Annotated in this window: 39 protein-coding genes and 1 pseudogene; 9 read left to right on the top strand and 31 right to left on the bottom strand. The window is 46.7% G+C overall.

The window, feature by feature from the left end; translation table 11 throughout:
• Positions 1–514 precede the first annotated feature (514 nt).
• Positions 515–823, top strand: coding sequence for a hypothetical protein (locus tag IT084_RS15370; RefSeq protein ID WP_195713772.1), 309 nt, complete (start codon positions 515–517; stop codon positions 821–823).
• Between the two features lie 106 nt (positions 824–929).
• On the opposite strand, the gene IT084_RS15365 is transcribed toward IT084_RS15370, so the two are convergent.
• The 27 genes and pseudogenes from IT084_RS15365 to IT084_RS15235 form a co-directional block, all read right to left on the bottom strand.
• Complete coding sequence (locus tag IT084_RS15365; RefSeq protein WP_195713771.1) at positions 930–1,682, bottom strand: ABC transporter ATP-binding protein; 753 nt, start codon at positions 1,680–1,682, stop codon at positions 930–932.
• Positions 1,679–2,752, bottom strand: a complete 1,074-nt coding sequence (locus IT084_RS15360; protein WP_195713770.1) for an iron ABC transporter permease — start codon at positions 2,750–2,752, stop codon at positions 1,679–1,681. The genes IT084_RS15365 and IT084_RS15360 overlap by 4 nt, the downstream gene beginning before the upstream one ends.
• Before the next feature lie 19 nt (positions 2,753–2,771).
• Positions 2,772–3,893, bottom strand: coding sequence for an iron ABC transporter substrate-binding protein (locus IT084_RS15355; protein WP_195713769.1), 1,122 nt, complete (start codon positions 3,891–3,893; stop codon positions 2,772–2,774).
• Positions 3,894–4,012: 119 nt separating this feature from the next.
• A complete protein-coding gene (locus tag IT084_RS15350) occupies positions 4,013–4,627 on the bottom strand; it encodes a flavin reductase family protein (RefSeq protein ID WP_195713768.1) in 615 nt (204 codons plus the stop codon).
• 85 nt (positions 4,628–4,712) lie between these two features.
• A complete protein-coding gene (locus tag IT084_RS15345; protein ID WP_195713767.1) occupies positions 4,713–5,054 on the bottom strand; it encodes a carboxymuconolactone decarboxylase family protein in 342 nt (113 codons plus the stop codon).
• Between the two features lie 150 nt (positions 5,055–5,204).
• The gene (locus tag IT084_RS15340) at positions 5,205–5,978 is read right to left on the bottom strand and encodes a nitrogenase reductase (RefSeq protein WP_195713766.1); all 774 of its coding nucleotides are present in this window, start codon (positions 5,976–5,978) and stop codon (positions 5,205–5,207) included.
• 325 nt (positions 5,979–6,303) lie between these two features.
• Positions 6,304–6,729, bottom strand: a complete 426-nt coding sequence (gene tsaA / locus IT084_RS15335) for a tRNA (N6-threonylcarbamoyladenosine(37)-N6)-methyltransferase TrmO (protein ID WP_195713765.1) — start codon at positions 6,727–6,729, stop codon at positions 6,304–6,306.
• A gap of 601 nt (positions 6,730–7,330) precedes the next feature.
• Complete coding sequence (locus tag IT084_RS15330; protein ID WP_195713764.1) at positions 7,331–7,642, bottom strand: hypothetical protein; 312 nt, start codon at positions 7,640–7,642, stop codon at positions 7,331–7,333.
• A 138-nt stretch (positions 7,643–7,780) separates the two neighbouring features.
• Positions 7,781–8,236 carry an ExeA family protein gene (locus tag IT084_RS15325; RefSeq protein ID WP_195713763.1) on the bottom strand — a complete coding sequence of 152 codons (456 nt, stop codon included), beginning with the start codon at positions 8,234–8,236 and terminating at the stop codon, positions 7,781–7,783.
• Between the two features lie 262 nt (positions 8,237–8,498).
• Positions 8,499–9,497 carry a DDE-type integrase/transposase/recombinase gene (locus IT084_RS15320; RefSeq protein ID WP_195713762.1) on the bottom strand — a complete coding sequence of 333 codons (999 nt, stop codon included), beginning with the start codon at positions 9,495–9,497 and terminating at the stop codon, positions 8,499–8,501.
• Positions 9,498–9,647: 150 nt separating this feature from the next.
• Positions 9,648–10,304: a ParB/RepB/Spo0J family partition protein gene (locus IT084_RS15315; protein ID WP_195713761.1), complete on the bottom strand. Its 657-nt coding sequence runs from the start codon at positions 10,302–10,304 to the stop codon at positions 9,648–9,650.
• Positions 10,305–10,427: 123 nt separating this feature from the next.
• Positions 10,428–10,727 carry a hypothetical protein gene (locus IT084_RS15310; RefSeq protein WP_195713760.1) on the bottom strand — a complete coding sequence of 100 codons (300 nt, stop codon included), beginning with the start codon at positions 10,725–10,727 and terminating at the stop codon, positions 10,428–10,430.
• Positions 10,728–11,246: 519 nt separating this feature from the next.
• The gene (locus IT084_RS15305; protein ID WP_395879965.1) at positions 11,247–12,593 is read right to left on the bottom strand and encodes an FAD-dependent oxidoreductase; all 1,347 of its coding nucleotides are present in this window, start codon (positions 12,591–12,593) and stop codon (positions 11,247–11,249) included.
• 2 nt (positions 12,594–12,595) lie between these two features.
• Positions 12,596–12,772, bottom strand: a pseudogene (locus IT084_RS19080) (hypothetical protein); the annotation flags it as partial.
• 422 nt (positions 12,773–13,194) lie between these two features.
• Positions 13,195–13,506 (bottom strand): hypothetical protein, encoded by a 312-nt coding sequence (locus IT084_RS15295; RefSeq protein WP_195713757.1) that lies wholly within the window; start codon positions 13,504–13,506, stop codon positions 13,195–13,197.
• A 782-nt stretch (positions 13,507–14,288) separates the two neighbouring features.
• Entirely contained in the window at positions 14,289–15,692 is a 1,404-nt protein-coding gene (locus IT084_RS15290; protein ID WP_195713756.1) for an NAD(P)/FAD-dependent oxidoreductase, read from the bottom strand.
• A 483-nt stretch (positions 15,693–16,175) separates the two neighbouring features.
• Positions 16,176–16,445, bottom strand: a complete 270-nt coding sequence (locus tag IT084_RS15285; protein WP_195713755.1) for a hypothetical protein — start codon at positions 16,443–16,445, stop codon at positions 16,176–16,178.
• 9 nt (positions 16,446–16,454) lie between these two features.
• A complete protein-coding gene (locus IT084_RS15280; protein ID WP_195713754.1) occupies positions 16,455–17,255 on the bottom strand; it encodes an enoyl-CoA hydratase/isomerase family protein in 801 nt (266 codons plus the stop codon).
• A 49-nt stretch (positions 17,256–17,304) separates the two neighbouring features.
• Positions 17,305–18,453 carry an acyl-CoA dehydrogenase family protein gene (locus IT084_RS15275; RefSeq protein WP_195713753.1) on the bottom strand — a complete coding sequence of 383 codons (1,149 nt, stop codon included), beginning with the start codon at positions 18,451–18,453 and terminating at the stop codon, positions 17,305–17,307.
• A gap of 336 nt (positions 18,454–18,789) precedes the next feature.
• Positions 18,790–20,820, bottom strand: coding sequence for an FAD-dependent oxidoreductase (locus tag IT084_RS15270; protein ID WP_195713752.1), 2,031 nt, complete (start codon positions 20,818–20,820; stop codon positions 18,790–18,792).
• Positions 20,821–20,855: 35 nt separating this feature from the next.
• Positions 20,856–21,638 (bottom strand): enoyl-CoA hydratase/isomerase family protein, encoded by a 783-nt coding sequence (locus tag IT084_RS15265; RefSeq protein ID WP_195713751.1) that lies wholly within the window; start codon positions 21,636–21,638, stop codon positions 20,856–20,858.
• Between the two features lie 114 nt (positions 21,639–21,752).
• Positions 21,753–22,592 carry a 3-hydroxybutyryl-CoA dehydrogenase gene (locus IT084_RS15260; RefSeq protein ID WP_195713775.1) on the bottom strand — a complete coding sequence of 280 codons (840 nt, stop codon included), beginning with the start codon at positions 22,590–22,592 and terminating at the stop codon, positions 21,753–21,755.
• 46 nt (positions 22,593–22,638) lie between these two features.
• Positions 22,639–23,820 carry a thiolase family protein gene (locus tag IT084_RS15255; protein ID WP_195713774.1) on the bottom strand — a complete coding sequence of 394 codons (1,182 nt, stop codon included), beginning with the start codon at positions 23,818–23,820 and terminating at the stop codon, positions 22,639–22,641.
• 288 nt (positions 23,821–24,108) lie between these two features.
• Positions 24,109–25,647: an acyl-CoA synthetase gene (locus tag IT084_RS15250; protein ID WP_195713750.1), complete on the bottom strand. Its 1,539-nt coding sequence runs from the start codon at positions 25,645–25,647 to the stop codon at positions 24,109–24,111.
• A 33-nt stretch (positions 25,648–25,680) separates the two neighbouring features.
• The gene (locus IT084_RS15245) at positions 25,681–26,475 is read right to left on the bottom strand and encodes an acyl-CoA dehydrogenase family protein (protein WP_195713749.1); all 795 of its coding nucleotides are present in this window, start codon (positions 26,473–26,475) and stop codon (positions 25,681–25,683) included.
• A 106-nt stretch (positions 26,476–26,581) separates the two neighbouring features.
• The gene (locus IT084_RS15240; protein ID WP_195713748.1) at positions 26,582–28,243 is read right to left on the bottom strand and encodes a class I adenylate-forming enzyme family protein; all 1,662 of its coding nucleotides are present in this window, start codon (positions 28,241–28,243) and stop codon (positions 26,582–26,584) included.
• 43 nt (positions 28,244–28,286) lie between these two features.
• Positions 28,287–29,453, bottom strand: coding sequence for a MaoC family dehydratase N-terminal domain-containing protein (locus IT084_RS15235; RefSeq protein WP_195713747.1), 1,167 nt, complete (start codon positions 29,451–29,453; stop codon positions 28,287–28,289).
• Between the two features lie 590 nt (positions 29,454–30,043).
• Between IT084_RS15235 and IT084_RS15230 the strand changes: the two genes are divergently transcribed.
• The 8 genes from IT084_RS15230 (at position 30,044) to IT084_RS19070 (ending at position 37,786) form a co-directional block, all read left to right on the top strand.
• Positions 30,044–31,909 (top strand): aldehyde ferredoxin oxidoreductase family protein, encoded by a 1,866-nt coding sequence (locus IT084_RS15230; RefSeq protein ID WP_195713746.1) that lies wholly within the window; start codon positions 30,044–30,046, stop codon positions 31,907–31,909.
• Between the two features lie 103 nt (positions 31,910–32,012).
• Entirely contained in the window at positions 32,013–32,258 is a 246-nt protein-coding gene (locus tag IT084_RS15225; RefSeq protein ID WP_195713745.1) for a MoaD/ThiS family protein, read from the top strand.
• Between the two features lie 58 nt (positions 32,259–32,316).
• Positions 32,317–33,501 carry an iron-containing alcohol dehydrogenase gene (locus IT084_RS15220; protein WP_195713744.1) on the top strand — a complete coding sequence of 395 codons (1,185 nt, stop codon included), beginning with the start codon at positions 32,317–32,319 and terminating at the stop codon, positions 33,499–33,501.
• Positions 33,502–33,639: 138 nt separating this feature from the next.
• Positions 33,640–35,163, top strand: coding sequence for a class I adenylate-forming enzyme family protein (locus tag IT084_RS15215; RefSeq protein WP_195713743.1), 1,524 nt, complete (start codon positions 33,640–33,642; stop codon positions 35,161–35,163).
• Between the two features lie 266 nt (positions 35,164–35,429).
• The gene (locus IT084_RS15210) at positions 35,430–35,999 is read left to right on the top strand and encodes an FAD-dependent oxidoreductase (protein WP_195713742.1); all 570 of its coding nucleotides are present in this window, start codon (positions 35,430–35,432) and stop codon (positions 35,997–35,999) included.
• 123 nt (positions 36,000–36,122) lie between these two features.
• Positions 36,123–37,175, top strand: a complete 1,053-nt coding sequence (locus IT084_RS15205) for a 4Fe-4S binding protein (RefSeq protein WP_195713741.1) — start codon at positions 36,123–36,125, stop codon at positions 37,173–37,175.
• Entirely contained in the window at positions 37,135–37,479 is a 345-nt protein-coding gene (locus IT084_RS19075) for a transposase (protein ID WP_195713740.1), read from the top strand. Before IT084_RS15205 ends, IT084_RS19075 begins: the two co-directional genes overlap by 41 nt.
• A complete protein-coding gene (locus IT084_RS19070) occupies positions 37,445–37,786 on the top strand; it encodes a Druantia anti-phage system protein DruA (RefSeq protein WP_195713773.1) in 342 nt (113 codons plus the stop codon). Before IT084_RS19075 ends, IT084_RS19070 begins: the two co-directional genes overlap by 35 nt.
• On the opposite strand, the gene IT084_RS15190 is transcribed toward IT084_RS19070, so the two are convergent.
• From IT084_RS15190 to IT084_RS15175, 4 genes are all read right to left on the bottom strand, one after another.
• Positions 37,743–38,183, bottom strand: coding sequence for a thioesterase family protein (locus IT084_RS15190; protein ID WP_195713739.1), 441 nt, complete (start codon positions 38,181–38,183; stop codon positions 37,743–37,745). The two genes, IT084_RS19070 and IT084_RS15190, sit on opposite strands and share 44 nt — an antisense overlap.
• A gap of 118 nt (positions 38,184–38,301) precedes the next feature.
• The gene (locus IT084_RS15185; protein WP_195713738.1) at positions 38,302–39,261 is read right to left on the bottom strand and encodes a hypothetical protein; all 960 of its coding nucleotides are present in this window, start codon (positions 39,259–39,261) and stop codon (positions 38,302–38,304) included.
• Between the two features lie 167 nt (positions 39,262–39,428).
• Positions 39,429–41,072, bottom strand: a complete 1,644-nt coding sequence (locus tag IT084_RS15180) for a class I adenylate-forming enzyme family protein (RefSeq protein WP_195713737.1) — start codon at positions 41,070–41,072, stop codon at positions 39,429–39,431.
• A 335-nt stretch (positions 41,073–41,407) separates the two neighbouring features.
• Positions 41,408–41,857: a hypothetical protein gene (locus IT084_RS15175; RefSeq protein ID WP_195713736.1), complete on the bottom strand. Its 450-nt coding sequence runs from the start codon at positions 41,855–41,857 to the stop codon at positions 41,408–41,410.
• Between the last annotated feature and the right edge of the window lie 149 nt (positions 41,858–42,006).

Genomic DNA, 42,006 nt, shown 5'->3' with positions numbered 1-42,006 from the left:
TTTAAAATGTTTTTAAAAAGGTCTATTTGTCATGCGCTTTTTTAGGCTCTTGCTTACTATGCTTGCTTATCATTACAAGTCTCCCTATATATTACATTTGGGATTTATTGTTTATCGAATACACTCTATTCAGCTACCTCAAAAAAAAAACCATGAAGACCCCTCTCTTGAGGAAGATAAACCTTCATGGTTTTCATCTTTGAAATTTGTAGTTTTAATAGAAATTAAGCCCCAAGCAGGTTCCAGCTGGATAATTGGATGACTTCGGTCATCCAGCATTCCTAATTGTTATACAGTATTTCGCTAATTAGCATGTAAAATCCTTCTTTACCGGGGAAAAACCGAATACCTTTTCCCTCAAGGCATGGAATTTATCACTCCGGTAGCGGAGAGCCAAAGGCATCACCATTACTAAAAGAGGTCAGAAACAGTTGCAAAATTTACCTTCGGTTCGCACGAGGTGCTTGCCCTGGTTGAACTGGGGATAATCACTCCGTTCGTTTCTGAGACTGTTGTGAGTGAAGCATTCCGGAAATTGCAGAAGAAGTTGCCCGGTTGCGTGGACCACTTCTACACATTGTTTAAGGCATTGCCCTTTAAAATAGCAGGTCCTGATGATTACGATCTGGAACGGGCCAAACCGTTGATTAACGAAAAGGACGCCCCCATAATGGCGGCGGCCATGACAGCAAAGATGGACTGGTTGTTAAGTTTGGATAAGCACTTCCTGAATGAAGACTGGAAAGGGAAAGTGAATTTCGCAGTCAGTACACCCGGGGATTTTTTACAGGAGCTGGTATCCCTTTTGAAGGAAGAAAGCTGAGCGCCACCATCTCCCGGCGGGTGTTTAAGAAAAAGGCGCCGCAGGCCACCAGGGCTTCAATAGCAGGCTTTTCCGCGCTCGGGCCGGGCAGAACCACCCCGGGCTGTTACAACGGTACAATTACAGGAATGTTGGCCAGCCTTTCCACTGCTACCGGAACACCGTAGACGCCGGCGATGTTTTCCGGAGTCATGACTTCCATCCCCCCGCAGGCAAAGATGGTCCTGTTCTTCAGGAGCAGGAATTTATCGGCAAACCGCAAAGCAAGGTTAAGGTCGTGCATCACCACCACCGCCGCAATGTTTTGTTCCCTGACCGCTCTTTTCACCGTTTTCAGAACCTCGAATTGATTTTTTAAATCCAGGTTGCTGGTGGGTTCGTCCAGCAAAAGAACCCGGGGCTCCTGGGCCAGGGCCCTGGCAATGACCACCTTTTGCAGTTCTCCCCCGCTCAATTCATCCAGGTAGCGCAGGGAAAACTCATCCAGGCCCAGGATGCCCAACACATTCCGGACGATTTCCAGGTCTCTTGCGGTTGTACCCCACTTGATGTGGGGTTTCCTGCCCAAAAGCACGGCGTCAAAGACCGTAAACCGGGTGCTTTCGTATCTTTGCGCCACGTACCCCAGGCGGCGGGCAACTTCCCGGCGGCTGAGCACAAACAGGTTTTCTTTTTCAATGAGAATTGTCCCCGTTTGCGGCTTTAAAATTGTATTCAAGCACTTGAGCAGGGTGGACTTCCCGGCGCCGTTGTTGCCCAGGATAGCAAAAAATTCCCCCCTGTTGACTTCAAATTTGATATCCCTTAACACGGGCCGGCTGTTGTAACTGAATTCCACTCCGTCTACCGATAAGATCATCTTTTGCCGTACCCCCTGGAAAGAAGATAAAGAAACAGGGGGGCACCCATAAAGGAGGTAATCGCCCCCACCGGCAAAACAACCGGGGAAACAATGGTCCTTGCCAGGGTATCGGAAGCAAGCAGCAAAAGCCCTCCCATTACGCTGGAAGCCGGGATTAGAAAGCGGTGGTCGCCGCCCAGCACCCTTCTCATCATATGCGGGCCTACCAGGCCGATAAAGCCGATGATACCCAGAAACGATACAGTTACCGCCGTGACCAGGGAAGCCACGAACATCCCGGTCAACCTGATTCTCTCCACATCAACACCCAGCCCTTTGGCCGTCTCCTCCCCGCCGTCCAAAGCGTTGTAATTCCACCGGTTGACCATAAAGTAAAGCAGCGCGGCACCGGTTACCGCAGCCATGATTTCCAGATCCCGCCAGGAAGCCCGGCCGATGTCGCCGAAGGTCCAGAAAACAATCGAAGCCACCTGCACGTCGCTGGCAAAAAACTGCAGGATAATGGTGGCGGCTGAAAAAAGGGAGCCCAGGGCCACCCCCGCCAGGACCATCGCTTCGGGAGTGACCCCCCTGACCTGGGCCAGGAATAGGACCACCAGGGTCGTTGCCATCGCCCCCACAAAGGCGGAAATGGTGACCAGGTAGGGGTTGTTGATAATGACCGCATCAGCGCTGGTGCTGTGGGTGCTCCCCGCCCCCAGGGCAATGATGGCCACGGCGGCGCCAAAGGCCGCTCCCTGCGAAATACCCAGGGTGAAAGGGGACGCCAGGGGGTTGCGCAAAAGATTTTGCATCACGCAACCCGCCACGGAAAGGCCAATTCCGGCAGTAACCGCCGCCAGTATCCGGGGCAACCGGATATTCCAGATAATGATATTTAACCTTCCCTCAGCTTTGCCCAGCAGCGTCAGCAGCACCTGGGCCGGCGAAAGCTCCGCCGACCCGGCGTTGATGGCGTAGATACCCAGCAGGGCGGTTAAAAGGACAAGCAGGTAGATGATGAATATTTTTCTCCGGGTATACCTCAGATAGCTTCTCGGGATGTTTTCCATTGCTAACTGACCCATTTTTCTATCTCCTCAAGTATTACTGACCGGCAAGATCCAGCTTTTTAAATCCACCGTAATCTTTCGCCATTTGTTCATATACAGGTTTGCCCAAAAGGAACTGGTAAATCTCATCGGCTTTTTGGGCCGGGTCGATATCCTTAAATTGTTCGGGGTAAATCACTTTTCCGGCGTAGTAGGCGTCGGCAATGGCGGTGCCGATGTTTGTGGTGTAGTAATTATAAGGAATCTGGCCGTAAACCCGGCCTGTTTTGACCGCCTTCAGGGACTGGTAAAACTGCGGGTTTTTCTTGTAGTCTTCCCGCACCAGGGAGAAGCCCCCTTCATCGATGAAAATGATATCGGGGTCCCAGCTCAGGAGCTTTTCCTTGTCGATCATGACACTTCCCGTTTTACCCGTTTCGTCAACCACATTCCGGGCATTGACAGCTACAAAGGGCGGGTATTTGGCCTGGGTGCTTTCGATGCCATGCACTCCCTTCATGCCCAGGGCGCCCACGTAGACTTTGGGCTTTTTGTCTTCAGGGATATCCTTCGTCCTCTCATGCAAGTCCTGCTGGCATTTTTGCAAGTAATCAACCACTTCCCGGGCCCTTTCCTCATTGCCGGTAATTTTACCAATCAGCTCAAGGGACTGGTAAACATCCTTGTCAAAGGTGGCCAGCCTGCCGTAGCTCAGCACCACCACCGGAATGTTCGTTTTGGCCTGCAGTTCATCTGCCCGGGACCTGTCTACCAGGTAAGAAACAAAAATTACGTCCGGCTTGGCGCCGACCAGCTTTTCCGCGTCCGGAGTGGAATCGGGCCCTCCCTGGCCAATGGTGGGCAAATCCTTTAATTCGGGATGGGCCAAAATATACGGCCGGCCGGTGGGCTGTTGTTTTTCCAGGTTTTCCACGCCCACCACCTTATCCGTGCCGTTGACATAGCAAACCAGCCGCAACGCGCCGGGGCCGATGGCCACCACCTTGTTTGCCGGAACGGGAACCTCCACCTGCCGGCCGGCCAGGTCGGTGACAACGGCTTTCTGCGGCGCCGCCGTATCCTGCTCGGGCGTTTTGGCGCCGCACCCACCCAGGACAACCAAGGTAACCAGCAGGGCAACGAGCAGGAACCCCGCCTTCAGCACTTTTGTCCGCATTTCTTTCTCCTCCCGTTTTTAAATGTACTTAATGTAAAAATCTCGCCGGCACCTGACGGTTCCTCCGGGCTGTCTCCTCCCCGAAAGCACCGCCTCATATCCCGACGGGGGTACAACTCCTACCCGTTCTCGCCAGTAAAAGCAGGAGCTTCATCCTTTTTACTCAGGAACATTTCTGCGTAATCTGCATACCTGCCTGCAAAAACCGGACGGGTAAACCACATCCCGTGGTCGCCAAGCATTACGGACATCGGTTTGGCCCGCTCGTAGTCCATCTCCCCGGCTTCATTGAAGAAGCGGTCATCTGCCTCCAGGTGCACTACCTTACCAATGACCAGAGAATAGTTTTTCCTGCTAATCTCTTCCACCAGCGTACACTCCACCAACGCCAGGCAACCTTCAATCCCGGGCGCTTTAACTTTTTGAGAAGGGCGAGGTTTTAAACCGGACTCTTTAAATTCGTCCACTTCCGGCGGGTAATTTTTGGAACAAATCATTACTGCCTCAACCAGATCGACAGGCGGCACATTAACCACAAATTCCCCTGTTTCCCGGATATTATTTAAAGTATCCCGCTTGATCCAGGAAGCCAGAATTATGTCATCAAAGGGCCTCAAAATCGGGGTAATATTGGACCAGGGAGCAATATTACGCACTCCATCTTTTCCCACTGTAGAAATCAGCACCACCGGCAGCGGCATCACCTGTTCCCTCTTGCGCGGCGCCAGAATCATCCCTTCCCGCCTCCTTATTATGTATGTTTAAAATTTCAAGGATCAGTAATCACCATTTGGTCAAAAGTTCCCTTGTTTATTTTCCTTATCCCTCTGCCGTCAAGGCATCCAGCACCTTCATAGCTTCTGTAGCATAAGCAACGGCAGGTCCGCCACCCATCATTATGGCTACGGAAATAGCCTCTAAAATCTCCTTTCTGCTGGCGCCCATCTGCAGAGCTTTAGCTACATGATTGGCAATGCAGTAAGAACACCTAATGGCCACGGCAATGCCAACCGCGATCAATTCCTTTTGCTTTGCCGAAAGCGCTGCGTCGGAAACAACCGCCTCGTGTAGCTGGTGAAAATTCTTTATTACCTCCGGCAACTCTTGAGCCAGCTTTTCCAGATAGGTGCTTAAGCCTTCACCATTCTTTTGTGCTTCCATTCTAACCACCTCCGTAAATACTCTCAGGCGCAGGAAATGCAGACCCGGCTTGCTCCGGCGCCCACACTTGGCCCTGAATACTACCGCCACCGGCTCCACAAACTACACGGGGTCGAGGCTCAACTAAACCGGGACAATGTTTTAAGAATCTTAAAATGAGAGTGAAGCCAGCAACTCCTTTACCTGTTCCCGATAGTTTCCCGCCGACAGCGGATTGCCTACCAGGTTGGCTTTCGTAATTTCCGGCGCAAAGCCAAACGCACCCCGCACCAGAATCCCTTTCGTGGCCAGCTCCTGCCGTAGAAAAGGTTCCGTTGCGGCATCGATCTTATTTAAAACGACCACAAAATCCTTTCCTGCCTCCGCCGCCAGTGCTTTTGCCCGGTCGGCCAGCAGGATCGCTTCGTGCGAGGGATCAACCACCATCACCACCAGGTCGACACCCTCTACAACTCCCCGGCCGAAATGCTCCACCCCTGCTTCGGTATCCACAAGCACCCACTCGTCTTGATCAACCCGCAACTGCTTTAAAAACGAGCGGGCCACCGCCCCCATGGGACATGCGCAACCTTCCATGCTGCGCTCAATTTTACCAATACGCAGGAAGCGTAACGGCCACTCCCCACCAGTACACTCCGGGGGCAAACTGGCCAGGCTTAAGCCGTCCTCGAAGAAGCCCGCGTTTTCGTCGCTCTTTTGCTGAATGGAAGCCAGCAACTTCTCGCGCACCGCCGGTTTACCGCCCAGGCAACCCATTAAAGTCATCACCGGGGTGGAAAGGCCCAGCATTTTATGCAGGCCCAGGTTTGATTCGTCAGTATCCACTACCAGCACCTTTCCCCGTTCAGCAAGCACTTTTGCCAGCAAGGCAACCAGCGTACTCTTGCCGCTGCCGCCACGACCGCAGATCATGATTTTTGGCATCGCAAAACCCTCCCATCCTGTATTTTCCGGAAAATGCAAAAAGACCCCCTGCCCGGCCTTCAGGTCGGCAAAGGGTCTTCCTGACCCAAATTTTATCGTCCTATTTCTTGTTTCATGATAATAAATATTTTACATACGAAAAGAAAATCATGCAACATAAAAAATTTTTTACAGCTTAATTTTTCACATACGTACTTTTATCCGAAAAAAGCAACTTTTGATTTCCAGGGCAGAAGTACGGTAGCCAGGGCTTCAACCGGCAGGCGACCGTCCCATTTTATCAGGTCTTTCGCAGGGATAGGCTTATGTGGAGCTGTACTTGGATTTACTTTTTAAACCAGCCGATGCGTGCCCCGGAAACACTATCCACATCGGAAGAATACGGCTTTATGTCTATAAGCGGGCTCCCGTCCAGCGCGTCAACCCCACGCACCAACAGGCGGTTTTCCTTCACCTCCAGCAGTTCCGCCACACAGAAGGCAACGGGGTTGGGCCGGGAAGGTGAGCGGCAGGCAAAAACGCCGCGTATTTCCGGGCCGAAGGGCGTTCTTGTCCGCAGCTTGTCCCGGCGCGCCAGGTGGCACCAGTAAAGCACAATCAGGTGGGTTACCTGTTCCACATCTTTCAGACCTTCCATAAACTGGGGGTAAATCTCCAGCTCCGCCGTCCGGTCGGATAGACGCCCCTGGTGCGGCGCCTCGCCGGGCGCCCGGTAAGAGCTGTGGATTACCCCAATAGGAATTAGCTCCAAAAGAGATCACCTTCTTTAAATCAACTTGTGAACACTACGGCTCAAAAAAAATAATAAAGCCACGGACCCATTTTCTCCTAAAAAGGGCACCCGGGCCTCCGTGGCCGTTTATTTTTACCTACCCTTATGTGACCTACTAATAACCGGTCTGTTTCATTCCCGTCTTCGCTTCGGGGTTAAAAATACGTGACTTTCGTTCATAACCCATCCTACCAAATTAAAGGGGAAAAGTCAATCTCGCATTGAATTACCCCTCCCTTCGCTCCGCAAAAGGCACGAGCTTCTTGGGCGAAACAAATTCGTGGGTTTCCGGCTTCATCATACCGGGAGTGATATTAATTCTTTAACGCCGGGTATTTTTTCAAAATGTTTCTGGTTATTGGTCAGTATTACCAGGTCATGATATTCCGCCACATAAGCAATAAGGAGGCCAAAAAATCACTGACTGTATGTTACCAAACTTTTTATCCTGGACTAATAGCATCAAATTAAATTGGATTAGTCCGTCCGTCAGTCCATCAATCATCAATCCACAGAGGTAAAACAAAAAAGCCAGCAGCTTTAAAGCACACCGGCCGTTAAATTTATCCACCTCATGGAACTACAGTGAAATATTCTCACGGTAGCGCCAACACTTCTTGTAAGCCAGGATATCCGCCCTTGCTTCAAAAAGCTTTTCCTTGTAAACCTTGGCAAACCAGGCTCTTCTATTTAAGACTGGCGGGTAATCCCTGCACTTGTCAGCAACTTTACATATAGCCTCGATCATCTCCTCCTTCCCGAATTCCAATTTTCCGGCTATCTCAAGAGCTAACGGCAGAAGGTCAATAAAACCCGTCCTTACAAAATAGTACTCCAAACTCGATCTCTTGGCCTGTCCGTCAGTTCCGGTAGGGTATAATCCGTGTTTCATCAAAAGTCCTCCATCATGATTATTTATCCAGCAACCGGCCTAATTGGACAGATGAGGCCCCAGGGTTTTACATACCTGGGCGAACAATTCTTCCGTTACCACCTTTGCGCCATCCAGGCAGACCTGGTTCAAGCACTCCTAGGCAAACCGGTTGACCAGCCGCGGTATCCCTTGAGAGCGGCGGTAGATAGCCTTTTTGGCAGCTAATGTGAAGACATCATCTTTGCCGCCCGCCCTCGTAATTTGCCAGTCGATGTACCCGATGGTTTCTTCCTCGGACATTTCCCCCAGAGTAGCCCAAACTCCGATTCTCTGGGCCAGCGGGATCGTGGCCGGCAGCTTTAGAGTGGAGGCCAGGGCGGGCTGGCCGAAGAGCACCAGGGTGACCAGCGGCTCGTGCCGGACCTGGGCGTTGGTTAGAAGGCGTAGCTCATTCAAGCAAGACGGCGTTAAAAGGTGTGCCTCGTCGATCAAAAGCAGGTTGGGCCGGTTGGACTCCAGAAAGGAAAAAGTCAACAGGTCGACCACCTTCATCGCGTCGGCGCCGAACCAGGATGTGTTGACGCCGAGCGCAGCGGCGATAGCGCGGTACAATTCACGCGTTTTGGCCTGGGGGATCGGGATGTGGCGTATGCCATTTTTTTTGCCTCCTTCAAACAAAAATGGTTTTAACTTTTAGCAGGTTAAGACTTTGCCGCAATTCTTAAGGCATCGGGGAAGCCGGAAAGGTCGCTTGCCGGGTGACTTTCACCCAGAAGCCTGCCCACGGTTTGTCTTACCAGTTCCTCGCTGAAAGGGCCGTAAGCCCGCCAGGCGGTGTGGATCAAAAGGCGTTCGTGGGCGGCGAAGCTTCTCTTTAAAAGCCTGGATAAAAGGTGGGCAAAACCGCCGGCGTCAAGCGCCGTACCGTTATCTTTGGCAGGGTCGGCTCCAGCTGGAGGATTGACCTTTGTTCGATGGTGGGAGGCGGAGTGTGGAGCAAGAGTTCGGTTTCTAATTTCTGATAGATATGCTGAAATGCCTTTTCCACCTTTCCCTTGGCAGCAGCATCTCTTACCTTGGTGTGGGTTACCCGGCAGCCGACCAGCGCGGCTGCTCTTTCCAGGGACTTGCCCATATAAGGGCCACCCCGGTCCACGTACAGGACGTCCGGCACGCCATAAAGAGCTATCGCCCGGCGGAAAAGGAGCATTACCACCTTTTCCGTTTCCTCCAACACATAAGAAAAAGCCGTGAAATAGCGGGAGTGGTCGTCAACGAACAGAACCGGCCTGGCCAGTACCACCTGTCCCGGGTTGGTCGGGTCCTGGACATACAAATCAGGTCCCTTTGTATCGGCAAGCCAGATGCTCTGCGGGTGGGGCGCCTCATAGGAAAGCCTCACCTTTGCGGAGCCGTTTTCGCGCCTTGCCCGCACAAGCGTTCTCCGGTCCAGCCCGGCCGACCGCAAAAAACGGGTGATAGTGGCAGTTGATGGAACCGGGCCTTGACTTGTAATATCGTGGGCCATCAGTTCTTCCCGCAGTTCGGCCGCGCTGCGGTACGGGTTATCGTGACGCCAGCGCACCAGGGCCTTTTTTTGGGGCTCGGTAAGTTTGCGGAAAACCCCCCGGTCACAGCGCGGCCTGGATAAAAGTACACCGGCCCGGTCGTCTGTTTCCCGGTATTCCTTCAGCCACCGGTAGATCGCGGAACGGCTTAACGTTTTCTTGCGTGAATAGGGAATGTCGAACTCTTTTTGGGTAAGCTCCTCTATCTTTTGTGCCCGCTCTTGTGGCGCAAGGTCTTTCAACATCAGGACAATGGCCATTTTAAACGCCTTTTTGTCCAGCCGTTCATGATACAAACGGTGCACTGAGATAAATACCCCCCTCTCGTTTTCATCAGCCATACCCCGGCCGAAAGTTTTTTCAAAAGGCCTCATTTTCTACTGCACTTTGCCATGGACAAGCTCGTTGAGAGCTTCCACCATTTTAAGAAAAATCCGGTATTGCCTGTCCGGCCATCAGCCGGGGGGCGTCTTTTGCCCCCGTAAAAACCCGGTTACGTCTTCAATGACGAGGATGCACCGCTTCAGGCGGTCTGTGACGTAAGCCCGCGCCTGGTCGTTGCCCCGGGACAACCGGGCCAGTTCCTGGGCTACGCGGGGTTTCAACCTGCCCAGGCCAAGTTCCTCCATGATCTGCAGGTCAAGGACGGTTAAGAGTTTGAGCCGCCGGCTTACCCAGGACTTGCTGCACCCCCAGAGTACACCCGCCTGTTCCATCGTAAAGCCGCCTTCCCTGATAAGGCCCGCAAGAAGACGGGCCTCTTCGATAGCACAAAGCCCCCGGGTGAGCAGGTTGGACGTACAGTAAATCACCAAGGCGGTGCGGTCGTCACACTGCTGCACCCGGCAGGTAACTTCGGCCCACCGTAACCTGCGCACCGCCCTTAACCGGTAATGGCCGCTTAAGATCTGGTATCGTCCGCCCTCGCAAGGCCGGACCAGGATGGGCTCCAAAAGCACTGTCTCCTTGATGGAAGCGGTCAGCCCGGTCAGGTGTGCCTGGTCGTAAAACCCTGTGCTAAAGGGATGGTCGACCAGCAAATGGCACGGTAAACGCAAGACCCTTCCTTCCGGTGGCCTTTCATTGACTGCTAAACCTTTTTCATTGTCCATTCAATCCCTTCTTTATGAGATAGTTTTGAGCCGGTAACTGTTTCTCCCGGTCAAAGCTATCTTATCAAAGGAACCTTACTGCCAGGTGTTTTTTTATTTTCCTTCAGGCGGCTATTCTTTTCTCTACGGGGTTTCGGCTGTACAACTCCGGCAGGGGTCTATTCCATCCGGCAAAAATGTGGTTGAGGCTATCGAGGTGGTGAAGGAAAAAATGGTGGAACTTAAGGTTTTCTGCTTTGCCGGGCAAGATCTCGGCGACAAGGCCGTCTCCCGGGCCTGGGTGTGGGTGAAAAGGGACTTGGGTAAAGCCCATTCCTTGCCTTCGATGAGGGTGACGGATTTGCTTTTTCTTAACTTATAAGACGGCAGGTAGCGCCGGCGCAAGTCCTCCAAAAAACCGTCGTTTTCCAGAAGCTTGCCCATCCTGTGCGCCGCCATGTACAGGGTACTGTGGGCTATTTTGTCTTTTCCGTCATAAAATTTTTCGGGCAGGTCCCGCCACGTCTAACTGGATGTTTCATAGGCAAAGATGGTAAAGGCAAGGGCGGGCAGAGTTAGTGTGGTGCCCTGCAGTAAAAAGGATGGTATTACTTTTATTAACTCTTTGCATACTGAACAGCGCAATACCGGCAGGGGTAAGCGGATCAGGTATAAATTTACCTGGTTCCAATTACCGTACACCCAGTCCCCGGGAATGTATATATGCCATCGCCAAACAAAGCTGCTCCCTTTATATTCAAGGCTGTTTAGGGAGGCGCAAAAGGGACATTGGCCGATTTCTTCGCCGATATTTTCAAAATTTTTGTTGAACCAGTTATTGCAAACTGGAGCGAAATATGTTATTTTGTTCATGATTTGTTTGGGAAAGCCCTCTCAGTGTGACTGTCAGGTCTATAAAGGTCGAGAGGGCTTTTATTTTTTTAGATTGGTTTTCAGTATTTTCTATGCGATGTTAATCTTGGATCCGGCAAGTAGCCGGCTCAAAAAACCGCAAACACTTGAAAACAAACAACTTTTTTCTCCATAAACCTGCAAAAAAAGAGGAACACCTTTCCTAAAAGAGAAATTGGTAAATAGCCATAAATACCAAAACAAGGAAGGTGTCCTCTTGGTTATGGTATCACCCGTTTTGGTTGGAATATGCAGTGAAACATCAGCGCGTTTACCTAATATTGTTTCTACACCAGCAGTTTGAACTTTATTGATAAAATAATCTATTGCTTCCCGAAATTCTGCTTTCCCAGGGGGAATAGCTGCCAGCCGTAGCTGGCCTCCAAGCTTTTCTTGCTCTTCAACCAAAGTTACCTGATAACCCCTTTTCGCCATTACCCACGCAGCGTTTAGCCCTGCAGGCCCGCCCCCGACTACAACCACTTTGTCTTTATTCTCTACTTTTTTAAAGGCTAATTTAAATTCCCTACCTGCCCATGGGTTAATGGTGCATGTGAGCCCTTCTTCCCTACCGGCATTTATTGAATCAATACAACCTTGATTGCAACCTATACACGGACGGATATCAGCCTCTTTTCCTGCAAAAGTTTTTTGGACCCAATCCGGATCGGCTATGAGGGCTCTTCCCAAAGCAACAAAATCGGTCTTCTTTTCAGCTAAGATTTTCTCGGCCAATTCAGGCGTTTTGATGCGTCCAACAGTAATCACCGGTACCGGAACAACTTTCTTTATATTTTCTGCCAACTCGACAAAACAGCCTTGAGGTTCTACGCTTGGGGGAACTATAGAAGGGTATGAACCGTATACTCCCGCAGAGACATTTAATACATCGACTCCGCTTTCCAATAAAGCTTGAGCTGCTTCTTGGGCATCTACAAAGGTCATCCCACCGTCCATAAAGTCCATCCCACCGTCCATAAAGTCACTACCGTTTATACGGCAGCTAACTAGAAAATCCCGCCCTAGTTCGTTCTTAATTCCCTTAATAACCTCAATTAAAAATCGGGCTCGTCCTCTTTGCCCTCCTCCATATTTATCCGTTCTTTTATTAGTATTGGGAGACAGAAATTGACTTCCCAAATAGCCATGTCCACCATGAACTTCAACTAAATCAACACCCACGCTGGCTGCCCTGCGAGCAGCAGATACAAAGGCCTCAATTATTTCATCTATTTCTTCTATGCTCAATTCATGAGGCATTACTTTACTAACTGGTGACGGGATAGCAGAGGGAGCAACTGCAGGCAAATCGCCCGTAAGAATCTTTGATGTCTGCCTTCCGGATGTTGTATTTGAACTCCCACTGCGGCTCCTGCTTGATGGATTTCGCTCACTAATTGTCGCCATGCTTCAAGATGTGTGTCGGAAGCTAAGGACAAGTGACCTACCTTAACACCTGGGACAGGAACAACATATGAGGATTCAATGATCAGCAGACCAACTCCGGCTGCTCGTCTTTTATAGTACTGGATAATTCTATCTCCAGGATATCCTAACTCTGCTAAACCCGACCCCATGGGTGCCATAACAACCCTGTTACGCACCTCTAGCGTGCCAATCATTCCGGGTTTTGTTAAATATGAATATTTAACTATTCTGTTCACCTTCCTTCACTACCCTTCGTATAATGCCTTTAGAATCTTCTTTTTTATGAATCCCTTTTTTCTTGATCTTAAGCGTACGTACCAAAGAAAATTTCCAATTTACAAGATTCAGGGGCTTGACATATTACCGTTGGACTAATATTTCAAATTTTAAAGAAGCTCATCTTTACCTAATACCGTAGTTATTTCTTTTATTTATCCGTAAGCAAACCGTAGCATTACAAATTTTAGAATGCTAAGGAAATCAAGACCGGCTATGGAAATTCTACAACCCTTCAAACCAGCGCATAGTGCATGAAAAAGGCAAACCCGGAATTAAGCCACATCCATTAATCTCATGCCTTTCTCGTCGGTCCGGGGGTAAAATAGCTCTCATCCCAGGGGAGACGGAAACCGCATTCACAGGTCCCGTATCCGATAGTGCCGTCGCTAAGACGATATTCCATCCAATTCATGCTTGATAGAAAACCATCGATTGGGATCATATAATTAAAGTTAGGCTTGGCAGTGTATTCCCACAACTTGTCATTGCTGTCCCAAAGGCGATAGTGTAATGATTTTACGGTCATCCCGTCCTCGGAGAACTCGATATTATCTTCGACCTCGCGTAACTGCAACCACTTCTTGCCATCATAAACCATCTTCATGTAGTCCCTCTTGCCATTGGAGAATATTGTATGGCAAATAGCAACTGTTTGGCCGTTAGCGAAAACAGGCCAAGAAATCCTGTATAGGTACATAAACTCCCAATCGCATATACCCCAGCTGATATCACGAAAAGCAAAGCCGTCTACTATATCGGTTTTTTCTCCCCGTAAAATGAGTGTGCCGTTAAACCGAGTTGGTCCTTCTAAATGTGCGTAGTAGGGCTTTTCACTTGTTTCCCCATAGTAACCGCAATGGCGTCTGCCATTGGCGCTGTGGCTTCAAATGTCAGGCTAAGGGATGATTGATCAAGATCGGATGAGTACTTGGGTTATTATCTTTCGATACATGACGCTCTTCTGCTCCGGGATACGTTAATTCCATCTTAAAATCCCCTTTCATAATTTTTTTGCTGGTCAAGTAATTAACCTGCACATTATTATCCAAAAATGATTTACCATTATATCCCATCGTTTATGTCAATAACTGAACTCTGCCTAACCGAGCACAAACTGCAACGACGACTGCCTAACAGTAATGGGATCAAGAGGACATTTCATTTGCCCACCCTTTCTTTTTTTGCAATTTTCCCCCAAACATACAAAACCCCTGTCAATCAAGAAATTTTGGCTGACAGGGATTTTTTAAATCCAAATTAATTTGACCGAAGGTGGGATTGCTGGCCTAAATTAAAGTGATTGGCAACAACAGGATGCTAGAAATTTATCAGAGTTTGCTTTACTGACTTTCCTATCAATACCACACTTCCTCTAAATTCAGGTATTTATATGATCAGGCTTATGCCGGTGCTCTTCTTTAGTATTTTTTCAGTGCAGAGAATTGCCGAACTTGCAGCTGTATCCATTGCTACGCCCCAGCCGCGAACGGTATCTCCAACGAAATATAGCCCTCTGACGTTGGGAGCCTGTACATCTATTCTCTGCCTCCAGGCATTGCCCGGGAATTTCCCTGAGCAGTCGGTACTGGGAATTATGCCATCACCCTTCCAGAGAATATCTTCTTTTTTGAAGTGAGGGTGCATGGAGAAGATTTCATTCCACAAGTTGTTTATTTCCTTTTCATAGATGGATGGCCTTTCCCTGCAAAGTGCAACATATGAGCGCGGCAATACCGGACCGTATTGGAACAGATGCTTGTCTTTGCCCATGCCATGGATCCAGTTAGTGGGCTGAGACAACCACCTTACATAGCTGGGCCCAGTGCTATTTATTGGCTCTTTACAGGACACCAGTACCGCTGTCTTATAATTATTCAATGGCTTGCTGCTCACGCAGGTCAAACCCAGGCTGGCACTTGGCGCGATCTGAGAATGCTCTTCATTGAAGCGAACGCGGTCAACGAACCACCTCGGAAAATTCTCCTGGTTTGTGAGTTTGAAAATATCCCAAACAGGGAGATTGCTAACTACAATTGGGGCTTCAATCTTTACCAGAGCGTCGGCAGATTCTGCAGATACTCCTTGCACAACACTGTCTTTAACGACGATCTCTCGAACCCATACGTTAGTCCGTACGCTGCCACCTGCATCAGTTATTACTTTGGCCAGAGCTTCATGTATTACATTCATAGCGCCGTCTCTGGGATAGATAGACCAGCCTTTCTCCCTGAGTCCTGCGCCAACGCAACGAAGTGCTTCACCCGCAGAAATATTTGAGGTATACTCTTCGGTCATAGGTATGTTGGCTAACAGGGCAAGAAAGTCATATATATCACGGCTGCTGGTATGTGCTTTTATCCAATCGCCCCATCCCATCAAGTCGTAATCTTCTGCTTCTTCAATGGTAGTGTCATGAATGAGCCTTAATATATCCATCAGTTCTGCCCTGTCTTTCTGTGGGATATACTCAAAATTTGCAAAATCGTTTATCTCGCCCGGAACCTCGAAGAATTTCCCATCATGATAAATCACAAAATTGGGATCAAGTGGTATCATAGGGATGTCCTGCTTCACTGCCTCCAGCACATGCACCAAATGACCGTTTTTCACAATTCCGTGAAATCCCAATTCAGTATAGATTCCCTTAATCGGAATACTGACAGCTCTACCTCCGAGACCTTTTCTTCCCTCTAAGAGAACGACCTTTTTCCCTTCTTTTGCCAGCAAAGCACCAGCGCATAACCCTCCTATTCCTGCACCAATAATAACAACATCATACTTTTCGGCCATTTTGCTCCTCCTTTAAAAAATTGTACTTTCCACCTGTTAATACCTTAATCAGCCATAGTATCTTGTTTAGTAAATCACAGCAAGGACTATGCCAAACTTATCAAAAGTCAAAAGAGCATTTCATTGGAAGATGTATCCTTATTTCGGCTGCTTGTTATCGCCCCTTTATAAAACATTACATAAATGCAAACTACGCTGTTCTATTAAACTTTAAGCAAGCTCTCTGCCCTGATAAATAATTAGACATAACTACTGCCACGAACTATAACATTCTGCTCATTTATTGAATTGGTGCAATTATTCTTGCAAAAAGGCAAAAAGAATTATTCCGCAAGAAATTGATAACGAACTCGTAGATTTGCAACGTCTGCTGCTGGTGGTGAATCACCTGCCAGATGAAGAACCGATGCATCCCATAACACAACCTGTAAAGAAGCAGCTCTAATAGTATTTTTTCTTCGGCTTTAAAACGACGTCACAGATTCAGTTTAATGAAAATATAACCTTCTGGTCTCCCTCTTCTCTTTTAATAACTTGTTTTTCCTCTAAATCTCTCAAATGGGCAAGCGCTTCCAACACCGCACACATCTTTTGTGTATCCGGATAAAACTCCCACGATCCGTTTAAATCCCATTTCACCTCTACCGCCACTTGGTAAGCGGTTTTACCGCCTTTTCTCAGGATAGCGAACACTTCATCAGATCTGGTCACGCAGTGATCTTTAAGCTCGAGAATCCTTTCACGGTATCTCATCTCATACTATTATTTTCCTTTAAATACAGCCTTTCTTTTTTCAAGAAATGCCTGAAATCCTTCCCGATGATCCTCCGTTTGGATCATGAGAATCTCCAGATTTCTGGAGTAATCCTGTGAGGTTTCCATGTCCATATGTTGGGATCTATGCATGGCAACTTTTGTCATTGCAATTGCCTTTGTAGGTCCTTTCGCCAGTTTTTGCGCCAGACTTTGAACAGCGGAAGCAAATGCGCTTTCGGGTACCAGTATATCCACCAGTCCGAAGTGTTCAGCTTTCTTAGCATCGATAATATCCCCGGTAAACGCCATGAGTTTGGCCCTGCCGAGACCAACTAGCCTCGGCAGGAGGTAATTACCGCAGATTCCGGGAATTAACCCCATTCGAACGTAATACATGCCAAACTTGGCACTCTCCGAGGCAATCCTGATATCACAGGCCAAGGCCAAGTCTAAGCCCCCACCGCCGGCAATTCCGTTTACAGCGGCAATAACCGGTTTTTCCATAGAGTATATCAGGTTGATTGGCTCCGAGAATTTACGGCTATATTCCCGACACTCAAAGTGTGTCATTTTACTCATTGTGGCAACATCCAGTTCTACATCCCCGCCGGAGCAAAACGCCTCCCCCGCCCCCGTGATCACGACACATCTGACATCCTCATCTTTCGCAATTGACGAGAGTGCGAGAGTCAATTCGTCCATGAGTTCCGGTGACATACAATTGAATACTTCCGGACGATTTAGGGTAACCGTGGCAACTTGGTCTTCCCTGGTGACAACAATAAACTTGTATTGCTCATCCACCATTATTATTCCTCCAAATCTGTTTAACCCTTTACTTAGCCAGGGCAAGTTATTAATAAGGTAGAAATTCTCTTCCAAAGACATCGCGGACAATTACTATTTTACAAGCGTTAGCAGTCCCGTCACCGAGTTCCATTCCCATTACATCTCTGAGGCGTTGTTCCACAGGGTACTCTTGAGTATAACCATAATGACCGTGCAGAATTAAGCAATCGTGAATCGCTTCAACTGAGTACTGTGGGCCCATCCATTTGACCATGGCCGCCTCTTTACCGTGGGGCAACCCCTGATCTTTCAGCCAGAGCGCGCGGTAACTAAGCCAACGAACTGCTTCCAACTTGCTGAGATGTTCAGTAATCGGAAAGGAAACTCCTTCAAATTTTGCCAAAGGTTTTCCAAAAGCATGTCTTTCCTTAACATATTTAATCGTTTCTTCCAATGTGATCTGTGCCGCTCCCAGGCATCCCAGGCCCAAAAGAATGCGGCTAAATTCAAATCCTTTCATCACCTGTATAAAGCCTTCACCCTCGGCCCCAACAAGGTTTTCAGCCGGAACCTCAACATCTTCAAGGAAGATTGAGCCCCTGGTAACAGGCTTACTCCCAAGGTCCTTATATTTTTGGACAGTGATACCCGGAAGATTCATGGGAACTAAAAAGGCGCTGACACCTCTGGCTCCGGCTTCCGGATTGGTTTTGGCAAAAACTAAGGTGGCATCCGCGAATGTCCAGGATATGCCGGATTTTTCCCCATTTAAAACATATACTCTTCCCTTTTTCTCCGCTCTTGTTTTAAGTGCAACAGCATCGGTTCCGCAATGAGGCTCAGTAATCGCGAGCGCAACTATTTTTTCACCGTTTGCAATGCGGGGAAGCCACTCGGCCTTTATTTTTTCACTGGCACTTTTGTTTAATATCTCAGCCGCAAGTAATTGACTTATTACTGCTAAGGAACAGTTAAAATCTCCTTTGCCGAGTTCTTCCACAACAAGTCCGGCTGTGACGCAATCAACTGCCATGCCGCCATATTCTTCCGGTATTGTCATGCCTGGCAGGCCCATTTCAACCATTTTATTCCAGTGCTTACGCGGGAATTTCTCCTCCCGGTCCCATTTCATGTAGTCGGGCAAAAGTTCATTCTTTGCAAATTTTGCAATCACCTTAATTAATGTTTCCTGTTCTGCCGTTAATGAAAAGTCCATTGTTTGTATCCTCCTCATAATAGATGAAAATTAACAACGTATCTTTTTGGCGCGGCACAGATTGTTATGCACAAAAATTGCGTGGGCGTTCGCTGTCCCCAGGTTAGGATAGATCCCAAACCCAATGGACATAAACACTTCCCCGTGATTATCATTCACACTGAACCAGTACCGCTCATTCGCCTGCGGGTCAGACATGGAGAAAACCTGGAGTGGTTCAGGGAGTTGGTGAATAGGAAACTCATCCAGTACGCTCAGCGGACTATGCTCTCTCAGATCTGTTTTCCTCATCTGCTAGATGTCCCTCAATCTCATTTAATAGCAAGAGCTATCCGGTCAATTCTTGATGGCTTCGTCATAAGCCTCTCTGATTGCATCCAGCATTTTTCTCGGTTTACGGGCATCACCTATCAAAACAAGCTTATCAATCTGTCCCTTCAGTTCTTCATAAAGTTTATTATCGGAACGCGACCCTACCGCAAGAACCACGGTATCAGCCGGAATCAATTCCTGCCCTTGTGCAGTTTCCACAAGCACTCCATCCTGTTTAATAGCTACCACCTTGGTCTGATCCATTGTTTTAACATTAAATTTTCTGAGCAGAGCCAGCATTGACCAGCGGGAACTTGGGCCAATGTCCTTCCCTATGCCCTTAACCATCTCCACAACAGTAATATGCTTGATTCCCTGTGTTAATAAACGGTATAATTCTTCCGGTTTCTCCGCCTGATATATCATCAGATGCCGCAGGGTTGACGCGTCAATGGTTCCGATCTCTGCAAGATATAATGCTGTCTCAACTCCAACCGCCCCTCCCCCGACGATGACAACATTAGAACCTGTCTTTGCCTGATTTTTCAGGACATCCCACGCTTGCACAACCAAAACGCCTTCTTCAACCGGGATTGGGGGTGCAATCGGCTTGGCGCCTGTGGCAACTACAACCCGATCAAAAACTCCCGCTTTGACTTCTGCCAGAACATTGTCTGCAGTTGCTTTTTTCCCAAAACAAATCTCAATGTTTAAACTCCGGCAGGCATTGACCAGATAGTCTTTCAGCCGGAGAAAATCCTGTCGGCCCGGGGGTGCGGACGCTACCAGAACCTGACCGCCGGGTTGTGTATTCTCCTCCCAAATCGTCACCTGATGACCACGCGTGGCTGCGACCCTGGCATATTCCAAGCCGGCTACGCCTGCACCGATTACCAATATTTTCTCCGGATGGTCCGATTTAATCTGTAACGGCAACAATGATCCTTTTAAGAGCTCCGCTTCTCTGCCGGCTTCCGCGTTGGCAAGACATTCAACGCTTTTGTGATGGAAGATATTATCCAGACAACCCTGGTTACAGGCCACACAGGGACGAATCGTTTCATATTCTCCCTTTTCCGCTTTAGCTGCTAATTCCGCATCCGCTATAAACGGTCGGGCCATCCCAATAAAATCAGCAATGCCTTCATCAACAATTTTTTCTCCCAGTTTCGCATTCATCCGGTTACAGGCAACCACCGGAATAGATACCGACTCTTTAATCGCTTTCGCCAAATAACTGTATGCGCCCGGCGGTACTTCCATCGTAAGTTGCGGAACCTGTGTTTCATGCCATCCCCCTGTCACGCTGATGGCATCAACGCCTGCTTTTTCCGCGGCAACACAGAATTGTCTTGCCTCGACATTGGTGTTGCCTCCCGGCATAAAATCATTACCCCCGACCCGGACCATGACGGGATAGTCCGGACCAACAGTCTGGCGAACCTTATCAATAACTTCCAGAGGGAAAGTCATCCGTGCCTGCAAATCCCCACCATAACGATCTGTTCGTTTATTGGTTAAAGGAGATAAAAATTGCCCAATCAGGTAACCCGAATTGCCGATAATCTCAACTCCGTCAAATCCCGCTTCTTTTGCCCTCCTTGCTCCTTCGGCAAAAAAAGATATAATCTCAGTGATTTCACTCTGAGTAAGCTCTTGCGGTGTCTCACCCGTAAATTTAGAAGGGACTGCTGACGGGGCCACTGCAGGCACTCCGTAATATTCTTTTGTCCGCGCGTAGCGACCAGCATGGAACAACTGGGCAAAGATTTTGGCTCCTTCGGCATGAACCGCATCAGTCAGTCGGCGAAGCCCGGGTATAAAGCTATCATCATGCATATACACCATGTCATGGTCAATTTTGCGTAATGGATCAATTCCAACTGCTCCCAAAACGATAAGCCCGACTCCCCCGCGCGCCCGATAACGGAAAAACTCCACTAACCTGTCGCTTATTTCACCTCCGGGGCAATAAGCCAAACCCATGGCAGTCATTACAAAACGGTTTCTGATTTCCAGAGTGCCGATTTTTCCCGGCGAATATAACTTTGACATCTTTAACTCTTCCTTTCATCTAATGACGACCGTGTTTACGCACCGGAAAATTTAGGTTTTCTTTTCTCTTTAAAGGCAATCACCGCTTCACGGTGGTCTTTGGTTTGCATGCAAATGCTTTGAGCAAAAGCTTCATCTTCAATCGCTTCGTCCAGGCTGCGATTCAGGTTGCGATTTAACATATACTTGGCTAACCCGATGGCAATAGAGGGACCCCGGGCAATTTGACTCGCAAGCTGATTTACCGTTTCATCTAATTTATCCGGTTCTACCACTTTCGTTATCATACCGATGCGTTCTGCTTCATAAGCATCAATCATTTGGCCTGTAAAAACTAATTCTTTAGCCTTTTGAATACCAATGGCCCGTGGCACCAGATATGTGCCCCCTATGTCTGGGATCAGGCCAACGTTAACAAAAGCCAGGCCAAATTTAGCCGCGGAACTGGCGATCAGTATATCAGCCGCCAAAGCGATAACCAACCCGCCTCCCATAGAAAATCCATTAATTGCTGCAATTACCGGTTTCTCAATGTGGAAAATTAGGCGTGTCAGTTCGGCCACCTTAAACACATATTCCCTGGCTGCCATCAGCCCCATACTTCCGTCTATGATGTTTAAATCGCCCCCTGCACAGAAAGCACGGCCCGCCCCGGTCAGGACCACCACTTTCACCTTACTGTCCGCGGCAGCCTGCTCAAAAGCAAGCTTTAAACCTTCAACCATAGCGTCACTCAGAGTGTTCAGACTGTCCGGTTGATTCAGGACAATTCTACAGACTCCATCTTCAAGCTTTTCCATCAGTACAGCATCAGTCATTACATTGCACCTCCAATTAGTCTCTTGTTTGCTCATCCACAATACATTGCTTTGCTTTTTTTCACTAAAATTTCAATATTTCAAATTTTTAAATTTTTAACCTAAGTGAGCTGTTTAATACTCATAAAAACCACGGCCTGTCTTTCTGCCGTAGTGGCCGGCCCGGACCAGCTTGCGTAGTAATGTAGCCGGACGGTATTTGGAATCGGCGGTTTCGGTATAAAGAGTCTCCATAACCATCAACAACACGTCCAGCCCGATTAGATCGGCCAGGGCCAGAGGGCCAATTGGGTGGTTAGCCCCAAGTTTCATCCCCAGGTCAATATCCTCTTTACTAGCAATACCTTCTTGAAGCACAAAGATAGCCTCGTTAATCATGGGCACAAGTATCCTGTTTACGGCAAACAAAGGCGCCTCGTTAACGGTAATCGTCTTCTTGCCAAAGCTTTCACACAATTTTTTGGCCATCATGTATGTTTCATCCGAGGTGTCAAGGCCGCGGATAATTTCCACCAACTCCATAACCGGCACCGGATTGAAAAAATGAGTGCCGATCATCCGGTCGGGCCGCTTGGTGGCCGAAGCCATTTCTGTTATACTCAAACCCGAAGTGTTGGAGCAAAACACAACCTCAGGACCGCAGATCCGGTCAATTTCCCGGTACAGATCTTTCTTTTTCTCCATATTCTCAATAATCACTTCAAAAACCAGATCGACCCTCTCGAGATCCTCCAGACCTGTTCTGGCCGTAAACCTGTCCATTACCGCAGCCACGGAGTCTTTGATTTTGCCCTTGGCCGACAGCCGCTCCAGGCTTTTCCTGATGTTGTCGAGGCCCCTGTCCACAAATTCCTTTTGTATATCAGTCAGAATTACCTGATATCCCGCGCAGGCCGCTACCTGGGCTATTCCCGACCCCATGGTCCCGGCCCCGATAACACCTATGGTTTGTATAGACATTTTTTAATCTCCCCTCATATAACAGATCTTTACATTTTCTTCAGGAAATCATTTCTATAATTGTAGCCATAGCCGGACCACCGCCCGCGCACAAGGATGCCACTCCATAGCGCCCGCCCCGGCGGCGCATCTCATACATAAGGCTGACGATAATTCTGATTCCGGTGCAGCCTACCGGATGACCCAACGCAACCCCGGAACCGTTAACGTTAACCCGGCTCATGTCCAGCTTTAATTCCCGGTTAACCGCAAGAAACTGGGCGGCAAAGGCCTCATTGATTTCAAACAAGTCCATATCCTTCAAATCCAGCCCTGCGTATTTGAGCGCCTTGGGAATGGCGTAAACCGGCCCAATACCCATAATCTCGGGAGCTACCCCGAAAGAGGCGGTGGCAATAATTCTCGCCAGCGGCTTTACGCCCAGTTCTCCGGCTTTGGATTCAGCCATCAGCACCAATGCCGCCGCGCCGTCGTTAATCCCACTGGCGTTGCCTGCTGTTACCGTTCCGCCCTCTTTAAAGGCCGGCCGGAGCTTGGCGAGAGACTCCAGTGATGTATCGGTACGCGGGTGTTCGTCGGTATCTACCAAAATTGTCCCTTTTCTGGTCTTTACTTCTACCGAAACAACTTCATCTTTGAATTTTCCTTCCCGGATGGCGGCCACTGCCCGCTGATGGCTTAATAAAGCCAGTTCGTCCTGTTCCTGGCGGGAAATGTCGTATTTATCAGCCAGATTTTCGGCGGTCATTCCCATATGGTAACCGTGGAACGCATCGTGCAGGGCTTCGTGCAGTAGGGCGTCCTCCACCCGCCCGGCGCCCAGCCTGTATCCCGTACGCGCGCCCATCAGCAGGTGAGGCACCCGGGACATGCTTTCCATGCCCACGACCAGGCAAACACCGGACTTTCCAAGCATAATCTGCTGGGCTGCAATTTCCATCGCCCGCATGCTGGAGGCACACTGCTGCTCTATTGTTGCTGCCGCAACCTCTTCCGGGATACCTGCTTTCAACTGTACCTGGCGGGCCGGGTTGCCCTTCACTCCTACCTTGTAGACCATCCCGGCAACCACGTCCTCTATCTGCCCAGGGTTCACTCCGGCACGATCCATGGCTGCCCGGGCCGCCACCACACCCAGGTCCACAGCCGGTATGTCCTTAAGCATACCCATGAAATCACCTATTGGGGTTCTGGCAGCTCCAACGATAACCACATTTTCCACGCTAACACCCCTTGACATCAACATATTCTCTTACATGCCACCTTTATAGCTAATCCCGGCTTAGGCAATCACTCACACAATGCTTTCCACCTTAAACAAGTAAAAGTTCAAAGGCCTCCGAATAGCCCATAGCATTTTGGGAATTATATTACTGCAAAGGAATTGTGGCTCTCCTTTGTACTTTGGTTTCTTATCTTTTTCAGCTGTTATAATTTGAGTTTCAGTTTGTGCTTACCAAAGTACAAAGTCAGGGAAGGTTTTCTAAGTTTAAGGCCTGGTGTAATAATGTCAATTTTTACCCTTTTTCAGTCGTTCAATGCGTTTTAATTCATTCCTTTTAATTTTTCCATCTGGAGTACACGGTATTTCTTTTACAAACTCAATTTCTCTCGGATATTCATGTTTACTCAGACGCGTTTTTACAAATTCCTGAATATCCTTTTTAAGTTCATCGCTAGGCTCGGTCTTAGGTATAATTATTGCTTTAACAATTTCACCGCGTTCTTCATCAGGAACACCTATTACCGCTACTCTCTCAATAGCCGGATGCTTTTCTAAAACCTCCTCAATTTCAAAGGGCCCTATCGTATAACCCGCCGAGATGATAATATCGTCGCTCCTGCCTTTGTGCCAGAAGTACCCCTCTTCGTCTACATAGGCTGCATCGCCTACTCTAATCCATTTGCCTTTCCGTAAGACAGCCAAGTCTCCAATTGTTCCGGGGGGTAGTTCGTTGTTGTTTTCATCTATTATACCGACTTTCACCCCAATCATGGGCATCCCCAAACTTCCTAGCTTCTGCTTATAGTCTGGAAAGGAATACTCTATAATAAGGGCTCCAACTTCAGTAGATCCATAGATTGACCTGGGTGCACGACCTAAATATTCTTGAAAATACTTTAATGTATCCATGTCAATGGGGCCACCGGTATAACTAAGTTCTCTTATTTTAAGTTTATAGTTGCCAATCTTGCCGCAAGTCCTAACCATTCTGTATACTAAAGGAGTAGCGGATATATTGGTTATGTTAAATTGTTCAAGTGCTTCCAGGAACATTTCTGGATCAAACTTTCCAGAGTATGCTCCTATCGCATTACCAAATATAAGAGGTCCGACTGTCCCATACCATATTCCATGACCCCAAGCAGGAGAAGATGGATTAAAATAATTGTCATCATCGGTTATTCCAATACCGAATTTCATATTAACAGCCGTTAATGTAGCAGCAATATGTTTATATTCAATGGCCCTGGGCCTCCCAGTGGTTCCACTTGAATACTGAATTACCGCTAAATCATTTGCAGAAGTATTGATAGCACATTGGTCATCCTCATTTTTGATTGCATCCAGCAATTCATCCGCGTAAATAACTTGGGAAACTAAACCTTTCTTTATATTATTCGACATTTCCCTTGTTACTATAACTGCCTTGGCATTAGAATTGGTAAGCCTGAATTCAATCGCTTCTTCGCCAAAAAGAGGAAAACAGGGAACTACCACAGCTCCTACCTTCATGATCCCAAAGAAACTTATATAAAACTCAATTGATGGAAAAAGCAACACAGCCACACGATCACCCGGTTTAATGCCCTTATGTCTTAGGTGATTAGCTAATTGCCCGCTTAAGCGTGAGAACTCCTCAAAGGAATAGATCGCATTATTACCATTGGCAAACTTAATTCTTATTGCTGTTTTCTGTGGATCATGCCTATCTACACACTCATAGGCAATATTAAATTTCTCAGGTGTCCCACTGAAGACTTCCCACCTTTCTTTTAATGTGAAATTTTTTCTTGCTTCTTCCAATGATTTATAATTTAATTTCATTGCAGAACCTCCAAGTGTCTTAGTATACCTTAATTAATAGGGAAGATAATCCCTTCCAAAGATTTCACGGCTAATAACTATTTTTGAAGCATTGGCGGTCCCGTCACCGATTTCCATACCAATGACGTCTCTTAGACGTTGCTCCAACGGAAACTCCTGGGTATAACCATAATGACCATGCAACAGCAAGCACTCGTGAATAGCCTCAACAGCATACTGCGGGCCCAGCAATTTGCACATAGCCGCCTCTTTGGTATGTGGTAGCCCCTGATCGTGCAGCCAAAGCGCCTTATAACAAAGGGTACGGACTGCTTCAATCTTTCTGATGTGCTCAGTAATCGGAAAAGATACGCCTTCAAATTTTGCCAGCGGCCGTCCAAAAGCGTGACGATCCTTAACATATTGTTCGCCTTCGCGACCAATCAGGTACTTAGCCGGAACCTCGACATCTTCCATGAAGATTGAGCCTCTGACGAGAGACTTGCTGCCCATATCCTTATATGTCTGCAAGGAGGTAACGCCCGGGAGATCTGAGCGGACCAGAAAAGAGCTTATGCTTTTCGGAGCGGTCTTTGCGAAAATTAAAAAAGCGTCAGCAATTGCACAAAATGATATGCCGGATTTTTCTCCATTTAAAACATATTTATCTCCTTTTTTAACCGCCTTTGTTTTCAAAGCGCCGGCATCGGTCCCGCAGTGCGGCTCAGTAATAGCCAAAGCCAGCAGCTTTTCACCGTTAATCACACCGGGCAGCCACTCAGCCTTTAATTCTTCGCTGGCGTTATTTATCAAATTATCAGCATTTAATATTTGAAGAATCAGGGACAAGCCATAGTTATTAATCTGGCAAAAGCTCGTTCTTTAAAAACTTTGCCAATGTTTTAATCATTGTTTTTTGTTCTTCACTTAATGAAAAATCCAATTGTTTATCCCCCTAACTTTTTTGTTGTTCCGAAGGGATAGGAACAAATTTTTCATGCTCTTTTTTTGCCCTTTCAGCCATAACATAATGCAGCTTCTTTCCAGTAGCGGTATAGGGCATCTGTTCCTCAACAATCTGGTAGTACCTCGGCCGCGTGTAATTGGCCAGGTAAGGATCCTCCACGCAGTGTCTATCCAGTTCTTCAACCGTGATTTCTTCCCCCTCCTTAGGAACAACATACGCAGCCACAGCTTGCCCCCATTTCTCATGCGGAAGCGGCACCACGAAGGCATCTTTAACTTTTGGGTGTCTCATCAAACATTCCTCAACCGGAACAGGGTAAACCTTTTCCGCTCCTGACTGAATCATGTCATCTGTCCTACCCTTTATTGTGATAAACCCGTCTTTATCCCAGGTGGCAAGATCACCTGAATAGAACCATCCTTTATATAATTTTTCAGAATTTAATTCAGGACGGTTGTAATATCCGAGAAATTGATGAGCCGATTTTGCAATTACCTGACCTACTTCCTTACCGTCTTTTGCTACCAGTTCATATGGCTCCACTCTTTCACCCGGCCTTACTTTTATTACTCTTACCTGACAGAAGGGGACAGGCCTGCCTGCTGAACCTGCTTTTTCCGCCACCGGATGGATATCGCTTCGCAAATTTAAATCCATTCTAGTTTCCGTGGTGCCATAACCGTTAAATATATTTTTACATAAGACCTCGCTCCATTCCAAAAATTCTTCTTTACTAAGTGGAGATCCCATTGTGCAAATCCACCTTAGGGAACTTAGATCGCGCGGTTTTTTGCGTTGTTCGGCGGCCAGAGCATTAAAAGTCACCGGAGCGCCCCAAACAAGAGTCAGTTTGTGCTTCTCGATAATGTCCAGGGCTACTCCCGGATTAAAGCCCGTTAAAGGAAAACCGAACAGATGACCTCCGCTAAGCAAAATAGTGGTGGGAAGAATTATTCCTCCCTGGTGGAACCAGGGAGTAATATTCATTGCTTTATCATTCCAATTGACGTTATTTACAACAATAATAGACCAATCCATCTGCATAATAGCAAGGCTTGTCTCTACGGTCCCTTTGGCAACTCCGGTTGTTCCTGAGGTATAGTGTCTCATGATTTCATCCTCAAAAGGATCGAGGACTTCCATTAGCCGATCTTCTATATCCGGGTCCTCTTGAGAACAATCTTTATAATAATCTTCAAATTTCGAGGCTCCTTCGACAGACGACTCTCCTGTTGAAAGTAAAATTTGCGGATGATGTTTAGATAACTGTAGCGCTTTTTTAATTGTTTGATCTAAAAAAGAGTCCCAGATAAATACCTTTGGCTTGCTGTCCTCAAGATGGAGCGCAATTTCTCCCGGGGCAAGCCGAAAGTTGATGGGTGAAAAGATGCAGGGCGTCTTCCAGCTTCCAAGCATTGAAACGGGAAAATGCCATGTATTAAAAAGACAAACCATTACAACATCGTTCTTTTGAAGTCCATCTGCACGAAGCTTATGGTTCAGTTGATTGGTAATTTTATCAAGCTCGCCATAAGTTAATGTACAATTAGTTGTAAGGCAGGTAATAGCTTCTTTTTCAGAAAACTCCCTCATAACAGCTATATAATAATCTACATAAATATTTCCCTCATACCCTTTATGCTCTTTCAACACAATTCGCTAAACCACCTTTTTTTATCTAAGTACAGTATAGTTATTTTCTCCGCCGGCGGGCTACCGGAGAGGTGCCGGCTTCACGGGAAGGCAGCACTACCGTGGAATGTCCGGGAATGGTGTCTTCACCCCTTTGATTTATTCCGTGAGTTTCAATGTCAACGGCATATTCACCGTCTTCATCGATATATTTCCTTGTTACCTTCCCTTTCATCCAAACTACATCAGAGAAGTATACAAATTTACGATATTCGGCGTAGCACTTTTTCAACCATCCGTCGTCCCCGATCCAGTTGGTCAACAAGTGAATAAGCCAGCAATGCCTCTGGACCCCGACATCGTAAGGATAAGGCACTCCCACCGCTAAAGCAGCTGATTTGTTATAATGCACACTATAAATGGGCTCCAGAGCACTGGTTTCTTTATCCCTGAACGCCCAGGCGGGATGCCTGCGATAATTCCTTAAAGACAGGCCATGAGCCTGGATCTTTATGGGCGCCGCGCCGATACAAAAAGCCACCATATCAGTCAACCCGAGGGGCCCTTTCACCACAGGGGGCAACTCCTCGCCCTCCTGCACGTCCTCCCAGTACCGGACCCTTCCACCGCGAATTTCTTCATTTAAGACAGCCTCTTCAACCCTGGCCAACTCCTCTTCCGTCCAGGGGTGGGGCAACTGGATACCTGAATATTTTCCTTTTGACCTTGACGCTTCTCTTTCCACACGTGTTATCCACAAGTTCACCTTGGCCAGAAGTTCGTTGTCCTGATTGTAATATTTGGACTCCTGGTATTCCATAATCATCCTGCCCGCAAAAGTGCTCTTCTTTTCTTCAAAACCCGTGAAAACGCACTCCGGTGTGATTTTGTCGCCCAGCCGCGCTGGCTTGTAAAAAGTCCATTCCGACCCTGTATGAAAGCCCTGTACCCCGGGTAAACCCTGTAAAACCCACCCTGGAAAAATACTGTGTAAAATGCTCGGCGGCGCTATCAACCCGCCCCAGGCCGTTTTCCTGGCGTATTCCTCATCAACCCAAAGCGGATTGGGGTCCCCGATACCATCAACGAAGTGCCTCACGGAATCTGCGGTTACCCACTCATTAAAGATGTTGTTTATCCGGAGTTTTATGCCGATTCTTTCGCGAAATTTAGCAAGGGCCTCTTCTGTAATTCTTCCCTCCGCCATACTCGCTATTATTTCTGCCATTTGTTTCATGTCCCCCTTATACCAAATATTCAATGGATTTTTTACTGGATGATCAATGCTCAACCGTAAATGCTTATTTCTACCCCCTCCCTTTACGGTACCCCTTCTATGGCTTAATTCGCAATTTCTATGCCAGTTCAAAAGCCGGATAGCAACACGGTTTTTCCCTCTTCATGGGCAATTATTTTTGCCTTTTTGCAAGAAAAATTGCATGAATTCAATAAATTCTCAGAAAGTCACAGGTCTTAGGGAGTAATGGCCTTGTTGATAGAATTGGCATAGTTTTTGCGTAATAAAAAATCGGGGCCAAAGATATTAAGTGTAAATTAATGGTAGTCAAGCCTGGAAGAGACGATAAGATGAAAAGGGGGTTGTCTAGCATGTTTTGATACAGGTATAGTTGGATGTCTAATGAATTTCGTGTAAGTTTTCCGAAAATCAAACATTTCACAAAAACAAGAGCCTCTGACATTAACAGTTCGCAAGGTAAAAACGTGAAACAGAAAGGGCTATCGATGACTGTGTGGGGTATATTTTCTGAAATTTCTGAACCCGAACAGCAGGCATTATCCCTTAAGAGGAGGTAGAATATGTTAAACGGATTTATGGGAAAACTGCTTTTTGTTAATCTAACTGACGGAACTATTGAGGAACGTAAACTTTCAGAGGAAATAGCCAAAAATTTCATCGGTGGATACGGTATAGGAGCACGGGTATTGTATAACGAGATGAAGCCAGGAGTAGATCCGCTTGGCCCTGATAATGTTTTGGGGTTTATACCCGGTCTTTTGACCGGAACCAAGGCATTATTCAGTGGACGCTACATGGTAGTTTGCAAGTCTCCTGTTACAAGAGGCTGGAACGATGCAAATTCAGGCGGTTATTTCGGACCTGAGCTGAGAAAAGCGGGATTTGACGGTGTATTTATAAAGGGTGCCGCGAAGGATCCGGTATATCTGTGGATCAATAATGGCAAGGTAGAAATAAGGGACGCGTCGGGATTGTGGGGGAAAGACATAGTTGATACGGAGAATACTATAAAAGAGGAATTGGGAGAAAAAAATCTCCGTGTTGCAATGATCGGCCCTGCAGGAGAAAAGATGTCGTTAATTGCTTCGGTTATGAACGATGGACACAGGGCGGCAGGGCGTGGGGGATCCGGAGCGGTTATGGGTTCCAAAAATCTGAAAGCTATCGCGGTACGCGGAACGCTTCAGGTGCCCATTGCAAATCCTGAGTATTTGAAGACAGTTAATAAGAATATTGTCGCTGCAATGAAAAACGGTCCTGTCTCTCCCATTATCGAGACGCTTTCCAGGTACGGTACAGGCATGGGTGTTGTTGAAGCTATTCTTGGCGGCGACGGACCGGTAAAAAACTGGACTGGCGTAGGATTTAGCGACTTCGGCGAGGATGGATCCAAAGAAATGAGTCCTCAAGTAGCGGATGAAAAGTACAGAGTTAAGAAGTATGCCTGTGCTGAATGCGTTATTGGATGTGGAGCAATATACAATTCCAAGGAAGGTAAATACGCGGTTGGTGAAACAGGCCGTCCCGAATACGAGTCACTTGTGGGGTTTGGTTCTTTGATGATGAATACCAATTACGAAGCAATGATGAAATGCAATCATATATGCAACATCATGGGTATGGATACAATTGCTGTTGCAGGCACTATTGCTTGGGCTATGGAGTGTTATGAAAAAGGGATAATTACTTTGGAAGAAACCTGCGGGATTGAACTCAATTGGGGCAATGCCGACGCTATAGTTCAAGCTGTGCAGGTTATGGCAGACCAAAGCACCGAGTTTGGGAAATTGCTTGCTCTTGGTTCTCTGGGTGCGGCCAATAAGTTAGGAAAAGGCTTTGAGTGTTTAGTAACAATAAATGGTATAGAACTGCCAATGCACGATTCGAGATTTAGCCCTGGCTTTAGCAGGACATACTATTCGGACCCCACTCCAGGCCGTCACGTTAAAGGTGGTTTGGGATGGTACAATTTAGCAACACCGAAGACCAAGTATAACTATGAGGGAACAGGACAAATGGATAAGACTATAACGGCTGGAGTGGAAATTGTTAATTGCTTAGGCTTGTGTTTGTTTCCCGATATGTTTGGTATTAAGAGTCACTCTGAATACATCAAAGCAGTTACCGGATGGGAATTAGGAGAAGAGGACCTGCTTCAGACTGGCATGCGGATATTTAACATGAGACACGCATTCAACCTGCGGGAAGGCTGGACCCCATCAAACATTAACATCCCAAACAAGAGGTTTGCGGGAGAGCCTCCTTTGGAGACCGGACCTGCTTCAGGTGTAACAGTTGACTATGAATTATTAACCAAAAACTTCGTAGAAGCGATGGATTGGAATCCGTCAACATGGATACCAAGCCGGAGTTCACTAGAACAGCTAGGCGGTTTGGAAGATGTTATTAAAGATCTTAATATTTGAAAAATGTTAAAGAACTAGCAGAAAAAGTTGCTATTTTAGCTTCTGCTTACTATCCAGTTTCGAGCAGAAGTTACATTGGAGAATAAAAAGGAAGAAGGCAAACATGCAGGTTTTCGTAAAACTATTTATTCCAAACAAAACCATTTTCGGAGCTGATGAATTGAAAATTGATATATCGGAGGGAACCTCTGTAGAAAATCTAATTAATGTATTGAGTAATAAATTGGTCGATATTCCTCTGGATCGTGAAGATACCACAGTAATTGTCAATGAAAAAAGGGCATCACGGGAACAAATACTAAAAGATGGGGATAAAGTGATGTTTTTTCAAATATTGGCCGGCGGATAATGACTTAATGGCTACCAGATATTAGGATTAGAAATATAAAAACAGGAGGTTGATATTAATGATATCCAATTTTTCATGGGATTGGCCAACCATTGTTGTAGGAGGCGTAGGAAGCAGAAGTTTAGTACCTAAATATTTTTCAGATTTGGGCGCAAAAAGAATGGCCATCATTACGGATAAAGGGTTGGTAGCTGCCGGCGTCGTTGATATGGTAATAAATAGTTGGGAAAAGCAGGATCAAGTAAAGCTGATTGGCATATATGATCAAGCTGCGTATGATGCCGATTCGACCAGCGTTAATGAATGCGCTCGCTGGTGCAGGTTAAATGCAATTGACAGCATCTTGACTATAGGCGGCGGAAGCGTTATGGATGTAGCCAAGGGTGTAAAGATGATGCTGGGCATGGGAGCAATCGATGTGCTGGACTTAATGCCCAACAACATGGGAATATATATGAAACCCGAGGCCAAACATCTGGGTATTCCTCATATTTCCATACCGACAACAGCCGGTACTGGATCGGAAGTATCATGCGCGGCGGTAATATTAAATAAAAAGCTAAACCAAAAAGGCGCCATTGTTCACTATAATATTTCCGCCGATTATGCCATTCTTGACCCCGAAGTAACAGTATCGCTACCGCCTCGTCTCACGGCCGAGACTGGTTTTGATGCTCTGTCTCATGCCATGGAAGGGTATTTCAATAGTGCCCCATTTGCTATGACAGATGCTCTTTCTCTTCATGCTGTTCGTCTTATTAAAAAATATTTGCCCATTGCTGTGGCAGATGGTAAAAATCTCGAAGCTAGAATTAACCTGCTTCAGGCCAGCACTCTCGCCATCCAGGCATTTATCTGGGCCGGAGCGAATATCCCTGCCCATAATATCAGTCATGCAGTTGGTGCCAAATATCATGTACCACATGGGGCTGGTTGTTGTATAGCGCTGCCTATTGTAATGGAGGCCTATCCTGAATGGTGCATTGGCAGGATTGCTGGTATGGCTCAGGCATGGGATATTAATACCGAAAATAAATCACCTGAGGAATTATTGGCACTTACTATTGCTTCTGTCAGGAAACTGCAGGCCGATACCGGTGCACCTACGGTATTTGACGTAGCCCTTGATACAAAGGAGAAACGACAGGAAATTATAAATCTGATAAAGACTGATCCGGTTGCTTATCAAGAAATACCAACTTCGGTTATAGAGAAAATTATTGATAAAGCTTTTAAGAAATAGATTTGGGATTTTAAATTGATATATCAGCCCGCTCACAGATTAGGTAAAGCGGGCTGATACTTTTATTCTTCTTTTCAACAAAGGCTTTCCGGGGGTGTAAATTAAATTCTTCAAATTTATATCAGGGAGAGAAGCATCATGAAAATAACCCTAAGTTATATTCTCGAACGGGCAGCAAGTAAATACCCCAAAAAGATAGCAATTATTTACGAAAATAGAAAATTCACCTATCAGAAACTAAATGGAAACGCCGATCGCCTTGCTAACGCTTTGCTTTCCATGGGAATTCATAAAGGTGATAAGGTGGGTGTATTATTATATAATTGCCCTGAATTTTTAGAATGCGTTTTTGGAGTCGCCAGGGCAGGAGGAGTTCTAATTCCATTAAACTACCGCTTAAAACCAGCTGAGCTAGAATATATTTTAAACCAAAGCGGCACTAAGTTTCTTATCCACGATGCAGAATTTTCAGTAACTATTGAAACTTTGCTCACAAAAACAAAACTAGAAAAATGCATTGCTGTTGGTCAAGATCCAAATCAGAACTATACATTTTTACTAAATGAATCTCTTCCGCAAAGGTCCCCAATTAATCTTGATGATGATGATATTTCCATGATTATGTATACTTCGGGAACAACTGGGAAACCAAAAGGCGCGGTCTTGACTCACAAGGCACAAATCTTTAGTTGTATTAACATAATGACCACTTTCAATTACGTCTCAGAAGATATAGCCTTGACTCCCTCGCCAATGTTTCATACGGCTGCTCTTCATCGTTCATTAGCTGTAGTTTTTGTGGGAGCCACAAACATTATTATGAATAAATACAGGCCCAATCAATTTCTTGAACTGATTGAAAAAGAAAAGGTTACTCTCACGGTCTTGATACCTACAATGTTTACAATGCTTAAAGATGTCCCCCATTACAAGAAATATGATGTTTCTTCCCTAAAAAAACTAACTATGGGTGCAGCAACTGTGCCGGTGGAACTTTTAAAGGAAGCAAGCGATTTATTTGCCGAAGCACAATTATGGAACGGTTATGGTTTAACGGAGTGTTCTACAGCAACCGGACTCAAGGTGAACGATTTTCCCACAAAAATGGACAGTGTCGGTAAGCCGCACGTTAACGTAGAAGTCCGGATAATGAATGAAAATGGGTTGGAACTACCTTGTGGAGAAGTTGGAGAAATTTGCTTAAGGGCTCCTAATGTCATGAAAGAGTATTATGACGATCGTCAGGCAACCAAAGAAGCCTTTTGGGGTGACTGGCTACGTACCGGAGATTTGGGCAAACTTGACGAGGATGGTTTTTTGTATTTTGTTGATCGCAAAAAAGATATGATCATTAGCGGTGGCGAAAATGTCTACTGCAAAGAGGTTGAGGATGTGCTTTATACTCATCCCAAAGTTCTCGAAGCAGCGGTAATCGGGATTGAAGATAATTTTTGGGGAGAAATAGTCGGAGCTGTAGTAGTTCCTAGACCGGAAACCAACCTGACGGAAAAAGAAGTAATTGAATTTTGCGCGGAAAAGCTCGCGGGGTATAAGAAGCCAAAGGTTGTATTTTTCGTTAACGAACTGCCTAAAAGTGCCAGCAATAAAATACTTAAGCGAGAGTTAAAAGAAAGGTTTGGTAAGATAAAGTATATTCAGTAAAATAAGGTTACCCAATTTGACTTAATGGAATCGCTTAGTTCACAAAGGAGCCATTGAATACGCCAAGAAAAGGGAGGCTTTCGGCCAACCAATTGGGAAGTTTCAACATAATGCGTTTACGATCATATATAGAATTATTAAAAAGTTATCTTATCCCATTAGGATTGCCCGCCCTGCTAAATAGACTCGGCATAGTTCTTGCTATAAACAAGCCTGATTTGGTATGTGGGAAGGTGCAATGACTGAAATCAGTGGTGTTGATTATTTTGTCAAATGAGGAGGTCATAAACAATGTTAATGCTGTTGTCGCCTGTAAGAATCGGCAGTTTGGAAGTCGCGATATTGTTGTCATCGGCGGCGGCGCGGTGGGCTGTGAAACCGCTATAACCATTGCGGAGATAGGGACATTAAGCGCTGATATACTTAAATTTCTTATGGTGAATGAGGCGGAATCCTACGAAACCCTGATGCAGCTTTTAAACAGGGGCGTAAAAAATGTGACTATTTTAGAGTTATTGAAAGGCATTGGCAGAGACATCGGCAGCAGCACCCGCTGGGTCGTGATGAAGAACATCAAACGGCTGGGTATTAATGTAATAGACCAGGTCAGGGTGAAACGGGTGAACAGTAACGGTGTCGTCGTAGAGAGGGACGGGCAGGAGACCCTGGTTCCCGCCGACACGGTTGTACTGACAGTGGGCTCCCAGTCTGTAAGGGAACTGGAAGGCCAGTTGCGTGAGAAGGTGGCGGAACTGCATGTGATCGGAGATGCCGCCAGTCCCAGGAAAATCACCGAAGCCATCAGGGAAGGCTTTGATTTGGCCGGGCAGTTATAACCGGGCGCGGTCGCAAGACCATTATCATATGGTTAGAGTATTTGCAGTGATTTAGGTAGGAATATTTCTAAAAATATACTTTTGGTTTTCCGAGAGATTAAACTCAAAGAGGAGGACAACTTTATGCATCATTACCATAAGCTCCAGCAAACCCTGGACACCCACCCCATGGGAGCCCCTCCGAGCGAAGAATTCCTGGAAATACTGAAAATACTTTTTCCACCGGGGGAGGTGGAACTGGCCGCCCTGATGGACTTCAAGCTCAGAACGGCGGGAGAGATAGCCCGCAGGGCCGGCATGCCGGAGAAAGAGGCGCTGCAAAAGCTGGAGGCCATGGCCGACAGGGGCTCAGTGCTGGCCAAAAAACTGGACGGCCAGCCTGCCTACGCGCTGCTGCCCAACTACCCGGGGCTGTTCGAGTATCCGATCATAAAGGGCGTGGACGGTGAAACACTGAAAAGGCTTGCCAAACTCTGGCACGCCTATTACATGCGGGCTATGGCGGCTGAGCTGGCCTCAGCCAGCCCCCCCTGGACCAGGGTTTTTCCGGCTGAAGAGGCGCTGACGGAAGAATACGAAATACTCCCCTTTGAAGTGGCCTCAAAAATGATGGAAAGAACCAAAGCAATAGCCCTCGCCAATTGCGCCTGCCGGATTTCCGCCGGCAACTGCGACAAGCCCCTCGACGTGTGTCTTGCCTTTGACGGGGCGGCCAGTTTTCTGGCTGAGAGGGAAATGGCCAGGTTAATATCCCTCCAGGAGGCCGTGGAGGTGCTTAAGCGGGCGGAGGAAGCGGGGCTGGTGCACACCGGCAACAACGCTGCCGATAAATTGCTTTTCCTCTGCAACTGCTGCCCCTGCTGCTGCCACTTCCTGAGGCTAATCACCGAGCACAACTACACGAATGCCGTGGCCAAATCCAGCTACCAGGCCAGGCTGGACGGTTCCCTGTGCACAGGCTGCGGGATATGCGCGGAGGAACGCTGCCCGGTCAAGGCGCTAAACATAGAGGGTGACCATGCCGTTTTTCACCCTGAAAAGTGCATCGGCTGCGGCCTTTGCGTATCCACCTGCCCTACCGGCGCGCTGCGCCTGGAAAAACGCGCAAATCACCAGCCACCGCCGGCTACCACGGGTGAACTGGTCGCCAGAATTACAGCCACAAAAAAATTGTAAAGGACTATTTATTGCCGGATTCATTGCCCGGCTATTGATAGAGAAGTTCGTACTAGGCCTTCCCTTACACCGAATCGAAACCGCCTTGCATATGGAAGGACTGGATATGTCCCAAGGTACCCTGGTAGGAGTGCTCCAGCAGGTGGCCTTTTTGCCGGCATCCCTCTACGAAGCTATCCGTGCCCATTGCCGGTCTACTGGTTTGAGGCAGTCCGACGAGACGGGCTGGAAGGTTTTAGAAGAGGTGAAGGTTAAGACCTCAAACCGCTATTCTCAGCTTTTTAGCCGCCCAGGTTGCCTCTGATTGGGAGGAGCTATATGCCTATCGGCCTGTTTTGATGGAAAACATCGTAGAACAAAACCGATTTCATGGAACCTGCTACCGCGCGGCAAACTGGATCTATGTCGGGCAGACCCAGGGACGAGACAAGCTCGACATCCACAAACTCAAGAATAAACCTATTAAGTATGTATTTCTCTTCCCTCTGGAGAAAAACTTCCGTAAATGTCCTTACCGCACCTACGTAGTTCACCGAAACTCTTTACTTTCTCTATATGGCAGAGTTTTTACTTTTGAACCTGAAATGGATCAAACAGCGGTTCTAAAGTAACAAGCTTCGAAAAAAGTTTTTCAATTTCATGGGGAATTTCAATACCTTTAAATTCCTTTGTATTAACAAAGCGGAATTTTAAATAACCCGCCGCTGCCAATCTCCCCTCGGGCAAAACACTAAGATTGAATAAAAGCCGGAATCCTTTTCTTGTCAGGTCTACTGCACCTAGATCGACATTTACTACATCCAAGTATTTCATTGGTGAAATGTATTGGCATCGCGATTCAACAAGGGGAACGCCGATATGGCGCTTCCCTATCAGGTCACGTAAATCAATGCCATGTTCCAGGTAAAATTCCTCGCTGGCCTTCTCAACTATGGAATATACTTTTCCGTAAAATAAAATCCTACCATAATCTATATCGGAAAATGATACACGATACTGGTAACCCACTATAAAGAACCCTCCTTCTTAATCAAAGCGACCCAAAAAATCTCTGAATTGTATAAAAATTTCTTTAGCGAAAAAGCAGGGTAACCATCCGGTCATCCCTGCTGTCTCCGGCAGAATCCTATCGTGTGCCTGAGCCATTCATCTCAGGCTTTTCTCGTCGGTCCGGGGGTAAAAAGCTTTCATCCCAGGGGAGACGGAAACCGTACTCGCAGGTCCCGTAGCCGACCGTGCCATCGTTAAGTCGGTACTCCATCCAATTCATGCTTATTACAAATCCATCAATTGGGATCAGATAATTAAAGATGGGCTTAGCAGTATATTCCCATAACTTGTCATTGCTGTCCCGAAAACGATAGTGCAATGATTTGACGGCCATCCCGTCCACGGCTAACTCAATATTATCTTCGACTTCGCGGATCTGCAACCACTGCTTGCCATCGTAAAATGCCCTCATGTAGCCCATTTTGCCCTTATCGAATAATGGTTGCGTAATTACGGCTACCTGGCCATTGGTGAAAAAAGGCCAGCTCAGCGTGTAGTAGACCATCCTCTCCCAGTCGCGTACACCCCAGCTGATATCACGAACACAGTAGCCGTCTACTATATCGGTTTTCGCTCCCCGCAAAATGAGTGTGCCGTTAACCCGCGCCGGTCCTTCCAGATGTCTGAACGCCGGTTCCTTATCATATTTTCCCCTTGTCATCTCAATAGTGTCGACCATCGGCGCCGTGGCGTCAAATGTCAGGCTTATAGAGAATTGATCAAGTGAGTACTCAACCAGCGCTTTTTTCAGAGGCTCAATACCGGTTATACGCAAGTTGGCAACCTCGACCCCGTCAGCCATCCGCCTCGAAGTATAGGGCGACGCCGCACAGAAACGGTTGTGAACAAGCTTTCTATCCTTGAACAGAACGAACCACATGTTCGAAATTTGGGAGTTCTCAAGTATGCCGATGCGAAATAAACCCCCTACAGTGCTTTTCGGATCATAGAATTCGAAGTAGTAACTTTCGCTCCATTTCGGGTTATTATCTATCGGCGCATGACGCTTTTCCGCTCCGGGATACGAAAAATCCATTACAATTCCCCTTATCTTTCTTATTTTTCTATATACAAAAACTTTCAGTACACCATCTCCCTACTTCCAGTACCCCCTTTCTCTTTAGTCTTACATTTTCTCCTTAGATTTTTTATTCTAATGACCGCATCAATCATTAATACTTAACATGCTTCCTCAGTAGCTAACTAATTATGATGCTTAATATAACTGCGATAGTTTTGGCGATACTGGTTTATTGCTATGTCACGAATACCATTGTCACCGAATTTCCTAAACTTCCCACTTGCCGTCCTGGGGAAATCATCCATTATACATAGTTCGTCCGGCAACTTGTAATCAGCAATTTTATCTTTGCAGTGTTCCCTTAATTCAATGATATCCGGGGGATTATTCTTGTCTTTGGGAATAACACACGCACAGATTAACTCGCCGAGAATTTCATTCGGTATTCCTACTACAGCAACTTCGTGTACTTTAGGGTGTTTAAGAAGAATATCCTCTACTTCATTTGGATACACTTTGTATCCACCCCTGTTGATCATTTCCTTTAGCCGGCCAACATATTGCACATAACCGTTTTCTAAAATTCTACACAGGTCGCCGGTTTTTAACCAACCGTCAGCGGTTATCTGCTTTTTCGTTTCTGCTTCATTATTCCAATATCCGGGTGTAACCAGCCAACCCCAAAACCAGAGTTCACCAACTTCACCTATCGGTAATTCCTGTCCATTGCTATCGCAAACTTTTACCTTGCAGTCCTTACTTGGCAAACCGACAGTTTGTGTCTTTAATTCATTGGAATCAGATAATTTAGTAGAGCAGCCTCCCCCGGATAGTTCCGTCATACCCCACGCTGAAATAACATTTAAATTCATTTCTTTTTTAATCCTGAGCAATAAATCGGAGGAAAAAGCCGCCCCGGATGCCACACCGGCCCTGAGGCTGGAAAGGTCGTACTTATTAAAATCCTTGTGGTTCAGTTCCATAAGAAACATAGCCGGCGTACCGTGATGAATTGTACATTTGTATTTCTCAATCATTTTTAATGTTTCTACCGGGTTATACGGGTCCTGTATAACCATAGTAGCGCCGGTAATAATGCCGAGGTTTAAGCAAAGGATAAGGGCAAAAGCATGGAACCAGGGCAACTGGGTGAGGATCACATCGTCCGCTGTCACTCCCAGGCGTTCTATAAATTGAGAGGAATTTCTGATATATTGATAGTGTGTAGCCGTCGCTCCCTTGGGCACACCGGTGGTCCCTGAAGTATACATCAATATAATCAGATCTTTTTTAGTGTCTATCACAGGATGGTTATATTTATCAGCCCTGTGCGCTTCGACCAAATCCCTATATATAAAAATATCTGAATGTTCGGTTGGCTCCATTGCAACCAAATTGTGTAAAGATGGTATGTCCTTTTGTAAACCCTTAAGCAAAGAAATGTAATCATAATCACCTAGTCGGTTCATGGTGATCATTGTTGATAATCCCGAGTTTTCAAGCAAAAAGCGAAGTTCGTGTTCTCTATATCGAGGATTTATACCCAGTGTAATCGCTCCCGCCTTAGCCACACCCACATAAGCGGCTATCGCTTCAATAGAGGATTGAAGTATTATCCCCACACAGTCACCCTTCTTTACGCCAATGGAAGCCAGTCCGGCAGCAAGTGCGTCAGCCATATCGTTTAGTTCTTTATAAGTACAAGACCTATTAGGTTCAATAATAGCAGTTTTGTCAGGGATTTTGGCAGCCATCCGGGCACAAATATCACCCAAACTCATTTCCCATAAATCTTCAGGATTGACAATTAATCCGTATTTTGTCATCTTATAAACCTTCCTTTCCTTTCCTTTCAGATCCTAAAGCTTCCATAGTTCTGCTTCATCCACATCCGCAAGTATCACTATCAATACAGAGATTAAAATGCCGAAAAAATTTGAAGACTCCTCTAAACATTGTTTTCCCTACTCGAAAAACACTTCTATTTTTACCAATACAGCTTCCGTCGTCAACCTATCTTAATAAGAATACAACCTTCCGGTCTCCCACTCTCCTTTCAATAACCCGTTTTTCTTCGAGGTACTTCAGATAGGCAAAGGCCTCCCACCCTGCAAACAGCTTTTGTATAGAAAAGAATATATTACTATATTAACTGCCGCTCTTACCACATCTTTTTCAACATGGCAAGTCGACTCGCCCTGCGCTTGAGGAAAGAATACACTTCCTCAAGAAGGGCTTGCCCTTCCTCAGATGCATTGGACTCAAGCCAGATTTGCAAATCAATAAGAACTGCTTTCAATCTGTCGAGAGTAGCGTCAAGAGCCGACATCCGTAGGTCACCACGGTTTTGTTCGGCTTGGTTCACAGCTTCGCTCAGGGATTGGCGAAGTGGTTCTGGCGCTAACTCAGCACCACGCTTAAAAATATTGGTCATCGCCTCGATATCTTCCACCCTGCTTGCGGCAGCACTATCCCAATCCCTTCTTATAGCAATGAGAACAGTAACCAGGGAGATCAAATTCATTCTCTTGCGGGCATCTGTCTCAGTCTTTATCATGTCCTTAACTTCCCGCAGCGCTGCATCAAGGGCGACTGGAACGGTGGGCTTCATTTCGCACCTCCCATATCTTCAATAGTACATTCGAAAAATCTTAAAGCCTTGTAAATACAGGCTTTATTTTTTTGCATTTTTTTAGCTTCACCTCAAAAACCCCCCTTGATTTTATATCATGGCCAAAATACTTGATTTAGATATTATTA

Origin of the sequence: Desulfallas sp. Bu1-1, from assembly GCF_015594625.1 — a bacterium.
Taxonomy (GTDB): domain Bacteria; phylum Bacillota; class Desulfotomaculia; order Desulfotomaculales; family Desulfallaceae; genus JADNRQ01.
Note: the sequence above shows the minus strand (reverse complement) of the source record. Positions and strands in the feature narration are given on the sequence as shown.

Bases quoted from the DNA above. Each gene is read 5' to 3' on its own strand.
- IT084_RS15310 (WP_195713760.1), bottom strand. From the start codon at position 10,727: ATGGGCAAGCTTCTGGAAAACGACGGTTTTTTGGAGGACTTGCGCCGG.
- IT084_RS15330 (WP_195713764.1), bottom strand. From the start codon at position 7,642: ATGAAACACGGATTATACCCTACCGGAACTGACGGACAGGCCAAGAGA.
- IT084_RS15220 (WP_195713744.1), top strand. From the start codon at position 32,317: ATGATATCCAATTTTTCATGGGATTGGCCAACCATTGTTGTAGGAGGC.
- IT084_RS15235 (WP_195713747.1), bottom strand. From the start codon at position 29,453: ATGGCAGAAATAATAGCGAGTATGGCGGAGGGAAGAATTACAGAAGAG.
- IT084_RS15295 (WP_195713757.1), bottom strand. From the start codon at position 13,506: ATGAAGATGGTTTATGATGGCAAGAAGTGGTTGCAGTTACGCGAGGTC.
- IT084_RS15205 (WP_195713741.1), top strand. From the start codon at position 36,123: ATGCATCATTACCATAAGCTCCAGCAAACCCTGGACACCCACCCCATG.
- IT084_RS15315 (WP_195713761.1), bottom strand. From the start codon at position 10,304: ATGGACAATGAAAAAGGTTTAGCAGTCAATGAAAGGCCACCGGAAGGA.
- IT084_RS15225 (WP_195713745.1), top strand. From the start codon at position 32,013: ATGCAGGTTTTCGTAAAACTATTTATTCCAAACAAAACCATTTTCGGA.
- IT084_RS15180 (WP_195713737.1), bottom strand. From the start codon at position 41,072: ATGACAAAATACGGATTAATTGTCAATCCTGAAGATTTATGGGAAATG.
- IT084_RS15350 (WP_195713768.1), bottom strand. From the start codon at position 4,627: ATGATTCTGGCGCCGCGCAAGAGGGAACAGGTGATGCCGCTGCCGGTG.
- IT084_RS15355 (WP_195713769.1), bottom strand. From the start codon at position 3,893: ATGCGGACAAAAGTGCTGAAGGCGGGGTTCCTGCTCGTTGCCCTGCTG.
- IT084_RS15250 (WP_195713750.1), bottom strand. From the start codon at position 25,647: ATGAAATTAAATTATAAATCATTGGAAGAAGCAAGAAAAAATTTCACA.
- IT084_RS15175 (WP_195713736.1), bottom strand. From the start codon at position 41,857: ATGAAGCCCACCGTTCCAGTCGCCCTTGATGCAGCGCTGCGGGAAGTT.
- IT084_RS15340 (WP_195713766.1), bottom strand. From the start codon at position 5,978: ATGCCAAAAATCATGATCTGCGGTCGTGGCGGCAGCGGCAAGAGTACG.
- IT084_RS15285 (WP_195713755.1), bottom strand. From the start codon at position 16,445: ATGAGATACCGTGAAAGGATTCTCGAGCTTAAAGATCACTGCGTGACC.
- IT084_RS15230 (WP_195713746.1), top strand. From the start codon at position 30,044: ATGTTAAACGGATTTATGGGAAAACTGCTTTTTGTTAATCTAACTGAC.
- IT084_RS15265 (WP_195713751.1), bottom strand. From the start codon at position 21,638: ATGACTGATGCTGTACTGATGGAAAAGCTTGAAGATGGAGTCTGTAGA.
- IT084_RS15280 (WP_195713754.1), bottom strand. From the start codon at position 17,255: ATGGTGGATGAGCAATACAAGTTTATTGTTGTCACCAGGGAAGACCAA.
- IT084_RS15185 (WP_195713738.1), bottom strand. From the start codon at position 39,261: ATGGATTTTTCGTATCCCGGAGCGGAAAAGCGTCATGCGCCGATAGAT.
- IT084_RS15290 (WP_195713756.1), bottom strand. From the start codon at position 15,692: ATGGCCGAAAAGTATGATGTTGTTATTATTGGTGCAGGAATAGGAGGG.
- IT084_RS15360 (WP_195713770.1), bottom strand. From the start codon at position 2,752: ATGGGTCAGTTAGCAATGGAAAACATCCCGAGAAGCTATCTGAGGTAT.
- IT084_RS15270 (WP_195713752.1), bottom strand. From the start codon at position 20,820: ATGTCAAAGTTATATTCGCCGGGAAAAATCGGCACTCTGGAAATCAGA.
- IT084_RS15365 (WP_195713771.1), bottom strand. From the start codon at position 1,682: ATGATCTTATCGGTAGACGGAGTGGAATTCAGTTACAACAGCCGGCCC.
- IT084_RS15345 (WP_195713767.1), bottom strand. From the start codon at position 5,054: ATGGAAGCACAAAAGAATGGTGAAGGCTTAAGCACCTATCTGGAAAAG.
- IT084_RS15215 (WP_195713743.1), top strand. From the start codon at position 33,640: ATGAAAATAACCCTAAGTTATATTCTCGAACGGGCAGCAAGTAAATAC.
- IT084_RS15275 (WP_195713753.1), bottom strand. From the start codon at position 18,453: ATGGACTTTTCATTAACGGCAGAACAGGAAACATTAATTAAGGTGATT.